The organism is Undibacterium sp. TC4M20W, from assembly GCF_049340245.1.
Lineage (GTDB): Bacteria > Pseudomonadota > Gammaproteobacteria > Burkholderiales > Burkholderiaceae_D > Undibacterium.
Genome location: NZ_JBMPPI010000016.1, coordinates 57,672 through 115,342 on the forward strand (window position 1 = coordinate 57,672; position 57,671 = coordinate 115,342).

The following is a 57,671-nucleotide window of genomic DNA, read 5'->3' on the forward strand; positions in this document are numbered from 1 at the left end:
CAAAGCAGCAGCATCGATCGTAGACATGATTTTAGGGTTAACCGTTTCTACCGCCGACAACAGGGCGACCTTCGGTAGAGGGATGTTCAGTGCGTGGGCCAGGTTGATGGCATTTTGCAGTATGTCAGCTTTTTCTGGCAAGGTGGGATAGATATTCAGAGCGGCATCTGTCAGCAACAAGAGCTTGTGATACATGGGCACATCCAGATGATAAACGTGCGACAACCGTCTACCAGTGCGCAAGGCAGTGCATTCAACCACGGCATGCATGAGTTCGTCGGTATGCAGGCTGCCTTTCATCAGGGCTTCCACTTGGCCCTTGGCAGCCATTTCGGCGGCTATGTCGGCAGCGGCATGGCTATGTGGAGCATCAACTTTTTCAAATCCTGTGATATCAATATTCACGGCTGCAGCAACGGCGAGCAGTTTTTCCAGTGGGGCGACCAACACCGGAATAATCAAGCCCTGCCTGGCGGCATCCACTGCACCTTGCAAAGAATCTGCATCACAGGGATGAACAACCGCGCAGCGTATCGCTGGTAAATCCTTGACACTATCCAGCAAATGGCGCTGGCGTTCGCCCAGGTCAAACATGGTCATGGTGGGCAAATGGGTGCGCGGGCGACTGACTTTTTCTGTCGGGGCGATGACCAGGGCATTGCCGTAGACGACCCTGTCACCTTTCTGGTTGATGATTTCGCAGTCCAGGGTCACGCGTTTTTTTTCGTCGTCTTTTGCCACGACTGTTGCAGACACAGTCAGGGTGTCGCCTATGCGTACAGGCTTGGCAAAGTGCAGGTTTTGTTCCAGGTAAATCGTACCTGGCCCGGGCAGGCGCGTGCCAAGGATAGTGGAAATCAGCGCCCCACCCCACATGCCGTGAGCGATGACGCCATGGAACAAGGTATGCGCTGCATACTCGGCATCCAGATGGGTGGGATTGACATCACCAGTGACCGTGGCAAAAGCCTGGATATCGGCATTGGTCAATGTACGTACCTGGCTGGCGCTCTGCCCTATTTGCAAATCTTCGTACACCACGTTGGAAATGATGTCTGGCTCGTTCAAATCAGTGTTTATGGTATTCATTGGAATCTGGACTTTCATCAATTCACGATGTGATAACCACCATCAACATACAGGGTTTGCCCTGTCATGCCTGAGGATGCATCGCTGACCAGAAAGGCGGCCAGTCTGCCGATTTCATCCAGCGTCACCAGCCGGCACAAAGGTGAGCGGGCGATGGCTTTTTGCATCAATGCATCAAAATCCTGCAAACCCGATGCGGCGCGGGTAGGCACAGGACCTGGGGAAATGGCATGTACCCGCGTACCCCTGGCGCCAAGCTCGGTCGCCAGGTAACGTACTGTTGATTCCAGCGCGGCCTTGACCGGGCCCATGATGCCATAATGAGCAACTGCTTCGTCTGCCCCCAGATAGGTCATGGTCATGATACTAGCATTCTTGCTCAAATGTGGTTCGCATAATTTAGCGAGGCGGGCAAATGAATGACAGGACACATTCATGGCACGCGAGAAGCCAGCACTGGAACTGTCGATGACGCGACCATGCAAATCATCCAGCGGTGCCCAGGCGATGGAATGAATGACAAAGTCGAACTCACCCAATTCTTTGGCTGCGGCATCAACCAGCGCTTCCAGTGAACCATCCTGCTCGACATCGCACACCACCAAGCTTGATTCAAGCGCGCCTGCCAGTGGTGCCACGAATTGCCGGGCTTTGTCATTCACGCAGGATAACACCATCTTTGCGCCCAGTTGCCGTAGCATGGCAGCACAGCCATAGGCGATGCTGTGTTCATTGGCCAAGCCAATGATAATGCCACGCTTGCCTTGTAATGAAAAAGAAGAACTTGCTTCAGTCATTTGTTTTACCGATCAGGGTGATGTAGGAAACCTGCTTAGGAAAGTTGCATAAATAAGTTACATAAAGAAGCTACACAAATAATCTGCGAGCGCCATCTTGCTTGCGCATGCCAGAAACTGGTCAGCGCAAGGTCAAAACATTGATGCAGATCAAACTTTGTTCTGATCCGCTCTACAATGACATCCAGGTAAGTCGTCGAAAGTTGAATTTCAAATACAATCTTTGTTCCCCGATATGTCGCACAAATATCAGGCTGGCGCCACTCGCAAGACAGGCTTCCCATCCACCTCTCTTCTACCTTGATGTCAGAAAATTCTTTGTCTGCCGCCAGAGATTGAGCTACTAAGGACTTCATTCTGCCATGCAGTGCACTTTCCTTTGCACCATTGTATTTGCGTGAATTGATCTCCTCTCTCGATAACTCATCGCGAGAAATTTGCGGACACCATCCATCTTCCTTCAGATGCCTAAATAAAAAATGGCGACTCATCTTGTTCCTTAGCAAGCTCACCGCAATTCCACAGACTGAGCAAGTATAGAGAGGCATCCCATTCTTTAGCCTCTCTTTTATCTTCATACGAAGCTGGATGAGTTTCTCATAGTCAGTGCCGATGACTTGATGAGCTGACATATGCAACCCACACGACAAATCCAATACTTCCGGTATACCCGGGTCTTCTACCGCGGGTATATTCATGAGGATTAAACAGAGTTTGAAAACTGCTGCAAAATATCGTTATCAGACGTGACCTGCCTCTTCCAATACGCTTCATTTTTCAGGACCTTGGTCTTCCAGTAATCCTGCGCATAGCCAAGAGATGATTCAGCCTCCCCGAAAGAATCATTAAAATGAATCTGTGCTTCACCTAGATTTGCGCCGCGAATTGCTAGCAGGACTTCCTGCATAGATTTCAGCAAATCTTCTGGTTCGGCATTAAATATGTTTAGCATATTTCCACGAATAGCTATCGCTTGCTCAGTTAATCTGATTGCCTCACTATTGTCTGCGCCAGATCTCTGTAATTCAACACGATGCTGCGTCAACAGACTTAAACAGGCATGAATAGCTTTATCCGCTGGTGAAATAAGATCAATAAAAACCGACCGATGCCAGGGCTTGCTCACTTCTTCCAGTTCTTCCGCAGACATTCCAATATCTGACAAATGATTGAAGATTCTTTTGGCTTTCTCCAGACTCTGCACTCTTGGCTCGGTTTCCCGCCGTCCAAGTAAGGACAATTGCTGAAACAAGAAATTTGCATGAATTCGGGATGACTCAAGGAATTCTGCTTTTAATTGATCATGGAGATCATTTTTGACCTCTCTCAATTTTGCTTCAAATCCTAAAGCCTTGAATGAATCGAATCGCTCTGGAATAGCCAATACGGATATTGCCATGCCTAACACAGCCAGGGCTGTGCCATTTGCTGTGAATCCATACAACAGATAGCTGATTCCAGTAACTAAAGCTATTGCGCTAAGAGTAAGCAGGAAATATTTCCAGTAGTCGGAAACCCGATTACTCATTTCACTTGATCTCTTATTCTGTTTTGTATCGTTGTTAGCCATATCGCTTTAAATAACCTCAAAATCAGTTCAACAGATATCTTCCAATTGCCGCCCTCGCCGCGACGTTAAGAATCTATCGCGAGTGTGTCCTAAATTATATCGCCGCCCCAATAATTTAGTAGCAGATTTCAAGTCTCTCCAAGAGGTATTCTAAAAATTCTCAGTCACATATCACTGAATTGGAATCAGGCGTTGTATCTCTCTGATACCCAGTCCCTTCCCTCTTCAGAATACTCAATAAAGGAAATCCTCATGGATCACAACATTTTCTTCTCTATCGTCAATGCCGTACTCACACTAGCGACTATTATCCTTTACCACCCGCTCCTTAAAGCATCGAGCGGCGAGGCATTGCACGAAGCAATCAAGTCTCGCCCTGTGCTGGCAAGAGCCCTCGTCCGCAAGAGCAACCGCAGCTATCTCCGTGTCTGTCTGTACTTTTTCATTTCCCTAATTACTTACATGTTCCTTGCCGTCCACGACAATGTGGACATGGACTTTGCAGCCTTTACATTGTTTGTCTTGTTCCTGGTGTCACTCTCCAGAGTCTGATGCTTAGAATGATGCTTGGCAAACCCTGAGTTAGTTTTACTTTTCTTGTAATTCGCTCAAAAAATTCATTCGAACCTAGTTTCACTTTCTAGTACTACCCTTCCCTATCAACTCTTCAAAACAAAAGGCATTTCATGTCAGAAATCAACACGTCCGCAATAAACATATCAGCGGCAGCAGATCCTGCCTGCCCCTGCTGCAATTCAACCCGCATCCGCATTAAGAACTATGGCAAGAAAACTGGTGGCACAGTCGGTGCAGTTGCCGGTGTCGCCGCAGGCACAGCCAGCTTGGTCGGTGGTGCCGAGGTCGGCGCTTCTATCGGTGTCGCCGGTGGTCCTCTGGGCATCGCCCTTGGCACGCTCGCCGGTGCCATCATTGGCGGCCTGATCGGCGGCGCTACCGGTTGTTCGGTAGGCGTCAAACTGGGTCAGGCCGTGGATGACCGTATCCTGGACAATTACGAGTGCCAGGATTGTGGCTATCACTTCAGTATGCAAACCCGGTAACTCTGCAATTATTATCACCTTCTGCTTTATCCTTCGCTTTACCCTTCAAGCAACACCTTCATTCAATCCCTTCTCGCATCGTATTCATTTAGTTGTTTTGTTTCTGCTGTTCTGTCTCAGCGGCATGACAACGTGCGTCTTTTATTAGGAAAATTCTTTATGGCACACCTCATCGAAACCATGGCATACGTTAATGAAGTCCCCTGGCATGGCCTGGGCAACCAACTCACTGCCAAACAACCTATAGAAGTATGGGCAAAGCAAGCCGGTATGGCATTTGAAATCAAGGAGTCCCCTGTCCGTTTTATGACTGAAAGCGTTGGCAGTCTCGGGGCTATCATGACCTTCCCCGAACAAAAGGTGCTGTACCGCTCAGATACCAAGGCAGCTTTGTCAGTCGTGTCCAACCGCTACCAGGTTGTACAACCCCGTGAAATCCTGGAGTTTTACCGTGACCTGACGGAAGTATCGGGATTCGAACTGGAAACTGCCGGGGTCCTGAAAGAAGGCCGCAAGGTCTGGGCGCTTGCTAAAACCAATCAGTCCGCCACCCTCAAAGGTAATGATGTCGTGAATGCATATCTGCTGCTGGCAACAGCCTGCGACGGCAGTCTGGCGACTACAGCCCAATTCACAAGCATACGGGTGGTATGCAATAACACATTGGCAGTTGCACTCAACAATAGCAGTGGTGCAGTCAAGGTGCCACACAACACGAACTTTGATGCACAAGCTGTCAAACGTCAGTTAGGCATCTCTGTCGCTTCCTGGGATACCTTTATGTACCGCATGAAAACCCTGTCCGAACGCAAGGTGAAATCGCATGAGGCAATGAACTACTTCCTGCGTGTCTTCACTGATCCCAGCAATACTGCTTCAGGCCTAACCAATGAACGTGCGATGAAGAAAGTACAGGAGCTATATGACGGTCTGGGAAAAGGCGCTGAACTCAGTTCTTCCAAGGGAACTGCATTTGGTTTGCTGAATTCTGTCACCGAATATGTCGATCACCAGAAGCGGGCACGTACCACTGACCACAGGCTGGAATCAGCCTGGTTTGGTCAGGGTGCATCCCTGAAGCAGAAAGCGCTGGATCAGGCGTTACTGATGGTTGCCTGATCGTCCACGTCGTTGGAAGAAACAGGTTCTGACAGAGAACTGCCAGGCAAGTGCATTTGCATGGCTGTTCCGCAGTATTAATAAAAACAAGTGTCTTTGGGTGTTATGGGCACCAGAAACTGAAAACACCACTCCCCCTGCCCGGCAGCATGCGCTTGCCGGGCTTTTTTGCCTTTAAGACCTGGCTCTTCTTTATTTCTTTGTTTTCTCTTTCATCAATCCATCAAATTCAACCCGGAGCTTTTATGTCTGCCGCAGAAAATACCGATATACCCAAACCAAACCGGCCAGCCCTGAAGCTGGTCAAGACCAAGGAACTCAGCCGGGATGACTGGCTAACTGTGCGCAAGCAAGGCATAGGCAGCAGTGATGCTGGCACAGCCGTAGGTCTGAACCCTTACCAGTCGTCACTGGAACTGTGGATGGTCAAGACCGGCCGAGATGCTGATTTACCCAAGATTGATCCCAATGACGAAACCAGCCCTACCTATTGGGGAACACTGCTGGAACCTATTGTTGCGGCCCACTATACCCGCCGCACCGGTAACCGGGTACGCAAGATCAATGCCGTGCTACAGCATCCAGATCCTGACAAGTCCTGGATGCTGGCAAATATTGACCGGGAAGTAACCGGCGCACCAGACGTCCAGATACTGGAATGCAAGACTGCGGGCGAATTCGGTGTCCGCTTGTGGCGGGACGGTGTGCCTGAATACATCGTCTGTCAGGTCCAGCATCAGCTTGCTGTCACTGGCAAGTCGGCTGCTGATGTCTGTGTGCTGGTATGTGGGCAGGAAATCAGGATTTACCGCATTACCCGAGATGATGAGTTGATTGCCAGGCTGATAGAGCTGGAAAGACAGTTCTGGCATTACGTGGAAACGGATACGCCACCACCAGCGGACGGCTCAGAATCAGCAGATATGGCTTTGCGTTGTCTGTATCAACATGACTCTGGCAAACATCTTGATTTCATCACTGACACAGAAATGTCGGCCCTCTTTGCAGATCTGGTCAATCTGCGGGCGGATATAGAAACCCGAGAAGAACTAGCGGCTTTGCTGACACAGCAAATGCAACAGCGCTTGGGAGACGCCAGCACAGCAAGCTTCGATAGCGGGCGTGTCAGTTGGAAACGATCTAAGGACAGTAAGCGTCTTGATGTCGAGAAGCTATTACACGATCAGCCAGCCCTGTTGCAACAATATCCTTTGACCAGGCCAGGCAGCAGGAGGTTTCTGCTGACGCCCAAGACCATGAATAGTGATACCGATTCTGGACAATAACCCAAGGGCCAGCTATCACTAACAAGTCAAACCAATCCATAGAGCCTGATTCCGTATGTCGGAACAGGCTTTCTTTTTTATTTCAAGGAAACATCATGATTAAAGGACTTGCAATCACGCCACCGATTTTAGGGCGCATCTCTATAGGCAGTGTCGTCGAAAAGAATGGTAAACGCCTGCCGGTGAAGGAGGATTTTTTCACGATCACTTCGCAAGTACAGGGACGCAATGGCTGGGTAAATCATCCACTGGATGAGGAATTGCGCAAGAAGACTGGAGGAACAGACAAGCTACGCTCAATCCCGGTAAGGGTTCTGTTCAATGAGCCTGATCTGAACTTGCGGGCCGAATACAGCATGTTTGACCGGCAGACAGGGCGGCCTCTGTGTGTGGGGAACGGGGAGACTTGCAAGCGGTTCACAGACTCAGGGATGCAAAGCCTGCCCTGCCCTTCGCCGGATGGCTGTGAGCTGGCTAAGAATGGCGCCTGCAAGCCGTATGGTCGCCTGAATGTGCAGATCGGGGATGAGGATGAGCTGGGGTCGTTTATTTTCAGGACAACGGGATTTAACAGCATTCGTACCCTGGCGGCAAGGCTCAGTTATTACCAGGCGGTGTCAGGAAACCTGTTGGCTTGTTTGCCGCTAGAACTGAGACTCAGAGGTAAAAGCACCACCATGAGCCATCGGTCTGCGATCTATTACGTGGATTTAACTGTGCGGGAAGGTATGTCGCTGGAGGCGGCGATAACTCAGGCGAGGGATACGGATCAAAGGCGCAGGGAGTGCGGGTTTGATCAGACTGCATTGGATGGGGCTGCGGTGCAGGGGTTTGCCAATGGGGCCTTTGAGGAGAGTGCAGAGGAATCCTTGGAAACGCTGGAGGAATTTTATCCTGAGTCTGGCGATGCTGAATCCGCTGAATCTGCTGTCTCTGCTGCACTATTTGACAGCACGGCTGCGGGCAAGCCGCTTGCGGCACTAGTCAGGTCCAAACCCAGTCTGGTGGACAAGCTGGACAAGAAACTTGGTTCGCCACCTTCTGCCTTGCTCACTCGGCCTTAAGACGTGCGTCTTTAAATCAATAAATGATCAATGAATTCTAGGAGAAGATTCCATGACAGACATGGACATAACAGATTTTAATATCGTGGATGACGCGACGCCGTTTTTTGCGCCGGTGTCATCTGACCTGATTGATGGTCTGCTGGCGCAATACAACAGTATGCGCCAGCGTATCACCCATATTGCCGGGATGATTGATGGTGAATTGTCGGCGGCCATGGAGTACTTTCTGGACGGGAATGGCGATGAACACAACCGCTTCAAGCCCAGTGTCCAGAAGCTGTTTAATCCTGCCGGTGCGATTGCTGCCTTGAATGCTGCATATTGGTCGAAGACACTTGCAATGACGGATGTGTTGAGTGTGATGCCGCAAAAGCGTCGTGATGAATGGAACAAGATCATCAGTGAGATGACATCCCCCGATTTCACGGCTGAAGCAGTCCGCCCTACTATCGGTGATTTGCTGGCATCTCGCCAGAAGTTTTTTGCTGAGCGGGTGGAGGGAATATTCCGGGGCTTGTCCGGGGAGCATGTGACGAACTCGCCTGCGGGCTTTAGCAAACGGATGATTATTGGTTATGTCACCAGTGAGTGGAGTACCAATACCAGCAGGGCCGGGCTGATCAATGACCTGCGTGCGGTAATCGCGAAGTTCATGTTCAGGGATGAACCTAAGTGGAATGCGACCTCGGGAATTGTCAGCATGGCAAGGCAGCGTCATGGTGAGTGGCTGATCCTCGATGGTGGTGCATTGAAGCTGCGTTGCTACCTGAAGGGAACAGCGCATCTGGAGGTTCATCCTGAGATGGCCTGGCGCTTGAATCAGGTGCTGCATTCTCTCTATCCTCAAGCGATTCCTGCACAGTTCCGCAAGAAGCCGGTGAAGCAGGAAAAACACTATCAGTTGATGAACCGGCCATTGCCATTTGCTGTTATTGAGGTGCTGTCTGAGTTGCGGGCTAGCCGACACAATCCGCTGGAGTTTCAATTCAGTTATCAGCATTGCCTCTCTTCACCTGCCAAAGTGGAGGCAATCAGGGTATTGCAATATCTTGGAGGGGCCATCAATAAAAAGGGGAATGTCGAATTTGATTTTAAGCTGGATGGCGTGCTCAATGAAGTGATTGCCAGTGGCTGCCTGCCTGACCGGGCGACCTATCAGTTTTTTGCGACTCCGGCAGAGATGGCAAAAGATGCGGCAACTGAGCTGGGTATCAACGAGGGGGACTTTTGTCTAGAACCGAGTGCAGGTACAGGGAACCTGGCCTTGCACTTGCCCAAAGAGCAAACACGCTGCGTCGAAATCAGCAGATTGCATGCACACATTCTTGCAGAAAAGGGCTTTAACGTCTTGCAGATGGATTTCCTGGAGTATGCCAGAACAACGACGGAGCGCTTTGACAGGGTGCTGATGAACCCGCCGTTTTCTGATGGGAGAGCGCTTGCTCATCTGGAGGCGGCAGCAGGTCTGGTGAAACCGCAGGGGCGAATTGTGGCAATACTGCCTGCGTCAACGAAAGGGAAGGATGTACTGCCGGGTTGGAATCTTAACTGGGTGCGAGTTTATGAGAATGAGTTCGCGGGGACCAATGTTTCGGTGGTGATGATGAGCGCAGAGAGAAAGTAAAAATTCAATATCACGACCTGGCTATAACCCGGCATCAATAAACAGATCGGAGGGCTTGCATTGAAACGCCTTAGCGATTTTAACCAAATTCAAAAATGTAACGTTTCTCTCTCCACGCTCAATTTTCCCCATATGCGAGCGATCTATTTCTGCGTAATCAGCCAAAGCTTCTTGCGATAGCGCGAGGGCAACCCGCCGCGCACGGACAGCCGCACCTAGCTGAACCAGGTAATTGTCTTTATCAAGTTTTCCAGAAACTCTTGCCATGGTTTCCATGATCGCGATATGATGCTCAAACGACCACGGCATTTACGACCCATTTTAGTATTACGGCCAGAGACATCAAGTCCCTAGAATTCAAAAATCTTTATCAAGAAGCAACGACATTCACCGAATTACTATCTGAAACAGCACACCTTCATTAATTAACGAAAGAGAAAATCACCATGAGCAAATCCGAAAAATGCCCAGAATGCAAAGGAAAAGGTGTCATCCCCTGCCCTATGGAATATGGCGATGACGAACATCCCAGTAACTGCCCTGTATGTGCAGGCGACAAAAAGGTACGCGTCCCCTGCCCTGAATGTGAAGGCAGCGGCAAGGTGTAGCCGACTTAATCAGCCTTATTCCACTTAACCATGACCAGGAGATAGTCACCATGAGTGAAAGCGAAGAAGAAAAGAAACGCAGTTATTTCAATATGTCTGCCGCCGTCGACGAATTACGCTTCGAGTCATTTGGCAAGCGAGAGAAGGCAGTAGCCGGTCTCAAAATCTTGGGCAAGGGATTGTTTAACGCCGTGAAATACACCGCAAAAGAAGTACTGCCAGCCGTCACCAATGCTGCTGCGACATCAACGGCAAGGCAGGCAGACAAACAATTAAAAGACCCTGATCTCAGTGACGCACAACATGCAAAGCTGGAGGGCATTCGTTCAAAAGCATCTGATAAATCTAAAATCTAGTCTTACCGGGGAGCTGCGCATCTCAACTGCGCTGGCTCCGAATTCCCCGATACCCACACCATCGTTTAACTACAAAGGAGTACACATGAACGCAAAAGACAGACTCATCAAGCATGCCATTATTTGTTTCGGCATATTTTTCTTAATCACCCTCATCTCTATATTCTCTCCAAAAGTTCACATTGGTTTTTTCGGACTCATTGCACTTTTATTGTCCGGGACATTCTTCACGACAATTGGTGTTTTTATCGGCGATGTCGTGCGGCGCTTTGCACAACCAGACATGTTCGTCACAAGTAATGCCACGGAAACGGTCAAGACAAAACTATTTTGGATGATCGGGCCGCAGTGCATCGGCTGGTTTATCGGCCTGATGTGCACGAATGGCTTTATGGGTAATGTCCTGGGCTATCGTGGACTTTTCTGATCTCTTCTGCCTCAGTATTCCAGGATCATCATGGCCAGCCAGTAAGTATAGCCAGGCTATCACAACGCTTTAAAACTTTTAACGGGAATCACAAATGAAAAAAATCATCATCACCATCGCAGCGATAAGTTTCTTCAGTTCATTGAATGTCTACGCTGCTGGGCATGTCGGGCAATGCGTGGCACCAAAAACAAAACCTGGCAAGAATGGTCGTCTCGAATTTAAAAAACCAATTTTCCTGTTATCCAGCCCAAAATCAACAGATCAGCAGGAACTGAAAACATTTTCCTCATTCACCATCAAAGCAGAAGCTGATGGCTATATCCAACTGGTCACTGTGCCTGATTATGAAAAACCAGACCCAGAAAAAAGTGCGGGAAAAGTAGTTGGATGGGCGAAGTTATCTGACTTTGAATTTCAAGATATGCGTAACTGTAACTGAACTGCTTGATTAAGCCGCAGTATATCTGCTTGGATTTATTTCCAAGCAGAATGAATTCTCAAATTGCTAGTCGTCACTAAAAAGTCAACCGGTATCAACAGTTTTAGACGAAAGTGTGTTGCTCGCTAAATCCGGTACCCAGCAAAGCTCATTGCGCCCGAACTTTGCAGCGCGCTATCCCCCAGACTATCTCGGGTAATTGTCTGGATCAATGTCAAGCACACCAGCTCGCCGTAGTTTAGACTCGATCTGCGCTCGCCCCTCGAATATCGATTCATCGTAAATGACATAAACAAACTCGCCGAAGTAACGCTGAAATGCAGTTGATGCCGCCTGAATCGCCATTGACCGGCCTGGAAAATGTAACCGAAAGACCATTTCGAATTCGTGATGATCGACTCTTTCGAACAAGCAGCGAGACACACCAAAACTTTCATCGGTGACGTATCCATCGTTTGTTAAAGCTTGGACAAGCTCCTTAAAGCGCGCTTCATTTTCTGAAAAATACTCCGTGAAATCCGTGACGATCATTGAGGTTCCTTTTTTTGTTACGGATAACATAGACAACAATCCATTCTACTGATTAATCACTCCACTGCCCCTCCCAAATCTCTTGCCTTCCTCAGCTCCCCCCAATCTAAGGTACTGATCTTTCATGGTCATGTAATAGAGTGCCTGGTCCAGTTGGCCACGCGAATCTACGTCAGTTTGCTCCATGATACCGATACACGAAGATAAAAACTTGTTCAATAAACCTGCACAGCTCTGATAGCTGCCTTTCCCTTTCGTCAGACGTGCTATCCAATACTGCCCAATCTGATTTGCCAGATCGCTGTGTTTATCACCATCAGCGCCTGGGTAAAAGAAAATAAAATGGAAATAATACCCATGCTTGTGGTGAAATTCGAGTTTCCATAAAAAGCCGGCCATATCTGCGAAAAGTTGATTGTTGCGCTTGTTATTGGAGAACTGTCTCAGATAGCCTTTCGCTTGCTTCACCATTGCCACATCATCGTTCAGCCAAGGTAAATAGCAATTCAACCTCACAACTTGAAGCGTTCCATGTGATTCAAAAAGTTCATTCACATATGTGTAAGCGCTGTTGAAATTCTTAGTTGATGTATAGGCTCGTTTGTGCACCCTTTGTTTAAACTCCTTGGCGGCTGCAGCGTGCCGTATTTGCTCAATAAATTCGTTGTAGACATCAGCCTGAATTTTGCCTGGCTGATTTGATGGGTGATTTTCGTTCCGAAACTCTTCGCTAAAAAATTCCGCTTTGCTCGCAATTTCAAAAAAAAGATTGGTCAATTCGCTTGGCTGAAAATACGCGGGGTACGTATGCCTGCAATATGACATCGTTTGGAAATGCAGGCTCAATGAGTAATCACAACTAACGAGTCTCCTACCATTTTTTTGGCAACTTACCTCAAAGCCGGGACTTGCAGTCTTAATAATCTTATCGACAATTTGGTGTATTGTGCTAACTGAACCAACAGGGAAAAATGGCTCTGACTTGCGAGTATCTTCTTCATTCGGCACAAAAATATGACCATGATCTATGCCCATATGCCGAAAGATATCGCCAACTGAAATTTCTATTTTTTTGTTGCTACTTTTAGCCGATTTTTTACTTTTCTCTTTCATGCGCTCTTTATTCCAAGTTTGAATACGGCTGTGTAGGATTTGCAAACATGTGACGGTAGGATGCTACCGTCACCTAGTCATTCCCTTAGCTTACCTGAACGCCATCTGTCTGGCTGAGCATGCGAGGTCTGCCGCGTTTTACATTCACTATTGCCGGATATTGACCACGACGGATCAGTTTGGCTCTGGGGAGTAATAAAGACCGGAAACACTGATCTTGTTTACAGACATAACCAACAACGTGCTCTAACAGGTTATTGCGCAAATCCGTATCACTCCAGTGAATCAAACCTACGCCCAGACGGCCCATCTTCTGGTAATTTTTGGCGTCCCGGTTGCAATTCCAATACCAACCACGCCCTCTCGTAATGACTTCGCTCCAGTATTGCCCAATCTGTCTGGCATGAAAAATATGGCTGCTGCCATTCCGCGCTGACCCATTAAAAAACAGCACCAGATGAAAATGAATTCCCCTCTCTATGCCGTACTCAGTTTTGACAATATAGCCTTCCAGAGACTCAAATAGGTAGTTGTTGCGCATATTTGCAAATAGCCTATCCAAATCAGCCAGCGCCATTTCCAGAGATGTTTTGCCAGTCAGTTCTTTGTGATAGACCAGATCTACCCGTAATACGACTAACCGGTCACAGCAATCAAATAAAGCATTTACATAGTTACAATAGTCCGTGTAACGCTCATTCGCTTCCTTGGCTTGAAAACGGAGCTTTGCCTTGAATTCAGCCGTCCTGCTCTTGGCACAAATCAAATCCAGTAACTGACAAAAACTAGTCCAGTCAAGCGTTACATCGCGCAGTTGAGTTGATACCGAGAGAGAAACGTCCATGACAAAGTTCCCATTTTTTTTTGTCAATATCTGTAACTGCAGACAACTTTGTATAAAGACGTTCAGATATTCGCTGTATTCAAACTCCATTGGCAAAAGGACGACTGTAGCCAAATAGCCCTCCATGCGTTCAAACATGGCCTGATACTGCAGGCATGAACTCACTGAAATAGACCAGGCAATATGATTGCCTGAAGCATGATCAATCTCCCCCATTCGACATAGATGTTTAATCCAGTCCTGCAATTCCGCGAGACGTTCACTGAAAAACAGTCGCGGCATTTGAGGTTCAGAGACCGAGTCAGATTGCTGATAGAGCAATTGACCAGGCAAACCCTGGTTATTCAATTCAGGTAAAAAAGGAAGATGTCGGTACGGCATGATTATTACTCCAAAGAAATATACTTAACCGGTCAAGCGAGATGAAAAAGTTATGACGACTCATCTGGTTACAGCCAGATGGGCTAAGGTGAGTGAGTGAGGGATGGGTAGAGCTGGTATGAAAAATGAACAGATCAAACTTTGCGAACTTATCTGTTTGATCAAATAGTCAATATCGTCAGCGTTTTATCACTAACGCTACTTCATGGACTTGAATTGTCAGTCAACGATGATGGACTGATATTAGAAAAACATTATTTACTAATTAGTGAATTGGGAATTGATATGCTTTTAAGCTAGTGAAGACAGATTGATATTTGATCATCTTCCCCTGAGTAAATGTTTGGCAAGCTCACTGACGTTTGACGTGTCAGTTTCCTATTGGTTATTTAATTTCTTATTTAATAACATAAATAACCGAAATCTTGGATCCATGAAATCAGTACGCTGAATCTAACTCTTGGTAAAAATACAGCAGCCAAGCCATGATTCAAGTGTTGGGGCGGTATGCAGAGTTAGCTCCAACGGTAGCAGAATAAATGATAACTTACTTCAAACCTGCCGCACCACCACGGCTCGCTGCTATGCGCGCCTCGATCCAGTCAGTTACTTCAGACGCGACCCAAGCGACGCCGCCTTTAGCGCCGGTCGATAAAGATATTGGCTTAGGGAAATCTGGATCATATTGTTTGCAGCCAGGGTTGATGCGGCCGTAAATGCTGCTGCGCTTCAGTCCTGTTAGAACTTCGACTTGTTGGCGACGCAGCAATTGGGGTTGGATTGGGGTTTGCATGTTGAATGGCTCCGAGGTTGGGGTATGCAGATCGCCGGTGCTCTCTGCACATCATGACCTTGTGCAATATTTTTTTACAACATCGCTTTTCAGTAGTTTTACCTTCAGAGCTTTAATCCCAATTCCGCAAACGTAAAGTGGTAACCCAAAGAGTAGTTCGCCATGAATTGCAGGAGACATCGTCCAAGCCTTGTCGATTTTAAAAACCCACTCCAGTGTCAATTCACTCCCCCTACCCTCCCGCAATCTGAATTCGGCAAATAGATGTCGAAATCATTTGAATCTTTTTTGAATCAAAAATCTCCTTATAATAATAAACAAGAATAGTGACAATTTCACTGAATTTGCCATCCCAAGCCCCTTATAGTTACTATATATGTATATTTAAATTTGTCTGAATTTTGTACTATTTACGATATATATTTGCTCTAAATTTGATAATTTTCATTCTTATTTTTGTACATATTTATATTAAATATTGATTTTATTTCAAATAAATATATTTTCAAATTATTAATTAATTGCATGAAAATAAATATGACTCCCGACTCAAACCCCAATCAAAATTCAGCTGTAGCGATCCCAGGCAACACGACTGTCAACCCGAAAACTATTGTCAATAATTCCATACAAGAAGATCTGATCACAGAAACGCAACAGACACTGACCGAAAAGGCCGAAGGAAAAACCGTCCCAAAAAGCAAATACTCAAAGAGGAAAATAGGGGATGGGCTTCATGAAAAATTCAAAGATGGTGAATTCGCAGGCTATCAATTCAGGAAAATGATCAATGGCATCTCCATGAATATTTCCCTAGGAAAGATGACAGAGGAACAAGCCAAGAAGGAGATTGAAAGACTAGCGAAAAAACCTTCCCAGTTACAGCGCAACAAAAAGGTTGAAGTTGCACTTTCAAAGATGAAAGGCCAGAAAGAAGAGACCATGCCCTGCTTTAAGAGTTATATAGATGCCAGGCAGTTTTCTGAGGCGCTATACAAAGAACTTATGCACAGCAAATTCGCATTCCAGAACAGAGCATCAGACGGATTAGATCTTGAGATTTACACCATCATCTGGACGATGCTATCGACCCCCCTCAGTCTTGATGAGTTACTAAATTCATCACACGGGAAACTATTACTCCCCGATTATTTAACTGACATATTGCAACCCGACAAAATAAAAAGAGCAACAATTCTTTTATATCAAGGTCAGCCCAATGAACAACCATTTTCTGTTCTTTTGACAAATGCGACCACCCAAGCGATTCTGGCACTAGTACCCCAACAGGCATCAAACCCTTACCAGTCAATATTTCACAGAATGAAAACCTTAGGCAGGGAAGAAAGTATAAAGCGGATAGTTTCAAAACTTCGCATGATCTGGACAGGCTATCCCATTCAACTGGAAGCGTTTACTCTGTTCTTTCAGTATGTTGCCAATAGGCACAGTAGCTTCCGGCAAGATTTCATTGAGTCATATATAAAAAAACAAGCTGGCAGTCTTCGGTGGCTTGATTACGATGATGACCGAAAAGCTCTCTCAGCTTGGTGGGAAAAGCAAATAATAGAAAAGAAATTCCACTTTCAAAGCATGCTAAGGTTAAAAACAATTGAGGCCGCGAACCCTCATTCTGAATCAAATCTTGACCGACCAGCACCAAAATTTCAAGCGCCCAAACGTCGCCCACCGAAACAAACAGATTTACCTAACTCTTGAGAAAATCAGCCCATGCTTGCATCAAAGGCCGACGCTGTTCTAACAGATCGGTCCGGTGATAGGCCGCTTCGACTTTGTTTTCAACTTGGTGAGCAAGCGAGCGCTCTGCCAGATCCCGTGAATGTCCGTTTTCACTGCACCAGTCTCGAAAACTGGAACGGAATCCATGGGCGGTTGCAACACGATTAGGCGTGTCACTCAGTGCATTAGCATCACGTAAAAATTCGGTAAGCGCCATATCTGACAGCTCCACTTCGTCTCTCGGTGACGGAAATACCAGTTCATCATGCTTACCCATTTGTTTCTTAAGAATTGAAATCGCTGGTTGCGACAACGGAACTCGATGTACAAAGGGGGCTTTCATCCGCTCTGCCGGAACGGTCCAAATCGCCTTCCCAAAATCCACTTCAGACCATTTCATTCCCCTCACCTCCCCTGAGCGCGCAGCTGTCAGAATTAAAAATTCCAGCATGGTGCGGGTCACATTTTCAAATTCTTCTGAACACACATACTTTTCCAGAAAGGCAGGAATGTTTCTCCATGGCATCGCAGGATGATGTTGAGTGCGAACTGACTTGCTCGGCTGCTGAGGCAATAGATGAGTTACAACGTCAACGGGATTAGACTGGCAATGACCATGCGCCCAGCCCCAGGCTATCACCGCATGCAAACGCTGCTTTACTCGGCTAGCAGTTTCAGCCTTATCAAGCCAGATCGGTCTCAATACGTCAGCAATGTGACGTGGTTGAATCTTATCTAAAGGCAAATTGCCAATCGCAGGAAAAGCATATTCAACCAATGTATTAATCCACTGCTGACCATGCTTTTTACTTTTCCAACCTGGGAGCAAATCCGCATGCAGAATTTCGGCAGCCTTTTGAAAGGTAGGGATCTTTGGCGAGTCTTTATCTTTTTCCTTTTCTAAAAGCGGATCTATACCTTTCGCAAGTAGTTCTCGCATCTGCGCGGCCAACTTCGCAGCCTCAGCAATCCCAACTTCTGGATAGCTACCTAAACCGGCCTTACGACGTTTGTCGGTGACGGGACTAGTAAAACGCAGAACCCATTTACCCGATCCTTTTGTTGTTGATGGATGTAGTGCCAGACCAGTAATTCCTCCATGGGGAAGAATTTCTGAATCTGGTTTCATATTGCGTGCTTTTGCATCAGTAAGGATTGCCATGATATTCCAATTTCTTTTCATCAGTGTGCCATTCAGTGTGCCACTAATGATTGGATTTCACAAGAATGAATTGGAACACATCGGACTAAAAATTACATAACCCATTGATTTATTTAACATTAATGGAATAAATTGGAATGTATTGGAATACATCTTGGCAGACCCCTTCTCCGCCATGAATATGAAAGCCCTTGGATGATTCCAAGGGCTTTTTGTTTTGGCTCACGTTTGGAATATTTGCGCAGTCACACTGCAATCAATCATCACAAAATCATACCCATTTAAAGCCCTCAGACCTCATCATCACCGACTTCACCGTTGAGGAAAGCATCTTCATGCTTCATGGTCGACTTCAACAACCACAATAGCGTCGATATCAGCCTGGAGTTAGACTCAACCGAACGCGTCATCGTTAAATAAACCGGCAGCCTGCTTGACATCGCCCACGCAGGCGAAGTCACAGCCCCCCCCTGGCAACCCTACAACGACAACGAGCTGCTACCGAGTGGTAAGTGCAACCCATCTCACCTACATAATGCAAGACGACCTCACCGCTCTAGAGACATGGGCCAGCAACAAACCCGCATCCAGGCACAAAAAAAACGGCAGCCCCTACGCACCGCGCAAGCAACGCAAAAACATCAGGGGCAAACAAGGCCGCATCAAAAAGCAAAAAGCCAGCATGTTCAACAAGCTGCGCACAAACACCCGCCTCAAAGCAAAGGCAGACGGCAACGGGCTGGAAGCGGGTTTCTATAGCCGCGTAGCCCGTAGGTGCATCAATATGGGTTACGGGAAAGGGTTGTGGCGGGTGGGGGTGACACCCTGTATGAAGATCGACGGGTTTTGGGATTACCAGATACAAGTGCCTCAGAACAAAGTTTCTTTTCTAAATTGTATGAATTCAATCCGAAGTAAGCAGTTTTATTGTCAAAAATAGAATTGCAAAGTAGACAATTTCAATAGTAGAATGAAACCGATTCCTCAAGCATCTTATGTCGATTCAGTTATGCATCTATGCTTGACGCACAATAGATTTGAGGTAGGCAACATCACAGTTTCCAGAGGCAAACAACAGAACACCTGTTTTTCCGTTGCCGGTTAAGTTGCCATTTTGAAAATTAAAACACGTTAGGCCTCGCAACTACATCTCATCATGACCGACGCACAAATTCGCCCCGACAAGGTAACAAAACCCATTCAACTCCTTGCTGCTTGGCTGGTGGGCCTGATCGTAGTGAACGCCTCCTTTTTGTTGGGTGCTCAGCAAATTACGAACCCACCATGGGCCAGTTCCCTGTTGGTAGTTGCGGCAGTTGCGAACGTTCCAATATTTATCATTGCGCTCTTCCTGCTTCAGACAAAGTTTCGTCCGCAAATGCAGGAGGATTCGTTCTATGCTCAATACCTCAAGACTGAGCGTGAATATAGTCAGATGCCCCCAACTCAAAGTCTACCAGTTGATGTTGTTGAACAGTCGATCGCAAAGACAGCCGAGAAAATCACATTGAAGCTTGGTGCGGCAGCGAAAGGCCAAGAACAGCCCATTGTAAACATTCTGCGAGAGTCGCAGTTTGAGTCACTGGTGACTCGGTTTGGCGATTCGCGCTCCTTATCCGAACTCTTTCTCTCGCCCGAGACTTGGACGAAAATAGTTAAGGAATGGGCAGAGCACGAAGTGTTTGTTCAAGATATTGAAGCGTTAATCACAGAAGGGCTAGTGGCAAAAAAATATAAAGGTTACTTAAATTGTTTCATCACGGACTCAGGCAAACAAATAGCCTCAATTGCGCAGGATCGTGGATTGCTTTGGAGTCAGACTCATAGAGACTTTTGGGAACATGAACGCACAAAACTGGCGTGCGAGGCCTAACCCCTCATTCACGCTTACCCGCTACAGCACGAATCGTAGCTCGAACTTAAAATTTCATTAGCACTATGCCCATACAAAAAGAAAGTCAAAAGACCAAACAAGCGATGGCGACTAGGTTGGTGAAACAAAAACTATGGCCCGCACTTGCAGCAACAGTTGCCGAGTACTTTGGTCACGTGGTGCAAAAGGCAAGAGATGAAAACTACCCAGAGATTCTGTACATTCATATAGATGACAGTGAACGTCTTGTTCAGCTTTTTAGCGGAGCACACCCTGTAGATGTAACGCACAAGCGCGATAAATACGGCGCAAAAGCTGGGCTTCAAGTTCACATCGAGGAAGGTGCAGCACTGGTAGTTTCTCAGTCAACAATCGGCTATCCCGCGATCATCCTATACCCATACAAATCGCAGAAGCAAAAGCGAACGTGCGACCACATCATTTGGAAAGTCTTCGACAGCCCGAAAGACATTACCACTAGGGTTCTCAATACCGCGACGAAAGATTTCTTTACATACATGCGGGTTTCAAGTGCAGTGCTTGCAGAGTCGCGCCTGGACAGGCTACGCATCAGGTATCTTGAATTTCGCGGGAAAAAGTATTCCGGTGAAGGCGGTGTTAGCAAATTTGTCTTCTCACATTGGTTCTGGGGAGCACTTGGTGCAGTGGGCTCGGTAGCCAGCATCTATTCACTGTGGAAATGAAATTTATCCTTTCAACCCGCGTAGGTGCGAATAGCCTCGCGTATTCGCACGCATGACTTGTGATGATTATTGATTTTTTATAGAATTCGACCAGCAAATGAAGGGTTTCAAAATTATGAGAGAGGCTATTGTAAATTGCATTCTGGCCCTCTTACCGGATGACTCGTAACTCCCAAAAAAGAAAGATTATTTTGGCTTGTGCGAAATACCTAAAGCGCTAAATCACTTACTTATTACCAATATTACAACTGGTCATCAATCCAAATTTCGATACCACCGAAGCCGTTTACCTGTCGTTTAATGTTTGCATGTGCGATAGCAAAACCAACTGTGGTCAATAGAAAAGTTGGCATAGAGGAGTTATCCCATACATCAAATAATTTCTCCATATATGGTCGAAGATTGACAATCAACTTTTGCACAGCTTTATCGTCGATTTTTCCACGTTGAAATAGACTAAAAATCTTTTCTCGATCTAGTTCCGAAACGTTTTCCTTGGAGAAACTCGCGTCCAGACTCATTTTATTCAAGCTTTTAATCTGTAGACGATCCGGGTTATTTAGGTATGGGATAACAAACTTAGTAATCACTTCGGGCGATATATCTAAGGATTCAATCGTTTGAATATCAAATCCCTCTAAAAAAAGGCCGTGAAAGGCAATTCCCAAAGTCCCAGCCAAACGCGATCCAGCAACTCCCATAGCACCACACCCAGCAAATTGCAAATGTTGAAAATTTGTTGTATTTTTTGACATCTTTGAAATGAACGGCTTTATATGAATATCCAGATAATCACCAAAAGTATCAAAGTTAATTACATTCTTTGGAGTAACATGTTTACATAAAAACATAACGGCTAGCAGAGCTAATTGTGTATCTGTAAGTTTAGGGGCAACATTGAGAGATTCGTTTAAAACGATTTCTCGAATACTTCGCGGAGCTTCCTTACATTGGTCGACAAGCAAGTCGATTAGTAAATCACCTAAGTCACGATCACCACTGCGCACATATGCCTTTTGCACGGCGCCCAGGGCAATTTGAAAACTCGGATCATTTGCTTTTTGCAGTCCAAGAGGATATTCAGTACTAAATTTATTTATTACGCGCTCAGTTATTTCTTCAACTCTAATTTCAGCGATTTCCTTAGCCTGCCCAGATAACTGACTGAAATTTTCACGGTAAATGTCCAGCGCAATGTCTCGAACATCTTTGTAGGTGAGGCCTAAACTTAAGTTACCACCCACTTGCAGAGCAACCCCGCCCTAAGCGACTGTTTGACTTTGCCCAGTATTTAACATAGCACTCCCTAACCTTCAATCGGATGCGGTCAAAGTCAATCGACACAAAACTAAGCAGCATCCTTAAAATAAAAAAATGACAGAAATTTTTTTTCAGTCCCAATGAACATCAATCGTGATTTATTTTGACATCACCGCCGACCTGGACGTTAGTCGAGTGGGAAGCTGCTTTCTGATTCTGTGTTACTCCTCTGGAACGCCCCTTGGCAATCCCTGCAACTATTAACCCAATAATGAATACGCCAATCCCGCTAAATACCCATTCGACATTTCTTGCAAACCAAGCAATTAGTTCATTCATGTGCTGCTCCTGTAAATGTGTATATCAGTAAATTCGAACAAAATATCGGGTGTTTCCACAATGCAAATTTAGAAAGATTTTTTATTAAGTATTACACAGAATTGTTTTTTATTGCACACCGTAATAATTTATTTAAAAACCAACCACGCCCGCGACACCACCGCCATCGCGATCAACGAAGTGGCACTTCTCGCCTAAATCCCCCTCCCCAACCGCCAGGAGATCCACCGCAATATCACCTTAAGCAAATACAACCCCTACCTAAAAACCACCGTTGTCAACCGCGCCATCGCTGGCAAGTCAATGAAGTGCTACATATTCAAAGGGCGGATTGAATGATTGAGGCCATGGCTGGTTAGTTCCGCCTGCGTGTTTAGAACATAGCCGCACTGCCTATTTGTCAGTTCGGCTAATTATTGGCAATACCTTGCACCCTCAACGTAAATAAATTTATTGCTATTGCGAGTTTGGACGGTTACATTTGCATGCTGAAAATATAACGACATTAACCCTCAATAGGAACAGCAGATGTTTAGTTTATTTAAGAAGCAACCACCTCAAGAGCCGCCGAAGACTAAGCAAAACCCGCCAACCAAAACTATTCCAAAGGCACCTATGGAAATATGCGTGCCTGACCGCGTTCGGTTAGAAGAAGCACCGAAATTCTCTGGCAAGACCATATCCTTCTTGGTCTATTCTGACAGCGACATCAATACCATTGAGTATGATCCCAAAGAAGGACGTGTAGATTCGAGCGATGACGAACTAAAACAGTTCCTAATACAAGTTGAAGAGAGTCAGCAGATGGCAAAAATTTTCTCGCAATGTAAAGCTATTCTTTATCCAACAAAAGAAGAGAATTCGCTCGGCCATCTGGCCTGTATTCAAGACGGAAAATTTTATAGTTTTGACTTATATGAATTGTCCAATGATCCCATCATAAAATGGGAGTTACATCGCACAGTTCGCTTGGTTGACATTGAACCCTACGGGCCAGACAACGCATTTAAACCGACGCCAAGTTGATAAAAACTGGTTCGCGCAACCCGCGTAGGTACGAATAGCCCCGCGTATTCGTACGCATGTGACAGGGCCACTTAGCCTTCTTTTTAATAACTTATCCTGAATCCCTCAAAACTGACTGAAAGCGATACGTTTGGCGATTCTGCTTTGAATATTACATCGGGTCCGGTAGCATGACTTTTTCGGGTCTCATCGGCAAGCTACGTAAACGACGGCCAGTTGCATGGAAGATAGCATTACTGATTGCGGCAGCCACGCCTATCAAACCAATTTCGCCTACACCTTTTGCACCCAGACGGCTAACGATGCGGTCATCTTCTTCGACAAAAATCACATCGATATCATGGATGTCTGCATTCACGGCGATGTGATATTCGGCAAAGCTGTGATTCATTAAACGCCCCAGCTTGTGGTCTATACAGCTTTCTTCCAACAATGCCTGGCTGATACCCCAGATCACGCCGCCGGCGATCTGGCTGCGGGCTGTGTTGGTGTTGATGATCTGCCCGGCAGCGACTGCGCTGACTACACGTGTAACACGCACAGTGCCGAATGTTTCATCCACTCTGACTTCGCAAAATACTGCGGAGTGAGTGGCGCGCTGGTATTTGTGCTGTTTGATTAGAGATGGCAACATCAGGTATTTTTCTTCTATGCGCGTTTCGCCTACTGCAGACATGATTTCTGTCAAAGTAACTGTCGTATCCGCTTTTCCACGGATGCGCATGCTGCCGTCAGCAAATTCCACCTGCTTGAAGGTGGCTTTGGCAAAGCGTGATTCAGGCATTTTCTTTGCCAGCTTGAACAAGTGTTTTTGCAATTTCTCACATGCGCCTTGAACTGCCGAACCTATCGTCGTGACGTGAGATGAACCTCCTTCCACCGGTGCTGTCGGCAAGGTGGAGTCACCTAACTGGAAAATGACTTTTTCCAGCGGCAGGCCCATGCTTGTTGCAGCAATCATGGCCATGGCAGTGTAAGTGCCTGTCCCTATATCAGAAGCAGCACTGCTGACGACCAGATGACCATCTGCATGTAACACCGCACTGACGCGTGCAAAGAGTTGCATGGCATCCCATATACCGGTAGCCATGCCATAACCGATGAGTTCATTCCCCTCCCGCATGGAGCGTGGCTCCAGAGGCCGGTTTTGCCAGCCAAAGCGGGCGGCGCCTTGTTGGTAGCAGGCGCGCAGTTCCTTGGTCGAATACGGCAAACTGGTGGATGGATCAATATCGGCATAATTTTTCAAACGAAATGCGAGCGGATCCATGCGTAGCTGGTAAGCCAGTTCATCCATCGCCACTTCCAGTGCATGAACACCCTGCGCAGCACCGGGTGCACGCATATTCATTGGACTGGATTGATCCAGACTGACCAGTTCATAAGCGAGTTTGATGTTGTCGCATGCGTATAGCTGACCAGACCAATTGACGACGGTTTCTACATATTCTTCAAAGCGGGATGTAGTTGTGATTGCTTTATGGATGATTGCCTTCAGCGTGCCATCCTGGTCGGCGGCCAGCTTCACCGTCTGCACGGTTTCAGGCCTATGGCCTATGCCAAACATTTGCTGCCGCGTCATAACGACTTTAACGGAGCGTTTTAATTTCAAGGCAGCCATCACGGCCAGGGGAAGCTGATATTGCGGCCGCAAGCCAGCACCGAAGGCACCACCCACATACGGATTTCTTACCGTGACTTTATCACTGGAGAGACCGAACACCCGGCTGACATACCAGCGGCTGTTTTGTGAACTCTGGGTCTTGTCATAGATCATCAAATGACCGTCATCACCACGAATTACTGTAGTGGCAAACAATTCCATGGGATTGTGATGTTCGGCAGCGTTGTCGTATTCGGCGTCTATTTTGAATGCCGCTTGTGCATAGGCCTCATCAGCACTACCTTTTTCCCTGGGCGGTGGCGAGCCACCACGCGTATTGCCTGGTTCCCGACTATGCCGCAGGTTGCTCTTCAGGTCGGTCTCATATTCTTCAATATCTGCATGAACTTCTACCAGCGAAGCGGCATGCCGTGCGGCCTCGAACGTCTGCGCCAGTACCAACGCCACTGGTTGTCCGCTATACAAAATCTTGTCGTCGTACAGAGGGCGAAATGGCGATCCACCGGGTGCAGTCATGTCTTTATAGAACAGATCAAAAGAGCGTATTTTGGGCCGGTTTGTGTGGGTGATGATATCGATCACACCTGGTACGGACAAGGCAGGGCCCAGTACAAAATCGGTGATGCGTCCTTTACAAATATTGCTATTAACCACTACCCCATACAGCATATCTGCATCATCAAGGTCAGCAGCATAATGCGCCTGACCAGTGACCTTGTCACGGCCATCAATGCGGGAGACCGGCATGCCTGTAGTAACGTAACCTGTTCCTTGATCAGCGACAGGGCTGCGCAAGGCGCGGATAAGGTCTGTCATGTCACCACTCCTGCGACATCTGCCTGGCGGCAAGAAGAAGCGGCAGCCAATTCCAGGGCACGTATAATTGCACGATGTGCCATGCTGAGCTTAAAGTTATTATTGCCCTGCCCCTGCGCATCTTTCAACAAATAGTCTGCAACCCTGACAAACGCTGCGCTTGTTGGTAGTTCGCCTGCCAGCAAGGCCTCAGCCTCAGGCAAGCGCCATGGTTTGTGAGCGACACCGCCAAGGGCAATGCGTGCCTCGTTTATGCTGCCATCATCTGCGATGTCGAGTGCAACAGCTACTGACACCAGTGCAAAGGCATACGATGCGCGGTCACGCAATTTCAAATAGGTGCAGTGGTTTACAAATTGCTGCGCAGGTGGCAATTCGATATGTGTAATAAGTTCGCCTTCTGCCAGACTGGTATCCATATCGGGTCTGTCGCCCGGCAGGCGATGAAAATCTGAGAATGCAATCTGCCTTGATCCATTTACAGAGCGGACATGGACGATTGCCTGCAGGGCAGCCAGGGCCACGCACATGTCCGAAGGATGGGTAGCGATACACATTTCGCTGGTCCCAAGTATCGCGTGCTGGCGATTAAGGCCAGCGATGGCAGGACAGCCACTGCCAGGCCGCCGTTTATTGCATGGCACGGCGACATCATAAAAATACACGCAACGCGTTCTTTGCAATAAATTCCCACCATTGCTCGCCATGTTGCGAATTTGGGCGGATGCTCCCGACAGTATCGCGTGAGACAGCAAGGGGTAATGCTGCCTGACCAAGGGGTGGTAAGCGGTATCAGCATTACGGACCATCGCACCAATCAGCAAGCCTCCAATGGAGCTTGGCTCTATAAGCGACAAAGGCAATTGACTGATATCAACGAGACTGACTGGTGTTTCTACATGCTCCTTCATCAAGTCAATCAGATTGGTGCCACCTGCAATGAATTTTGTTTCTCCTGGTATTCCAATGCCTACTTGTCGCAAAGCCTCTGCAACGTCTTCAGGGGCGGAGAATGAAAAGGAATTCATTTTGCTGCCGTCCCGGGCAGCACGTCCGCCGCAGTATTGCTTACTGGCATAGTCAAGCCCATGACCGTGGTAATAGCTGCCACGATTTGAGGATAAGCGCCGCAACGGCACAAATTACCACTCATCAACTCACGAACGTCATCCGCAGTTCTGGCCTCGCCTTCCGCCATCATGCCTATTGCAGAGCATAGTTGACCAGGTGTGCAATAACCACATTGCAGGGCATCATGTTGTATGAATGCCTGTTGCAAAGGGCTCAGCACGCTTCCTTCAGCCAGGCCTTCTACAGTAGTGATGTCAGCATTATTTTGCATGACGGCGAGCGTAAGGCAAGCATTGATGCGTTTGCCATTCACTAACACCGTACAGGCACCACATTGCCCATGATCGCAGCCCTTCTTGGTGCCGCTTAATTTGAATTTTTCACGCAATAGATCAAGCAAAGTAACCCAGGCCTCAACCTCGGTTTTTTCTACCTGGCCATTGATCGTAAATTGCACGGGATAAAGAGTGTCGGCAGCGGCATTCATTATTATCTTTCTTGGCTAGCTGATAGTTATATCTAAGGTATGTCTAAGGCCAAGAGTAAAACCGGTAGCTGGTTTTCACTGTACGTTTGCGTACATAAATATTTGCTAAATTCGCTGAATTTGCTGAAAAATCAATGCTTACCTTTTCTGACATGGATAGTGCGCGTTCTCCTACGCTGGTCCTACTCCCTCAAAAACATATCTTCTTTACCATGTATTTACTGATTGCAAAGCACTACAAGTAGTGATCAGTGAAGTATGCGACCGCGGCAATCAGCGGAAAACTTTAAGGAGTTTAGTATGCCTACACAAGCAAACAACAACCAACCTCAAAAATCTGGTAACTCTCAAGGCGGCACTCACGAGCAACACGTGAAAGCCGGTCAACAAAGTCACAAAAACGATGCCCAAGGCTCAGGCCAGGGTTCTAAATCTGTTAGCGGCAACAACACTGGCAATCAACAACGTAACGATTCCAAATCCGCTCCGGATTCAAAAAATCGCTAACTCCTTATTGCTATTTACATTAAATAGCAGCAACTGTTATTTGTGTACGCCAATCGGATAAAGCATTCGGTAAGCTTAAGCAAGCACAATAAACAGAATGTAAGGAAAGAACAGGTTTGGAAATTTGAAATTAGTACGTGTAAGCCATCTTGCATTGCGATGTTTCACTATTCCAAACCTGTTAGGCCTTAATGATGCGTCTTGATGTCCTGCACATCGATCAGACTTCCCCACATTTTCATCATTTGCCCTTTTTCAGACAAAGTGGACATATCTACGGTTCTTTAATTCATCTGATTAGCCACTCTCCTACTTTGTGATATCAAAAACTCTGATAGAACACTGCACGACACTACCCTATCCTGACACTCAATCTAAAAACAAAAAACAGGTTGAGACATGACATCCATAACGCAATCAAAAATAACGCCAGCAAAAAAGCAAACTGCAAGCAACGCCATATTTAAAAGTATGCAAACAGTTTCCTTGATAAAAAGTGATGTGCAATTTGCTGCAAAAAAGGCAGGCTTGTCTTATGTCAGCGATCAGACGCCGGGGATACGCAGATACCCAGTCAAGCGACGTGGAAAGACTGCATTCAGATACCTGACGCCACAAGGGAAACCATTAAAGGATGACCTGACACTGTCGCGTATAAAGTCTTTGGTGATTCCTCCGGCATGGACAGATGTCTGGATTTGCGCGCAAGACGATGGCCATATACAAGCCACCGCACGGGATGCGCGACAACGCAAGCAATACCGTTATCATAAAAATTGGCGCAGCATCAGGGATGAAGCCAAATACGGCAATATGCTGCAGTTTGCATCGGCCTTGCCCTCGATACGTGAAAAAGTAAGCAAGGCTCTGGCCATGAAGGGCTTGCCACGCGAAAAAGTAATCGCTACTGTTGTGTCGCTCATAGAGAATACCAGCATGCGCATAGGCAATGATGAATATGCGCGCACCAATCAGTCATACGGCATCACCACCCTGAAAGGCAAGCATGTGCATTTGCATGGCACCCAGCTTGAGTTTGATTTTCGTGGCAAAAGCGGGGTCCAGCACACTATCAGTCTGCGCGCGCCGAAGTTAAGCCGCATCATCAAATCCATGCTGGACCTGCCCGGTCAGACGCTGTTTAAATATCTGGATGAAGATGGTCAACCACATGCCATTAATTCCACTGAAGTAAACGATTACATACGCAGTGCTGCCAATGGCGATTTTACCGCAAAAGATTTCAGGACCTGGGCAGGAACCACATTTACCGTGCAAGCCTTAATGGAAATTGGTGCAGCAGATACGCAGGCGACAGCGCGTAAAAACCTGGTCGTAGCAATCCGCCAGGTCGCGAAGAAACTGGGTAATACCCAGGCAGTTTGCCGCAAGTGTTATATCCATCCGCAAGTCGCAATTTCATATATGGAAGGAACGCTGGCAGAAGAGTGGCAGGCCTGCAGCCGTGCAGCAAAGAAAGGGAAAACTGCGCTGGCGGAAGATGAGGCGATACTTGCCAGGCTTTTGGATAAATGGCAAAAATAAATTCAGAAGCATCAGGTTCGTTGCCTAGGGATGGTGTCGGTACAAGCCAAATTCATTTGAAATTGCCTGGTAATGCCATGCAAGATTGAGCTTGCTGCCATTGTAGCTGGCTAAATCTGCATCCAGCATGCCAAATGGTGTGAGGCTGGCGGCAAATAAACGTAGTGCCCTGTGGCGCAAAGCAACGCCAAAACTGGCGAGTGCCTTGCGACAACTGATCAATTCAAACTCATTGAAGGAAGTATCGGTAACCAGACTGAACTGTGACCAGATAAGATTTTTTTGCAAGTCATCCCTCAATATCAAATAACCGTCTTTTTCCTGAAAATAATCCATCAAGCTGCTGCGCCCTCCGCTTTGCAGATAATTTTTTTCATATTGAGGGAATTTTTCGAGAGCAAACCCGGTATCTGCCATTTCCTGCAAAAGCAATTCGTTGGAACAAGTGACATAGATTGTCGCTTTGTCATAGACCTGCTCCTCTTCCAGCAAAATGACCAGAGTGTAAATCTCTTCTATGCTGGAACAATCTGCAATCCATATCCTGGTATGAGCATGTGAACGCAGCCATGGCGATAATTGATTGCGCAAGAATTGCAGCCGCTGCGGCTCATCAAACAGTGCAACCGGGCATAGTAACAGGATGCGTAATACGGCATCCCAGTGCGAGCTGTCATGCAAGATGCTGTCTTGCAATGCAGAATAGGTTTTAATCCCATACTGCTTCATCACCACACTGAATTTATCTGCCAGCACCTGACGGTCAAAACCGCGGAAGTCATCACCGCGATAGCGGTAGATGGCTTCCAGCAGCATGTCGAGTTCTATCTCCTCGACTTTTAATACGTTCATCACAGCCTGCTTTACTCGGTCAGCCAGACACGCATCAATGACAACAATTGCGCACTATCCACCGGTTTGGTGATGTAGTCTGAAGCTCCTGCTTCAAAACATTTATCCCGATCACCTTTCATGGCCTTGGCTGTCAGGGTGATGATGGGCATGCTCTTGAACTTGGGTATTTTCCTGATGGCGCGCATGGTGTCGTAGCCATCCATTTCCGGCATCATGATATCCATGAGGACAATCTCAATATCAGGGTCCTGCTCCAACAGTTCTATACCGTCCCTGCCATTTTCTGCAAAGACCACGATCATGTCCTGCCTTTCAAGCACGGTCGTGAGGGCAAAGATATTGCGCAAATCATCATCCACGACAAGTACTTTGCGCCCCGCCAGGCTGCCATCGGATGCATGCATGTCTTCCAGCATGCGCCTTTGCAACTCGGGCAAATCAGCAGGCGAACGATGCAGGAATAAGGCCGTTTCATCCAGCAGCCGCTCAGGTGAACGGGCGTCCTTGACGACAATGGTTTTTGCGACCTTGCGTATCTTGGTGACTTCCTTGCGCGATAACTCCTTGGCGGTATAGATGATGACCGGCAAGTCCCTGAGCTTTTTATCCTTGCTGATGGTTTCCAGCAATTCAAAACCATCAATATCGGGCAAGGTCAGGTCCAGCACCATGCAATCAAAATGGGTGTGCTTCAATGCTTCCAGCGCTTTCTGACCGCTTTCCACAGCCGTGATCTGTACATCATGCTCGCCTATCAGTTCGACTATGCGGGCACGCTGCAAGTCTTCATCTTCTACTACCAGCAAACTGCGTTTTCCTCTGAAAAGGAATTGCTGTATGCGGTTGAATTCTTCTTCCAGTCGCTCGCGCTTGATGGGCTTGGTGAGGTAAGAAATGGCACCGTGCTGCAAGCCGCGTTCACGCTCATTGGAGTTGGACATAATATGCACAGGAATATGCCGCGTGCCCGGGTCGCGCTTGAGGCGGTCCAGTACGGTGAAGCCATCGCAGTCTGGCAAATCTATATCCAGCAGGATGGCGGTCGGGCTGTAATCACGGGCCAGTGTCAGCGCAGCATCACCGCTTTGGCTGACTATGCCCTTGAAGCCTTTTTCTCTCGCAAAAGCCAGCAAGATGGCGGAAAAACGACTGTCATCTTCGACGATCAATAAAGAGGGGTCACCACTGGCGATCATATTCCTGTCATCAAATGCCGCTTCACCTTCAGCATAGTTCAGGCTCATGGTTGCTGCTTCGTTAGCCATGGATCGTGACGTACCTTCAGCACTCGCAGTTGCTTCCAGAACTCTGATGAGCATGGGTGTGCTTGACGCCGTATTTTGTTGCGGTGTCTGGCTAATCAGACCTGCGCCGCTGTATGGCAAGAACAGGGTAAATGTACTGCCGCTGCCGACTATACTGGTCACGCGAATTTCGCCTCCCAGCAGGCGTGCCAGTTCGCGGCTGATGGAAAGACCCAGCCCTGTACCACCGTATTTGCGCGCAGTACTACCGTCGGCCTGCTGAAATGCTTCAAAAATCAGTTGCAACTTGTCGCTGGCGATACCAACGCCGGTGTCGGCAACAGAGAATGCCAGCACGGCATCGGCATGACTCAATTGCGGAAGATCAGGCGTCCAGCCCGACTGCACGACACCTATGCTGAGCCTCACTTCGCCACGCGAAGTAAATTTGAAGGCATTCGACAGCAGGTTTTTAAGAATCTGCTGCAAGCGCGTTGTATCGGTCTTGATTGCTGCTGGCAAACCCTGATCCAGGGTGATGGAGAAATTGATGTTCTTGGCTTCTGCCATATGGCGGAAAGTACGTTCAACATAAGACGCCAGTATGGGCAGGCGCGATTCACTGAGTTCCAGCGTGACCGTGCCGGATTCTATCTTCGACAAATCAAGGATATCGTTGATCAGCGTCAGCAAATCACTGCCAGAGCCGAAAATGGTCTTGGCGTATTCGACCTGGTTACCAGACAGATTGCCCTGCGGATTGTCGCTTAGTTGCTGGGCCAGGATCAGCAGGCTGTTAAGTGGAGTACGCAATTCATGCGACATATTGGCCAAAAACTCGGACTTGTATTTGGATGACAAAGCCAGTTGCGTTGCTTTTTCTTCCAGCGCCAGTTTGGCTTGTTCCACTTCGCGATTTTTGCGTTCCACCTCAATATTTTGATCGGACAGCAGACTGGCTTTTTCTGCCAGTTCCTGGTTGGTCTGTTGCAGTTTCTGCGCCAGTGACTGCGATTGTGTCAACAGGCTTTCTGTACGGCTATTTGCTTCAATGGTATGCAAGACCACGCCGATGGATTCCATCAACTGATCAAGGAAACCCATATGTGTTTGTGTAAACTTGTCCAGCGAAGCAATCTCAATCACCGCCTTGACCTGCTGTTCAAACAGGATAGGCAAGACCACGATATTGGTAGGCGGTGCAGAGCCAAGGCCGGATGACACCTTGATATAGTCACGCGGTACATTGGTCAGCCATACCCTGCTCTTTTCCAGTGCGCACTGCCCTACCAGGCCTTCACCCGGCAAGAAAGAAGTTGGCAACTTGCTGCTGGAGCGGTAACCATAGCTGGCAATCATTTCCAGCAAAGGTGCGTCGTTATTCGAGTCCATCATGTAGAACACGCCATGATGGGCAGATACCAGCGGTGCAAGTTCAGACAGGATCAGTTTGGTAACTGTACTCAGATCACGCTGGCCTTGCAGCAAACGGGTAAAGCGCGCCAGGTTGGTCTTGAGCCAATCCTGTTCGGCATTTTTTTGCGTCGTCTCTTTGAGGTTACGGATCATCTCATTGATATTGTCCTTCAAGTCAGACACCTCGCCACGTGCTTTCACTTGAATCGAGCGTGACAAGTCACCCCGAGTTACAGCCGTTGCCACTTCTGCAATCGCACGTACCTGAGTAGATAAATTGGCGGCAAGCTGGTTGACGTTTTCGGTCAGATCTTTCCAGGTGCCTGATGCGCCCGGCACACTGGCCTGGCCACCGAGCTTGCCTTCTACCCCCACCTCACGCGCAACAGTCGTTACCTGGTCAGCAAACACGGCCAGCGTATCTGTCATCTCATTGATGGTATTTGCCAGCGAAGCAATCTCTCCCTGTGCTGCCACCGTCAGTTTCTTTTTAAGATCACCATTCGCCACCGCAGTCACCACACCGGCGATACCGCGCACCTGTTCAGTCAGGTTGGCTGCCATGAAGTTGACGTTCTCCGTCAAATCTTTCCAGGTGCCGCCTACCCCTTTTACCTGCGCCTGCCCGCCGAGCTTGCCTTCAGTCCCCACTTCACGCGCTACCCGCGTTACTTCAGATGCGAATGAGCTGAGCTGATCCACCATGACGTTGATGGTGTCTTTTAATTCGAGAATTTCGCCCTTGACATCTACCGTGATTTTTTTGGACAAGTCGCCATTCGCCACCGCCGTCGTCACGTCGGCAATATTGCGCACCTGGCCTGTCAGGTTGGATGCCATGAAATTGACGTTATCCGTCAAATCTTTCCAGGTGCCGGAAGCACCGGGTACATTCGCCTGACCACCCAGACGACCTTCAGTACCCACCTCCCGCGCGACACGAGTCACCTCAGACGCGAAGGAATTAAGCTGATCCACCATGGTATTGATGGTGTCTTTCAACTGCAAAATCTCACCACGTACGTCCACAGTAATTTTCTTGGACAAATCGCCATTGGCCACCGCCGTCGTCACGTCGGCAATATTACGCACCTGTGATGTCAGGTTACCCGCCATGGAATTCACAGAATCTGTCAAATCTTTCCAGGTACCGGCCACGCCCGGCACATTGGCCTGACCGCCTAGCTTACCTTCAGTACCCACCTCACGCGCTACCCGCGTTACTTCAGATGCAAATGAGCTAAGCTGATCCACCATGACGTTGATGGTGTTTTTCAATTGCAGAATTTCACCCTTAACGTCTGCCGTGATTTTCTTGGACAAGTCGCCATTCGCCACCGCTGTTGTCACCTCGGCGATATTGCGCACCTGACCTGTCAGATTGGATGCCATGAAGTTGACGTTATCGGTCAAATCTTTCCAGGTACCGCCCACGCCTTTCACGAAGGCCTGTCCACCGAGCTTGCCTTCAGTACCTACTTCACGCGCAACGCGTGTTACCTCTGACGCAAACGAGCTGAGCTGATCCACCATGACGTTGATGGTGTTTTTGAGTTCCAGAATCTCACCTTTGACATCGACCGTGATTTTCTTCGACAAATCACCTTTTGCCACCGCTGTCGTCACATCAGCGATGTTACGTACCTGCCCTGTCAGGTTGGATGCCATGAAGTTGACGTTGTCGGTCAAATCCTTCCAGGTACCAGCAACGCCGGGCACATTCGCCTGGCCGCCCAATACACCTTCGGTACCGACCTCACGTGCCACCCTCGTTACTTCAGACGCGAACGAACTGAGCTGATCCACCATGACGTTGATGGTGTTCTTCAATTCCAGAATCTCACCCTTGGCATCGGCGGTAATCTTTTTCGACAAGTCACCATTCGCCACCGCCGTCGTCACATCAGCAATATTCCTCACCTGCCCCGTCAAGTTACCCGCCATGGAGTTAACCGAATCGGTCAGATCTTTCCAGGTACCTGCAACACCAGGTACATTCGCCTGGCCACCGAGTTCACCCTCTGTACCCACTTCACGCGCCACCCGCGTTACTTCTGACGCGAACGAGCTCAGTTGATCCACCATGACGTTGATAGTATTCTTCAATTCCAGAATCTCACCCTTGGCATCGGCGGTAATTTTTTTCGACAAGTCACCGTTCGCCACCGCCGTCGTCACGTCGGCAATATTCCTCACCTGCCCAGTCAGGTTACCCGCCATAGAGTTGACCGAGTCGGTCAGATCCTTCCAGGTACCTGCCACGCCTGGCACATTGGCCTGCCCGCCCAATTTACCCTCAGTACCCACTTCACGTGCAACGCGGGTTACTTCTGACGCAAATGAGTTCAACTGATCCACCATGACGTTGATGGTGTTTTTGAGTTCCAGAATCTCGCCTTTAACATCGACCGTGATTTTTTTGGACAAGTCACCATTCGCCACCGCTGTTGTTACCTCGGCGATATTACGTACCTGATCAGTCAGGTTACCCGCCATGGAATTCACAGAGTCAGTCAAATCCTTCCAGGTACCACCCACACCTTTTACCTGCGCCTGGCCACCTAGCTTACCTTCAGTACCCACTTCACGCGCCACCCGCGTTACTTCAGATGCAAACGAGCTGAGCTGGTCTACCATGACGTTGATGGTGTCTTTCAATTGCAAGATCTCGCCTTTGGCATCGGCCGCGATTTTCTTGGACAAGTCACCATTTGCCACTGCCGTGGTGACTTCGGCGATATTCCTCACCTGCCCGGTCAGATTGGATGCCATGAAGTTGACGTTATCTGTCAGATCTTTCCAGGTGCCACCCACACCCGGCACATACGCCTGCCCGCCCAACTTGCCTTCAGTACCCACCTCACGCGCTACCCGCGTAACCTCGGATGCGAACGAACGCAACTGATCGACCATGGTGTTGATAGTGTCTTTCAACTGCAAAATTTCACCGCGTACATCGACCGTGATTTTCTTGGACAAGTCGCCATTCGCTACCGCTGTCGTTACATCGGCGATATTACGCACCTGCGATGTCAGATTACCCGCCATAGAGTTGACCGAGTCAGTCAAGTCTTTCCAGATACCCGCCACACTGGGCACATTTGCCTGTCCACCGAGCTTGCCCTCAGTACCAACTTCGCGCGCCACCCGGGTTACTTCTGATGCGAAAGAACTGAGCTGGCTCACCATGGTGTTTGCTGTCGTCGCAGCACTGAGGAATTGCCCTTGCAAAGGCCGTCCATCGACTTCCAGCGCCATGCTTTGAGAAAGATCACCCTTTGCCACGGCGCCGATGACCCTGGCCATCTCCGTCGTGGGCCGGACCAGATCGTCGATCAGGGAATTGACAGAATTGACGATAGTGCCCCAGTCGCCCTCTGCGCGCACGGATGAAGCACGTTGCAGCAAGCGCCCTTCCTGGCCCACCAATTGACTGACATTCAGGATGCCCTGGGTCATATGCGAGCTGTTTTCGATGATCTCGTTTAAGGTGTCAGCGATCTTGCCGTTGAGGCCAGTCAGGTCAGAAGGCATCTTAACCGAGAAATCACCCTTCTTGAGCGCAGTCAATGCGGCGAGTAATAGCTTGGGATCAAGTGTTTCTGAAATGTCAGTTAGCGTGTTCATTCTGGCCTTTTAAGCGATGAGATTGGTAGCAAACGGTGCAAGATACTATCTCTGAGTATCTTCGCTGGCGTTTGACTGATACTGATGCAAGGAATGTCTGAAAATATCAAAATGACACATGTATTTTGCAGTGCTGTAAACAATGAAAACGACCATGAAAGCAACGACGAGAGCAATATTGAAAAGCTGCAAACAATTTTCAGTGGCATTCACGTAATTTTTCTTTCCGTGAAATGAAATACGGTGACATAATTTACTGCAAATTTAAGGATTTGTGACAATTCGGCATTTATATAATGATCAATGTGTCTCCAACCGGAAACGCAGCGGCGAGGAATTCAGTGGAAGCAAAATATAGACCCAAGATTCTGGTAGTGAATGACGATACAGCGAGCTTATTTGCCTTAAGCGGTCTGCTCACGGCTTGGGCTGATGAAAACCAATGTTCCGTGGTCACAGCCAAATCTGGTGAAGACGCGTTACGTCACGTACTGCAAGATGACTTTGCCGTAATACTGCTGGACGTCAATATGCCGGGCATGGATGGATTTGAAACTGCAGAAGCAATACATAAGCGCGCCCGTTCCTCTTCCATACCGATTATTTTCATTACTGCTTTCCTCGCTGACGACCTGAATAAATTAAGGGCTTATCAGCAAGGTGCCGTCGATTATCTTTTTACGCCCATCATTCCCCAGGTGTTGCAGGCCAAGGTATCAGTGTTTGTGCAGCTGGCAAAAAAAAATCTGGAATTGAAAGCACAAACAGATGCTCTTGGTTTGCGTACTCTGGATTTGCAGACTGCCAATGACAAACTTCAGCGCGAAATAAAAGAAAGAAAAATAGCTGTTGAACAGAATGAAGCGAAAGATAAATTCCTGGCCATGCTTGGCCACGAATTGCGCAATCCCTTAAGCGCCATCACCAGCGCAGCATCCATCATCGGGTTTCCGGGTGCAAAAGCAGATAGTGTGGAACGTGCAAAAAAAATTCTCTCCAGACAATCACAGCATCTGACACGCATAGTCGATGATTTGCTGGATTTGGGGAGAGTGATGTCCGGTAAAATCGTACTCGACAAAACTGCCGTCAATCTTGCGGAAGTTGTCATGTCCTGCCTCGATAGCCTCAGAGCCAGTCGCCCTGTCGATAGTTACCAATGGACGATTGACCCTATCGACACGTGGATAGATGCAGATCCCACCCGCGCAGAGCAAATCATTACTAATTTGCTGGACAATGCCATCAAATATACGCCTGCTGGCGGCAAGATTACTATCAAAAATATGCTTTCGAATGGCAAAGTCAGCCTGATCATCAGCGACTCTGGCATAGGCATTGCAGAAGACTTGTTACCACAGATTTTCAATGTATTCGTCCAGGGAGAGCACTCTCTGGATCGCGCTAAAGGAGGCCTGGGTATAGGGCTGGCCCTGGTCAAGCAATTAGTCGAATTACATGGCGGCGATATTCTTGTGTTTAGCGAAGGCGAAAATTTAGGCAGCACTTTCTCTATCGTATTACCACAGGCTACACAAGGCGATCTCCTGGCTGAACATGAAGAGATTCGACGGCTGAAAACAACTAAAAAACTGCTGCTGATTGAAGACAATGAAGATGCCAGGGAAATGACGTCGCAATTATTGAAGGCGCACGGTTTCGAGGTGTTGGAGGCAGCTACCGGAGCAGAAGGAATTATCCTGGCTAAAGAAGAAAAACCTTGCATTGCCCTTATTGATATCGGCTTGCCCGGTATGGATGGTTACGAAGTGGCCAGGCATTTGCGTGCTGACAAGGACACCGGCAGCATGTACCTTATTGCGTTAACAGGCTATGGCCTCAGAGAAGACCATCGCCTGACGGCAGAAGCTGGCTTTGACTCTCACTTTGTGAAGCCATTAAAGCTGCAGCAACTCATACTCGTCATAGAAGCGCTGCAAGCTGGCTGAGAAATCACCGGAAATCAGGGCAAGCTGGTGACGTAAGCCCGGCTTTTTCTGCCCTGGACAATGGCGGAGCCGTGATTGACCATCAGGTCCTGCGCGTAAATCCATCCAGAATTTGCTGAACTTGACTCAACTCAAAAGGCTTGGTCAATACATGGCATGGGAAATTAACATAGGTTTGTATATGTGCACCATGACCGGATGAAAAAATAATATGCATGTCCGGCGCATCTTCTACCGCTTGCTTGCCAAGTGCAACACCTGACATCTTGGGTAAATTAATATCTGTCAACAACACATCGTACGATCGTTCCTGTAGCAATTCCAAAGCCCTTTCGCCACTACCTGCTGGAATAGGATGATGGCCAATCAAGTCCAGCATTTCGCAAAGCATTTCCAGCAAATCCGGGTTGTCTTCAACAACCAGAATATGCAAACCTGACTCTACCTGACTGCCGGTTTCAGTACCGGCTGAGGTTTCATGTCCATTCTCGGGGATTGAATTTATCATTATTATTTATCTCAGCTGAATCGCTCTGTCAGTAATCGCTCTGTCAGTAATCGCTCTGTCAGCGCCTCCACTGCACATCCAGGTCAGAGCGATATAAGTAATTATTTTATTTTTGCTTATTTTAAAAGAGACCGCATACTTAGTGGCTGTTGCCGTGACTGCTGCGGCAATAGTGTTAAGCCATCCTAGTGTTAAGCCATCTTGTTCACTGATGAAATGGTACTTGCAAAAATGATTATTCCATAGCAGTGAAATCTTAAAATATTGTCGGACAAGCCCTACAAGCACCTACGATTCACTTGCCCCGTTTGCCGCAATAAACTGTTCTAAATAATCAAGCTCTATAGGCTTGATCATATGTGCATTAAAACCTGCGCTCTGGCTGCGTTCTTTATCATGCTGCTGCCCATAACCAGTCAATGCAATCAGCCGTATTGTGCTGCCACCGGGTAATTCACGAATGGCTTTGGCAAGTTCATAACCGTCCATGCCTGGCAAGCCTATGTCAAGAATGGCAAACTCCGGCATCTCGAGTTTTACTTCGTTCAGTGCCTGTACAGGATCATAGACTGCCCTGACCTCATGCCCCATGGCTGAAAGCAATTCAAGCAGGGAATCAGCAGCATCGCGATTATCATCCACAACGAGAATACGCGCCTTGGTACCGGAGGGTACATGAGCCTGCTTTTCTTGAGGCTCTGCTACTTCCACCGTCAGCTTATGTGGCAAACTAATGGTAAAGCTGCTTCCCAAACCCTCACCCGGGCTTTCGGCCCGTACACTGCCATGATGCAGCTGCACCAGATTGCTGACCAATGAAAGACCTATTCCCAGACCGCCATCAGACCGGTCTACACTCCTGCCACCTTGCACGAAAAGATCAAAAATATTTGGCATCAGACTGGCAGAAATACCAACGCCATTGTCGCTGACACATATCTTGACTTCATCGTCCTTGTGATAAGTCACTAATGAAATTTCACCACCATCGGGCGTATATTTTGCCGCATTGGTCAGCAGGTTAGCGACGACCTGGGCCAGACGTGCAGGGTCGCCTACCCAGGTAATGGGTGCGACATCGAGCGTCAGATGGTGATTTTTTTTCTCCAGCAAATGGCTGGCCATCTCCAATGCCTTATTCATCACGTCGCGCAGATTGCTTGCGACCATCCTGAGCTGTACCTTACCGCTGGTTATTCTTGAAACATCCATCAGGTCATCGACCAGGCGCACCAGATGATCGACCTGTCGCTGGATAACAGCCTGCTCCTTGGTGACAGTAGGGTTACGCATTTTCATCAACTCAAGCGCAGTCACTATTGGTGCCAGGGGGTTACGCAGTTCATGGCCCAGCATTGCCAGGAACTCGTCCTTGGCGCGGGAAGTGACATTGAGATTGTCATTCAAGCGTTCGATCTCTGTACGGGCCAGCACCTGGGATGTAATGTCAATCGCAATGACCATCAAGCCATGCACCTTTTCATCGACACGGCGTATCGGTGCCAGGTTGTAAATATAATAGCGGTCTTCAGGTTCACCGCCATATAAACTGATACGTACTTTGGTTTCTTCAGATACAAAAGGACTGCCGTCCCTGAAAACCTGCTTGAATCTTGCGCGTACTTCCGAGTCAAGCAATTCCGGGAAAACCTGATCAAAACTACGTCCCACCACCATCACTTCCGGGCGGCCAATGATTTTGCAGTAAATAGGATTAGCCAGCTGAAAAACCAGGTCATCCCCCAGCATGATGGCTGTTCCTACAGGAGCATCGAAAAGCAGGCGATCTCTTTCAGCCGCCGCAAAATCACGGGCCAGCAAACTTTCCATATGTGTGAGCGCACGACAAACGACAGCAGTAAATTCATGCAGGAATTTGCTGTAAGCAGCATCAAACGGCAAGCGCTGCGACAATTCAAAAGTCAGTGAGCAATCATGATGGAAATGGAGTTCAAGCGCATGAATACTGAAATGCGTGTCCTTGTTTAGGCTGGCGGCATCTTCCTGATTGACGGCCACGGCCAGAATGTCGGCAGTATTCTCGGCAGCTACAGCACTGACAATCTCAAATATTTCCTCGCGGCTTTTGCAAAACGTCAGTCGCTCTGTCAGGGTGGACAAGCTACGTTGCCTGCGTTCAGCCAGAATCCGCGATGTAGTCTCGGTGCACACGACCAGCGTGCCGGCAATACGGTCATCGTCGCCATAGACAGGTGTATAGGTATAAGTCCAGTACACATCTTCCATGCGCGAATTGCGCCAGATAGGGACCAGATTATCTTCATACCAGTGGGCCTCGCCACCATTCATGACATGGCTTATCTGCGGCCAGATGACAGGCCAGATTTCTTGCCAGCATTCCTCCCCTGCCTGACCTAATGCAGCTGGATGTTTTCCGACACCGAAGCTCGGTACATAGGCATCGTTATATATCTGGATCAGTTTTGGCCCCCACCATAAAAACATGGGGTGCACAGAATTCATGACGATCGCCACCGTGGTTTTTAAGGCTGCGGGCCAGTTGTTGATAGGGCCAAGTTCTGTTCTGGACCAGTCAAACGCCCTGACCGCATCGCGCATAGGCGTCCCGCTGCCAATGAACGCCCACTGTGGATGGTTGTTCACAGGAACGCCAGAAGCATCTGCATTGTCATTCGGTGTCGGGGACATACTCGGTCCTGGAAATTGGTAAGCAGCAACATTGTAGCGCTATCCTTACCGGACAACATGTACATCTGCGGGACATGAGTAATTAGCTCTAAGCGTTTAACATGTATTGGGTGTCAAGGTTAACGCGAATTTGCTGTATTGGCAACTAGCGTGGAAGATGGATGTAAAAACGACAAAGTTCCGCAATAAATTTCCTTGTAGAGATAGAAGTGCGGAAATGTTGAAGCGGGCATCGGGGTAGCCCGCTTGCGCCGCCTTTTATTCTTGATAAGCCGCTCAAAGCTGGCGCGACAATTTTATCTGACTGGCTTGCTGAGGCTTGCGGGTTTCACGGGTTTCGCTGGTTTCGATTTTTTCAATCTCTGCCACATTCAGATATTTGATTTTTTGTACCGGATCAGAGAAAGAAATGTCTCTCGCAAGCAGTTCCCGCATAATCTTTAAATTGACCGCCTGCTGCGTGTCCATGTACAGCCCATATTCTGGTTTGAGCACATAATAAATGACCTCGAATTCGATGGAATTTCGGTCGAATAATTTCAGGTGGGCGCGGTCAAAACGCACTTCTGGCTGCTCTTCGACTATGTTGCGTAACATGGGTGGAACCTGCTCCAGTACATCAGGCGGCGTATCTGATGCGACCTTGACCACTAATTGCACGCGCCGGTCTTTCATGCGCTTGAAATTGCGTATGGTATTTTTCAGCAAATCAGCATTGGCAATAACAATCTGTTCACCACTATCGGCACGCAAGCGCGTGGTTTTCAAACCTACATGCTCGACCGTGCCAGAGATGCCATTGATATTGATCGCGTCGCCCACTTCAAAAGGTTTATCGACCGCAATCGCCAGAGAGGCAAACAAGTCACCCAGCACATTTTGTACCGCCAGCGCGATGGCAATACCGCCTATACCCAAACTGGCAATGAAGGCAGATACATTGATACCCACGTTTGACAACATGGCCAGCAAAAAAACCACCCACAATACAAATTGCAAGGCCCATACAATGACAGTATGCGAAACACGGTTGACTGGCGCACCATCTTCCGCGACCGATGTAAAGTAACGTTTGCTCAATACCTTGACGGTTTTATTGATCCACAAAGCGAGTTGCAAGCCAAATGCCAGAAACCACAAATGATTGACACGGTCACTCCAGCGCGCGGGCAAATCAAGCACGGCTACGCCTATCAATACAGAGGTAATCACCAGTGTAATATTGCTTGTACTACCCAGGATTTGCGGCACTAGCCTTGCAACATGCGCACTTTCATGCCCATTTTCTCCAATTTGTCCGTTACCGGGCTCATGATCTGCAAGCAGCCTGCGTTTGAAAAAACCTATCAAGGCATGCATGACAAAATAAGCAAAAACGGCAACGCCGCAAGCAGTAATCCAGCTAATCAGTGGAATGTCGAGAAAATGCGTATTGATGGTTGATTGAAAGGCTGATTGAAAATCCATAATTATCCTGAAATTTTTTGATTTACACCATGAGTACCGCCCTTGTATGCTCAGGCTGGAAATTGAACTGGCTGTCAGGCTTTAATCCTGATCTGACCCGGCGAAGCCATATTGGTACTGGCATAGACGGCTAGTGTGATGCCAGAAGTCTGGCAATATCGCTGGCTATAGTGTGACAAGTCTGCGTCTGATGATTTGCGCTGTTCATCGTCAACATGCTGCAGCGCTGGTCTGAAACGCGAGGCTGAAAGATTTTTACAGTCCCGCGCCCAGAACATGCGTCGTTACTGCAGGGATGGCAGAGTAATCTCGTCCTTGCGTTGCTGTATCGCTTCACCCAAAGAAACCAGATCAAGTTTTGCTTTTTTTGCCTTTGGAAACATCTCTGTTTCCTCTTCTTTCACATGATGCTCAATTTGTTCTGACAATACCTTGACTTTGGCATCATAGAGATCGTCACCTGGTTCCATGCTCAATATCTGGGCAATCAAATCCTTGGCGGCAGCATGTTCAACAGTGGCTTCATCCAGCATATCGTCGGTATTCGTCGTCGCTTCGCGTACGGCTGTATAAAAGATTTCTTCTTCAGCAATTGTATGCTTGGTGAGTTCCAGGCAAATTTGGTGAGCAATTTTTTTCTTGCTCACCAATGCCGTGTCACCCAGGCTTTCAAACTTGCTGAACAATGCCTTGACGTTTTTATGATCTTGCTTGAGCAGGCTGACTGCATCTTGCGCTTTAGCGCCTTTGGTTTTCTTGGGGAGAACAACGGCAGGGATTTTTACAGATTTGGCTTTTGCCGCAGGAGTTGCAGTACGCATGATGTTTCCTTCAATGTCGTTAATGATGTCGTTGATGGTGTCGTTGATGAACCTAGGTTTTCGGCTAATTAATCAAAAAATAGTCTGAAGAAATACCTGTTGCAAATTCAGTAAAAAATCAGTCACACAGAAGAGAACAGGTAGATTCCATCTTAAAACCTGTACCTGTAAATGCGAGTAAGCCTCAGCCCCCAAGCCATGTAGGACAAAAAGCAGGGATTCTTGTCGCTGCAATTAAAGCTTTACATTATAAAATCCATTGATATACTCCATTAAACATCCAATTACCATCCATATGGATGCTAATTACAAGCAAAATCTAAAGTAAATACAAAAAAGGCATGCCATGAGCGTTACCGATATACGGCCCAAGGCCAGCGATACAGAAAAAATTACGATCAATCTTGGTCTGGTTGATCTGGGTCAGGTAGATCTGCTGGTGCAGGAAGGTTTTTATTCCAATCGTACCGATCTGATACGTACCGCGATACGCAATCAATTGCTGACGCATGCTGAAGTTATACGCCAGACCGTCACGCGCAGGAGTCTGGTACTAGGCATGCAGCATTACACCCGTGCCGATCTTGAAGCCGTGCGGGATGCTGGCGAGCATTTGCAAATACAGGTGCTGGGTTTAGCCAGCATTGCGGCGGATGTCAGCCCTGAACTCGCAGTTGCAAGCATCGCCTCCATCTCTGTGCTGGGAGCATTTCAGGCCAGCAGCGCGGTGAAGGCAGCCCTTGCAGACCGCATCAATTAACAATGAACAATGAACAATTAAGCATTGCCGCTATTCCTCGCGTCATTCTTCAAGCCATTCCGTAAGCTATTTCATATGCACACTGAAAGCACCACATGAATTTCAATCAAAATTTGCTGGCCCACATACGCAAGGCCAGCCTGTCCTGGCGCGATGCACAGGCATTTGCTCTACCTGCCCAGAACAGCATGAATCCGGAGCAATTGCAAAAATTAACCGCCGTCACAGAACTGATACAACGCACCCTGAATGATCACTTGCCTGGCATGGCAAAGACAGATAGCCATGCTAAGCCTGCGCCTGGGCGACAAGGCGACACATCGCAAGAGCCGTCTTTACATGATATCAACCCAGCTCCTGAAAAAAGGCCAGTCCCGCCATCAGCTAATACAAGATACATGGCAGACATCATTGATGCCGATGTGTCGCAAACGCAGAAAAATGGCAAGGCAGATGTCGGCCGTTTTGTTAGCGGCAGTTATGTCAATGCACACGGCAAACGTAGCTACAAACTATATATCCCTTCCGGCTACAATGGCGATAAAGGAAAAGCATTACCTCTGATCGTCATGCTGCATGGTTGCACGCAAGGGCCAGATGATTTTGCGACCGGCACGGGCATGAACCTGATTGCAGAACAACAGCAATGCCTGGTCGTTTATCCTGCTCAGGACCACGGAGCCAACTCATCGAAATGCTGGAACTGGTTCAAGGCGATGGATCAACAGCGCGACCAGGGCGAACCCTCGCTGATCGCAGGCATCACCCGTGACATCATGGCCAACTATCATGTCGATGCAGGCAGCGTATTTATCGCTGGTATGTCAGCGGGTGGTGCCATGGCAGCCATCATGGCAGATGCCTATCCTGAGCTCTATGCCGCAGTTGGCATCCATTCTGGCCTGCCATTTGGCGCAGCCAGTGATTTGCCATCAGCAATGGCGGCGATGCGTGGCGCAGCAAATCAGATGAAAAAACCGGTTGCAGGAAACGCCGTGCCTATCATCGTCTTTCACGGCGATCAGGATCATACTGTCAGTAGCAAAAATGCTGACCGCATCATGACACGATATTTGGACAGCAAGCAGTCAAGCGCATTGAAAGCCCAAAAAGAAGACGGTAACGGCAAGCTTGGCCGGCGTTATACACGCACGCGCTACGCTGAAAATGCTTCTTCACAACAAGCTGGCGCAAAACCTGCACCTGCCGAACAATGGGTCATCCATGGCGCTGGCCACGCCTGGTCGGGCGGTAATAGTCAAGGTAGTTTTACCGATGCAGCGGGGCCGGATGCCAGCCGGGAAATGCTGCGTTTCTTTTTGTCGCAAGTAAATCAGAATCAAGCGTAATGCGATAAAAATAAAAAGAGAAAACCTGATGCAATCACTATGCATCAGGCTTTTTCTTGTTCACCAGTGCCTTTGCCGTTCAGGCAGTTTATAGAGGTGGCCGCACGAATTCTTCGCGAACCCATAAGCGTGTTTTTGCGGCAGCGATGAAGTTTTTCAATTGATCTGTCGATATGACAGCATCGTCTTTATCAATGCCTGCCGCAGTCAACAACACTTCGCCGCCCGCATCATAAGCTATTGCTTTCAAGTGACTGAAGGCATCACTGACAAAGCCTTTCGCTGCCATATCCCGTTCCAATTTTTTTGCCGATGCATCAGACAAAATAATAGCGACAGCATCAAAGATAACTGAAGGGCTACCTGCCAGTTGGCCATCCACCTTGGCTTCTTTGCCATCTGATAAAAGTATGCCATTGATGCGCGGAGCAACAACTTTGCACTTACCCTCTGCCGCTTCAACAGCCGCTTTGACTTTGTCCAGTATCCTGGCATCTGAACCGTCGGCGATGAGAATACCAACTACGCGGCCCGTCAGGGTATCCTTCATTTTATCTATCAATCCCAAAGCTGGGGACTCAGGCAAGTCTTGTATCTCTGCGTGAGTAGCTGGCGCGGCTGGCAAGTTCTTGAGGCCCAGTCCGGCAGCGACGCGCTGCGCGAGGTCTTCATTGATATGCCGCATATGGCCGACCATGGCTGCAGGTATATGCGCGTGCTCGACTTTTGATAATTCAAAGACCAGTGCTGAAACTATATGCGCTTGTTCAGTTGCATTCTGGCTGGCATAAAATTGACGTGCCTGGCTATAATGATCGGCGAAGCTTTCAGGACGGATACGGCCTTTATCACCAGCCACAGGTTCTGCCATGCTTGTAAAACCTGTTGCAGGCTGCTCACGTGGCGCATCCTTTGCCAGCGAATTCGGCTCATAGGCGACCCTGCCTACAGGGCGTCCCATTTGCATATGTCCATCACGCTGGTGATTGGCGAATGGGCACTTCGGCGCATTGACAGGAATCTGATGGAAATTGGGCGAACCCAGCCTGGACAATTGTGTATCCAGATAAGAAAATAAACGCCCGTGCAATAAGGGGTCATTCGAAAAATCGATACCGGGAACGATATGGGATGGGCAGAATGCCACTTGCTCAGTCTCTGCAAAGAAATTATCTGGCCACCTGTCAAGCACCATGCGCCCTACTACAGTCAGTGGTACCAATTCTTCGGGAATGAGCTTGGTCGCATCAAGATGATCAAACGGGAACTGATCTGCTTCTTCCTGCGTAAATAACTGTACCGCCAATTCCCATTCAGGGAAATCGCCTGTAGTGATAGCTTCAAAAAAATCACGTCTGTGGAAATCAGGATCAGCACCGGCAATTTTGACTGTTTCATCCCAAACCGTCGATTGCAAGCCTGCTTTTGGACGCCAGTGGAACTTGACAAAAGTCGATTCACCACTCTTGTTAATCAGCCGGAAAGTGTGTACGCCAAAACCTTCTATCATACGCAAGGATCTTGGCAAGGTGCGGTCTGACATGATCCACATCACCATGTGCATGGCTTCTGGCGTCAGTGAAATAAAATCCCAGAAGGTATCATGCGCTGTAGCAGCTTGCGGAAAGCCACGGTCAGGTTCCATTTTCACGGCATGGACAAGATCGGGGAATTTAATAGCATCCTGGATAAAGAACACAGGTACATTATTACCCACCAAGTCCCAATTACCTTCAGAGGTATAAAATTTGACCGCAAAGCCGCGTACATCCCGTGGTGTATCCACAGAACCAGAGCCACCAGCAACTGTGGAAATGCGGGTAAACACTGGAGTTTGATGCCCTACTTCAGTCAGGATTTTGGCGGTCGTATATTTCTCCAGCGAATGTGTGAGCTCAAAATAGCCATGCGCAGCCGTGCCGCGCGCGTGGACGATACGTTCTGGAATACGTTCATGATCAAAATGAGTAATTTTTTCCCTGAGGATAAAATCTTCCAGCAAGGTCGGGCCCTTGACGCTGGCTTTTAAAGAATTTTGGTCATCTGCAATAACGACGCCCTGATTTGTCGTCAATTGTGGATGTGTTTTTCCTGCAATCTGATGTAGTTCCCCTCCATTGCCGATGGAGGCGGAAGTCAGGTTTTTTGTTTCTTTTATTTCTGATTTTGCTGCGGCTGTCTTGGTCTTAGGCATGGTAGGCAATCTACAAAAAAATGGGGATGATAGGCAAAAAACGGACTGCTCTGTTTATCTGAGCAGTCCGTTTTTACGATGTCACTACTCACTTACTCTGGCAGGAAATTAAGAAACACTCGCCTCGGATGTGGAGTTGATATCTTCAGCGCCAGCCTTTTTGTAAATGTCCTTTGCATTCGAAGCCTCATTAGAATTGTCTGTATGGACAGAGATCAGAATGTTGCCGCCGCGGATTTTGCCGTCGTACAGTTTTGCTTCATATTCAGGAATGCCCAGACCGACCAGGGCACCAATGATGCCGCCTGCCGCACCAACCAGTGCAGCACCGCTCAATGCAGCCATGATAGGGCCAGCAGCAATGAAAGGACCAACACCAGGGATAGCCAGCGTGCCAATGCCTGTCAACCAGCCCAGGATGGCACCTACGCCCATGCCTGCAACGCCACCCGTGGCTGCACCTTCAGGTAATTTGGTATTTTGCTCATGCGCAAAATCCCGTGTACCAGTCTGATCAGGGAACAGGACAGAGATATCGCCACTTGGGAATCCTGCAAGTTTCAGATTATCGACGATGTTTTCAGCTTGAACGCGGTTTGTTGCGATACAGTAAATTGCGGTTGTCATATGAACTCCTTTGGTGGTGTAAATTGCGTACGTAGTTTCTTACTTTGTTTCCTACTTTTTAGCGCTGATATAGCTAACTAGCAGACTTGCTCACATCCCTATTTGCTTGTCTGTTTTTCCTGTTTAATTTGTTTTCACATCCAGCGAATTATTGATAGAAGTGACGCCCTTGACAGTCTGAGCAATTTTTTCAACTTTCACTTTCTCGTCTGCCGTCTTGACTGGTCCACGTAAAGTGACCGCACCTGCATTCACCATAATCTTGACGTTGTGTGCCAAGACTGACAGTGATTTGTCGCCAACGACTGACCGTCTGACGGCTGCCAGTACCTGGCGATCTTCTTGCGTATTGAACTGATCTTCCGGCGTTTTGTTCGCGGCATTTTTGTCGCGGTTATTGATCTCAGTGTTATCCACATTTGATGCGGCTTTACCTTGTGTCACTACCGGTACAGGATCAGCTGCAAATCCAGTACCCGGCAAAGTAGCCAGAGCCAGTAATGAAGTAACGCCGATGGTATTGAGTATTCGTCCCATTCATTTCTCCCGTTTAAGTCCAAGTGGACAAGTAGCGATAGATTAAGAAAATTGATCCGTTGCATCTGTGCGGTAACCAACACGCAGCTAGGGTCAGACCGAGAAAATTATTAAAATTACTAATAAACTAATCACTATTTTTTACGTTGAAAAAATGCAGACACAACAAGGCATTTCATAGCAGAAATGCACCATACTTCTATCAATTTCAGAGCAAAGCTGAAATCAATTCAAATGAGTGTGAAAATATTTTTTGCGGAGGGAAACACATGAAATATGCATAATCTGATGAAGAAAATGCATATGGAGTAGCGGTAGGATATCTCCTACAAAGCGGGTCGCTGTTGTCCTGTTCTTTGTAAGATCAATTCTAATTATGATGACATCTCTTTCGCAATATTGTTGTTACTGGGGGTACCACTAGCTACTCGCTGGTTTTTGTTCCTGGACACAATATTATTCAGCCATCCCATATTTCAGAGGAGTCATCATGAAAAATTTTTTCGGTTTCTATTTTTCAACTAAAAATCAAAACATTTCTGCACTGAATGATCAGTTGGTCACTCCAGTTGTGACGGTGACAGACATGGGTAACGCTAAGAAATCGAAAAATTTGACTTCTACAACCCACCATATCCATATGAAAAAACTGGAAGAACACCGCAGAAACTTGCGAACCATGTATTTTTCCAGCTGAAAAACTGTGTGTGATTGAAAAACTTGGGAATGGCTATATACGTTACTGTTGCCGCTGTGCATGTCGCTTTGCATCTTGATGCTGAATGAGCGAGGTATGCTCGAAGATAAGCACATAATGATAGTCAAGTGCCAAGCTATTCATGAGGCTGAGGTTCAATAAACAGGAATAATCATGGGAAAGAAAATCACCGAAAATCCCTCCGACATCAAACATGTAAGCAGTGCTGACTTTAAAGATGAACTCGACAAACTGATTAGCAGGTTGCCGTCAATGTCGGATATGGAAATAAGTGCAGCCAAAGATAAGTTTTTGCGCAGAATTGATATCGCTTTGTCTAAGCTCTCATCCTGACGGAGAAATAAACTTCAAGAGTTTTCAAGTAACCAGAGCTTGATGTTAACTATTTCATGGCCCTTGCCATTAATGCTTGTTGCGACGAATGCTTATTGCAACTAATGCTTATTGCAACTAATGCTTATTGGCATTATTAGCAATTACTGACCTGATCCTGCGGGCGAGCGCTTCGCGGCTATACGGTTTGCTTAGCAATTCCACGCCTGCATCAAGCCTCCCTCCGTGCACGATAGCATTTTGTGTATAGCCCGATGTAAACAATACTGCCAGATTTGGCAAATGCTCGCGGGCTTTGCGCGCCAGCTCAGGACTACGCATTGGTCCTGGCATGACAACATCGGTAAAAAGAAGATCAATTTTGGCGCCAGCCTCGATAATAGCCAATGCGCTCTGTGCATCGGCAGCATGTAATACGGTATACCCCAAAGTGCTCAGCATCGTGATTACAGTAGTCCGAACTTGCTCATCATCTTCGGCAACCAGAATGGTTTCATGTCCGCCAATAATTTCTTCTGTTACCTGCAGAGCCAGCTTGCTTTCTTGTTCTGTCGAACGGGGAAGATATAATTTTACGGTCGTGCCATAACCCGGCTCACTGTAAATATTGATGTGCCCACCTGACTGTTTAACAAAGCCATATACCATGGACAAACCTAAACCCGTTCCCTTGCCCTCGGGTTTTGTCGAAAAAAATGGTTCAAATGCTTGGGATAGTACTTCTGGTGGCATGCCTGAACCAACATCCGACACTGCAAGCATCACATATTCACCTGCGTTCACTTCTACGTGAGTGCGTGCATAACTTTCGTCCAGTACGACGTTACCAGCTTCTATGGTCAGCTTGCCGACGGATTCCATCGCATCGCGCGCATTGACAGCAAGATTAAGCAAAGCATTTTCAACTTGCGCAACATCGACAAAGGTATTCCACAGGTTATCAGCGAGAATAGTCTCGACTTCGATAGTCTCACCCAGGCTACGTTGCAGCATATCCTCCATATCGATCACAAAACGGCCAATATTGACTACTTTGGGATCAAGTGCCTGGCGCCGTCCAAAAGACAATAAATAACTGGCCAGCTTGGCACCGCGCCGCACACCAGCCAACGCATTAGTGACCCGCTTTTCTGCATGTTGATTACCTGCAATCTCGGCAGACAATAACTGAAGGTTACCTGAGATGATCTGCAACAGGTTATTGAAATCATGGGCTATGCCGCCGGTCAATTTACCGATGGTTTCCATCTTCTGTGCATGCTGTAATGCCAGTTCAGTTTTTTTCAGAGCGATGGCTGCTTCATACTTTTCAGTAATATCCTTGGTAACCTTGGCATAGCCGACGAATTCATTGAAGGCATTGTAAATAGGATCGATCACGACATGAGCCCGGAATTTACTTCCATCCTTCCTCACGCGCCAGCCTTCCTGCTCAAAACGACCTTCGGTCCTTGCAGTCAATAGCGCGCGCTGCGGCACTCCACTATGCTGATCTTCCTGAGTATAGAATCGCGAAAAATGAGTGCCAATAACCTCTTCTTGTCGATATCCTTTGATATGTTGGGCACCAGAGTTCCAGTTACTGACATAGCCATCTTTATCCAGCATATAAATCGCATAATCAGTCACACCTTGCACTAACAGGCTAAATTGCTGCTCGCTTTGACGTAAGGCTTCTTCCGCTTTCCTGCGGTCAGTAATGTCGCGGGTAATTTTCGCAAAACCAAGTAACCGGCCATTCTCCCGGATTGCATCGATGATGACGGTTGCCCAAAAATAAGACCCGTCTTTGCGCACACGCCAGCCTTCGGTCTCGTAACGCCCTTCCGTCTCCGCTATCTGGAGAGAACGCGCGGGAAGACCGGCGGCCTGGTCCTCTGGTGTATGAAACTGTGAAAAATGCTTGCCAATGATTTCTTCAGAGTTGTAACCCTTGAATCTCTGCGCACCCGCGTTCCAACTTACCACGCGGCCATCAATATCCAGCATGTAAATCGCATAGTCAGTAATTGCATCAACCAATAACTGGAAGCGCTGGAGGTCAATCAATTTTTTATCTTCAGGCAAATTTTGGTTGAGCATCGGCTATTTCCACAGTCAAAAAATTTTGTTAACTAGCGTGCATCAACTTACCCGTCTTCCACCAGTAAGCTGCAAAATGTGGTGTTCAAGGATGCGTCATAAATGGGAAATACTAGATTCTGCCACTTTCATGCGAATAAAATTATATCGTATTGTCAATACAACTTTAAGCCTCAGATACGCTCTTCATTGTGCGGTAAGGGTACAGAAAAAGCCTATGTGCGTTCTTGCGCCTGACATCCGACCATGATACTCGATTGCTTCCATCTCACCTGTCGAAATAAAACGTCACTTTAAAGCATGCCTGGCCAAGGGACTGTAACGGCGAAGGGCCTTTGCCTGGAGCCGGAAAATTTACTTATGTTTTGTCCATTGTGAATGGTCAATTAAGCATACGTGTAGAGGATGATCCTGTGAATGCAAGCAGCAAATAAGCTAATGCATTAAGTGACTCTGAGCTTAAAGTTCGCTGCAGGCAATTTTTCAGCCACTGCCTGCTGATACATATTCTTGACCAACAGCAATATTAGCTCTAGTATTTCCCACTGCGTCAACAAAGCCAAGTATGCTCTGCTTCAAATAGCTTGAAGTGTTTGCTACTCAGCTACCCGGAATACAGCAATACCTACCGCAAGCCACATGCAAATGATGGCGTCCGAATACTCAATCACTTCAACCTCTATCACGCGCGATGAAGCGGGTGATTTAATTTAAGGAGCCGAATGGACCACAGCATTTCTTTGATTACTACCGTTGCAGCCGCTTTTGCCGGGGCGCTTGTTCTTGGCTTTATCGCCGAAAAAATCAAGGTACCAGCCCTGGTTGGCTATTTGCTGGCAGGGATAGTGATTGGCCCTACTACGCCTGGCTTTGTGGCGGATGTACATATTGCATCGCAGTTGTCAGAGATAGGTGTGATGTTGCTGATGTTTGGAGTGGGCTTGCATTTCTCACCCGCTGATTTGCTGGCGGTGCGGCGTATTGCTATTCCTGGTGCGGTATTGCAAATGGGGATTACCACGGCTGTAGGTATGGCGATTGCATCGTGGTGGACCTGGAGTGTGGGTGGTTCATTGATCTTTGGTTTGTCGCTGGCTTGCGCCAGTACAGTGGTGTTGTTGAAGTCACTGGAAGCGCGCAATCTGCTGAACACCATGAATGGCCGCATCGCAGTCGGTTGGCTGGTAGTGCAGGATTTAGTGACGGTGCTGGTACTGGTGTTGCTGCCACCATTGGCAGGCGTGTTGGGCAGCACGACTGCGGTCGTCGCGAGTACGACGCCACTGTGGATGACGATAGGCAAAACCCTGCTGCAGGTGTCTGCTTTTATTGCCTTGATGCTAGTGGTTGGCCGCCGTGCTTTGCCCTGGTTGTTGTGGCAGGTGGCGCGTACGGGTTCGCGTGAATTGTTCACGCTGTCAGTCGTAGCATCTGCAATTGGTATTGCTTATGGTGCGTCTGTGATATTCAGCGTGTCGTTTGCGCTGGGTGCCTTCTTTGCTGGCACGGTCATGCGTGAGTCAGAGTTCAGCCATCGTGCGGCAGAAGAATCACTGCCCTTGCGTGATGCGTTTTCAGTTTTGTTTTTTGTGTCGGTGGGCATGGTATTTGACCCTGCGATTTTGACGGCACAACCTTTGCGCGTGCTTTGCGTGGTGGCGATTGTCATACTGGGTAACTTCTTTACCTCTTCTGCGCTGGTGATCTTGTTGCGTTACCCACTCAATACGGCGCTGGCGATAGGTGCAAGCCTGGGGCAGATCGGCGAGTTCTCCATCATCCTGGCTGGTTTGGGTTTGTCGCTGGGCTTGCTACCGCAAGAAGGCATGAGCCTGATACTGGCAGGGGTGCTGATTTCCATAGGCTTGAATTCTTTCCTGTTCACGCTGATAGGGCCACTCAGGAAATGGGCCTTATCGCATTCTGATCTGGCGCGGGAACTCGATCAGAGACAAGACCCTTACGCTGAATTGCCAATGACGACTGAACGCAAATATCTGGAAGGCCAGGTGGTGTTAGTGGGTTATGGCAGGGTTGGCCGCCGTATTGCACAAGCTATGGATGAGCGTGGCATCCCTTATGTGGTGGCTGAACAGAACCGTGAAGTGGTCGAGGATTTGCGCAAGAAAGGCATCGCCGCCGTCTCAGGTAACGCTGCTGACCCAGCAGTGTTGATACAGGCGCATATCACCAATGCTGCGATGCTGGTAGTGGCAACACCAGACACCCTGAATGTGCGGCAAATGGCAAAAACTGCCCGCACCCTCAACCCTGGCATTGAAGTTTTGTTGCGCACGCATAGCGAAGATGAATCCATACTCTTGCGCAAGGAAGAGATAGGCGATGTCTTTTATGGCGAAGAAGAACTGGCAAAAGGCATGGCTGTGCACATAGTAAATCGCTTCAAGCCTGATGGTGCCGGGCATTAAACCAGCAATGTTCTGGAACGACTTTACGTAGTCTCTTTGGAAGCCTCTTTGGGGGCTTCTTTAGTTCTCTCTTTGCCTGCATCTCTTGCATCTTCAATAGCAACTGGCGGCTTTTTCTTTGCATGGCGGGCACCATTCCACCAATGTAGCGGGCCCAGCAGGCAATAGATAAATCCTGACCAGGTTCCCTTGTCGTTGCTGACTGCCACGATCAATACTGACAGACCTGCAACCGCCATATTGACGAGATTGCCCCCGATGTCTGACTGCAATTCAGTGAGTTGTTCAAAGTCGAGATTAAATTTCTCACGCAGGCGCCAGGCATGTTTATGCATGAGAAAAAAAAACAAAATTGACTGCGATGATGCCTGCACCATAAATAGCCATCAGTTGCCTGATTTCTGACACTGAAGAAAAATTATCGTTGTTGGCTCTCCATATCCATGAGTCAAACAGGCTGGCAAATAAAAACTTCAAGGGATAGACATACAGGAGGATGACGAACAGCAAGGCCGTATTCAGGCTGATCATCCATAGATCAGTCAGCGGGAAGCGCTTGAAAAATTTGCCGTGCTGGTACCACAAGACCATCAGCAGGACAAAGGCCACGCCAAAGGCGATAAATCCGTGCATCAGGTGGAACAGCTCATGAGCAGATTTGGGCACTTCGAGCGACACCACCAGCAGGGTCACGGCAAAGGCAAACACGGCGTCGCTGAAACCTTCTAGCCTGTGCAGGGAGATAAAACCTTGATGCTTGTGATGAACGGTATCTGACACGATATTATCCTCAGCGATGGTTATTTAAACAATTATAACGAGTTCCAGAACGTTAAGGCAGGTCTGATGCTCTGTGTCGCCAAAGTGTTGGATATCGTTCAAAAGGCCGCTGAAGGCTGGTGATATTTCATGCGATGTCGTGGTTTTTCCAGTCAAACCTGTCGGGCTTTTCCTTATCCACGACCAGGCTGCGTATCTCGCTGATGAGCCGTACCAGTCTGCCCCGCTTGCGTGGTGCTTTCAAAGCCGCTGGCAGGCGGCTGAGCCAGTGTCCGTTTGGCCCGATCGGTGCCTTACGCAAGGCAGACAGTTGGCCAGATGTGGGCAAGGGTTTGGTCGATAGCACAGCAATGAAATGATCAAGTTGTGCAGGTGCACTGAATACCAGATCAAACTGTTCAAATTCCACATGCAGAACTGCATAGCCACGGTGCAGTATGCAGGGTGGCGCAGCAGGTAAAAAACTGTCTGGCTGCCCTGCTACAGGTAGATGCACCCAATAAGCCAGCGGCGCGCTGCGCCAGTGGCTTTCAAAACTGAAATGAAATACAGGGCTCATATTACCGGGATCATATTGCAGGACTCATATCAAGAATTCGACTTGGAAAACTGTATCATGCCCTGCCGTTTAAATCAGCTTAGCCAGGTATCAGAAATGGACACAAACTACCGCAGCTTATCCTCAAAAAATTTCCTGGCATCTGCTGCTACTTGTTGATGGATGGCAGAGCGTTCAAACCTGGCAGGATCTACACAAACCTGGCGCGCCGCCAATTTGCCTAGCATATTGCACTCTGCCAAAAAAGCATAGTGGCTTACCGCAGGCAGTGTCAGCAGGCTGCTGCCAGCAATATTTGCCGCATAGACCTGGGCATTAAATTCTGGAATAGCCTGATCATCAGCCGCCCCCACCACGATGCGCACAGGTACTTTGATGGCAGCCATGCTGTCTTTGGTCACTACCCTGCCCATGACAGGTGCCATGGCATAGGCGGCCTTGATCCGGCTGTCGCTGTAGTCTGCGCCAGACCTGGCAATCTCGGCCTTGACGCGCTGGTTTTCTTTAAGCAGCGTCTGTAAGTCTTCATGGCTGAATTTGGCTTCTGGTGGAAATGTGCAATTTGGGTTAGTGGCGTATTTACCGCAAAATTCTTGCCATTGCGTGTAGCTGATCCTGCCACCTACACTGGCCAATGCGGTATAGCCACCGATAGAAAAACCTGCCACGGCAATGCGCTGGGTATCAATACCTGGGCCAATAGCGGGGTCTGCCAGCAACTTGTCGATGAGCACTGACAAATCATGCGGCCTGTCCCACCAGACGACAAAGCCTTCTAACCTGGTATGCTCTTCATACGCGGTATTGCCGTGGTGATTGACGGCGGCGACTATATAGCCGTGTGCTGCCAGGCTCTCGGCAAACCAGGCGATGGAGGCTGCCGAACCACCAGTGCCATGCGAGAGCAGGATCAAGGGCATTTTCCCGGCTGTGTGCAGCATGGGTGCATCTATCGCATTGCGGCCCGCCTTGAAGATAGCCACGTTCCAGTATTTCTCCACCGCTCCCGCCTGGGCCGGATACCAGATTGCCGTTGACAGGGGACGTGCTTTATTACCTGCCCAGGCCATGCGACTGGCATCTTCATATTGCACCAGCTTCAAACCTACGGGATAGGGATTGTGCTCCGCCCCGGCGGCCATGACAGATTGGCTGCTTGCAGCAAGTAAAATCAAGGAGGCTATGCAGTTGCGAAGAAATGACATCATATTCGTGAACTCCAAAAAATGGATGCAGAAATGCAGCGGCAGCAATGTGCCGTTGTGCATGCAAAGAATTGTCGCGACCTGACTCAGGTCATAAGACTGCCCCAGCGAGGCATATCAAAGGGGAATAACCGGGATGCAGATATCACAGTCAAAGATACCGGTTTCCGGATCAAAACAGGCTTCGGGTGAATAGTATTCAAAGCAGGGTCGGGCATCGATCTGATAGCCACTGGCAGGTAACCAGTCACGCAGGAGGGCAGCCCAGGTTTCACCGAT

General features: G+C 48.0%; 54 protein-coding genes (2 of these 54 cut by a window edge). 23 read left to right on the forward strand and 31 right to left on the reverse strand.

Annotated elements, in window-relative coordinates; translation table 11 throughout:
- The 4 genes in view from ACO0LL_RS18705 to ACO0LL_RS18720 are tightly spaced (at most 35 nt apart) and all read right to left on the reverse strand, a layout consistent with a single transcriptional unit that may run on beyond the window.
- Positions 1-1,089, reverse strand: partial view of a bifunctional enoyl-CoA hydratase/phosphate acetyltransferase gene (locus ACO0LL_RS18705; protein ID WP_422952337.1) — the 5' portion only. Its footprint begins 333 nt before the window's first position; only the first 1,089 of its 1,422 coding nucleotides appear in the window; its start codon is at positions 1,087-1,089; its stop codon lies off the left edge, out of view.
- Positions 1,090-1,106: 17 nt separating this feature from the next.
- The gene (fabI, locus tag ACO0LL_RS18710; RefSeq protein WP_422952338.1) at positions 1,107-1,886 is read right to left on the reverse strand and encodes an enoyl-ACP reductase FabI; all 780 of its coding nucleotides are present in this window, start codon (positions 1,884-1,886) and stop codon (positions 1,107-1,109) included.
- A gap of 35 nt (positions 1,887-1,921) precedes the next feature.
- Complete coding sequence (locus ACO0LL_RS18715) at positions 1,922-2,584, reverse strand: hypothetical protein (RefSeq protein WP_422952339.1); 663 nt, start codon at positions 2,582-2,584, stop codon at positions 1,922-1,924.
- Between the two features lie 5 nt (positions 2,585-2,589).
- Positions 2,590-3,456: a hypothetical protein gene (locus ACO0LL_RS18720; RefSeq protein ID WP_422952340.1), complete on the reverse strand. Its 867-nt coding sequence runs from the start codon at positions 3,454-3,456 to the stop codon at positions 2,590-2,592.
- 252 nt (positions 3,457-3,708) lie between these two features.
- Between ACO0LL_RS18720 and ACO0LL_RS18725 the strand changes: the two genes are divergently transcribed.
- The 6 genes from ACO0LL_RS18725 to ACO0LL_RS18750 all read left to right on the forward strand — a co-directional run bounded on the left by ACO0LL_RS18725 (position 3,709) and on the right by ACO0LL_RS18750 (position 9,613).
- A complete protein-coding gene (locus tag ACO0LL_RS18725; RefSeq protein WP_422952341.1) occupies positions 3,709-4,008 on the forward strand; it encodes a hypothetical protein in 300 nt (99 codons plus the stop codon).
- Positions 4,009-4,142: 134 nt separating this feature from the next.
- Positions 4,143-4,517: a hypothetical protein gene (locus ACO0LL_RS18730; protein WP_422952342.1), complete on the forward strand. Its 375-nt coding sequence runs from the start codon at positions 4,143-4,145 to the stop codon at positions 4,515-4,517.
- 159 nt (positions 4,518-4,676) lie between these two features.
- The gene (locus tag ACO0LL_RS18735) at positions 4,677-5,636 is read left to right on the forward strand and encodes a DUF932 domain-containing protein (protein WP_422952343.1); all 960 of its coding nucleotides are present in this window, start codon (positions 4,677-4,679) and stop codon (positions 5,634-5,636) included.
- A gap of 245 nt (positions 5,637-5,881) precedes the next feature.
- Positions 5,882-6,922 carry a YqaJ viral recombinase family protein gene (locus ACO0LL_RS18740; protein ID WP_422952344.1) on the forward strand — a complete coding sequence of 347 codons (1,041 nt, stop codon included), beginning with the start codon at positions 5,882-5,884 and terminating at the stop codon, positions 6,920-6,922.
- A 95-nt stretch (positions 6,923-7,017) separates the two neighbouring features.
- A complete protein-coding gene (locus ACO0LL_RS18745; RefSeq protein WP_422952345.1) occupies positions 7,018-7,986 on the forward strand; it encodes a hydrolase or metal-binding protein in 969 nt (322 codons plus the stop codon).
- 52 nt (positions 7,987-8,038) lie between these two features.
- Positions 8,039-9,613: a DUF4942 domain-containing protein gene (locus tag ACO0LL_RS18750; RefSeq protein ID WP_422952346.1), complete on the forward strand. Its 1,575-nt coding sequence runs from the start codon at positions 8,039-8,041 to the stop codon at positions 9,611-9,613.
- Between the two features lie 21 nt (positions 9,614-9,634).
- Here ACO0LL_RS18750 and ACO0LL_RS18755 read toward each other — a convergent pair whose 3' ends face one another.
- Positions 9,635-9,880 carry a helix-turn-helix domain-containing protein gene (locus ACO0LL_RS18755; protein WP_422952409.1) on the reverse strand — a complete coding sequence of 82 codons (246 nt, stop codon included), beginning with the start codon at positions 9,878-9,880 and terminating at the stop codon, positions 9,635-9,637.
- Between the two features lie 179 nt (positions 9,881-10,059).
- Between ACO0LL_RS18755 and ACO0LL_RS18760 the strand changes: the two genes are divergently transcribed.
- From ACO0LL_RS18760 to ACO0LL_RS18775, 4 genes are all read left to right on the forward strand, one after another.
- Positions 10,060-10,221, forward strand: coding sequence for a hypothetical protein (locus tag ACO0LL_RS18760; RefSeq protein WP_422952347.1), 162 nt, complete (start codon positions 10,060-10,062; stop codon positions 10,219-10,221).
- A gap of 50 nt (positions 10,222-10,271) precedes the next feature.
- Positions 10,272-10,577: a hypothetical protein gene (locus ACO0LL_RS18765; RefSeq protein WP_422952348.1), complete on the forward strand. Its 306-nt coding sequence runs from the start codon at positions 10,272-10,274 to the stop codon at positions 10,575-10,577.
- 85 nt (positions 10,578-10,662) lie between these two features.
- Positions 10,663-11,004, forward strand: a complete 342-nt coding sequence (locus tag ACO0LL_RS18770; protein ID WP_422952349.1) for a hypothetical protein — start codon at positions 10,663-10,665, stop codon at positions 11,002-11,004.
- 94 nt (positions 11,005-11,098) lie between these two features.
- The gene (locus ACO0LL_RS18775) at positions 11,099-11,446 is read left to right on the forward strand and encodes a hypothetical protein (protein ID WP_422952350.1); all 348 of its coding nucleotides are present in this window, start codon (positions 11,099-11,101) and stop codon (positions 11,444-11,446) included.
- 186 nt (positions 11,447-11,632) lie between these two features.
- Here ACO0LL_RS18775 and ACO0LL_RS18780 read toward each other — a convergent pair whose 3' ends face one another.
- The 4 genes from ACO0LL_RS18780 to ACO0LL_RS18795 form a co-directional block, all read right to left on the reverse strand.
- Positions 11,633-11,977: a hypothetical protein gene (locus tag ACO0LL_RS18780; protein ID WP_422952351.1), complete on the reverse strand. Its 345-nt coding sequence runs from the start codon at positions 11,975-11,977 to the stop codon at positions 11,633-11,635.
- Positions 11,978-12,022: 45 nt separating this feature from the next.
- Positions 12,023-13,090 carry a hypothetical protein gene (locus ACO0LL_RS18785; protein WP_422952352.1) on the reverse strand — a complete coding sequence of 356 codons (1,068 nt, stop codon included), beginning with the start codon at positions 13,088-13,090 and terminating at the stop codon, positions 12,023-12,025.
- An 85-nt stretch (positions 13,091-13,175) separates the two neighbouring features.
- Positions 13,176-14,315 carry a hypothetical protein gene (locus ACO0LL_RS18790; RefSeq protein ID WP_422952353.1) on the reverse strand — a complete coding sequence of 380 codons (1,140 nt, stop codon included), beginning with the start codon at positions 14,313-14,315 and terminating at the stop codon, positions 13,176-13,178.
- A 547-nt stretch (positions 14,316-14,862) separates the two neighbouring features.
- Positions 14,863-15,108, reverse strand: coding sequence for a helix-turn-helix transcriptional regulator (locus ACO0LL_RS18795; RefSeq protein ID WP_422952354.1), 246 nt, complete (start codon positions 15,106-15,108; stop codon positions 14,863-14,865).
- A gap of 537 nt (positions 15,109-15,645) precedes the next feature.
- Between ACO0LL_RS18795 and ACO0LL_RS18800 the strand changes: the two genes are divergently transcribed.
- Positions 15,646-16,827, forward strand: a complete 1,182-nt coding sequence (locus tag ACO0LL_RS18800) for a hypothetical protein (protein WP_422952355.1) — start codon at positions 15,646-15,648, stop codon at positions 16,825-16,827.
- On the opposite strand, the gene ACO0LL_RS18805 is transcribed toward ACO0LL_RS18800, so the two are convergent.
- Both ACO0LL_RS18805 and ACO0LL_RS18810 read right to left on the reverse strand, forming a co-directional pair.
- Positions 16,817-18,031 (reverse strand): tyrosine-type recombinase/integrase, encoded by a 1,215-nt coding sequence (locus ACO0LL_RS18805; RefSeq protein WP_422952356.1) that lies wholly within the window; start codon positions 18,029-18,031, stop codon positions 16,817-16,819. The genes ACO0LL_RS18800 and ACO0LL_RS18805 overlap by 11 nt on opposite strands.
- Positions 18,032-18,300: 269 nt before the next feature.
- A complete protein-coding gene (locus ACO0LL_RS18810; protein WP_422952357.1) occupies positions 18,301-18,450 on the reverse strand; it encodes a hypothetical protein in 150 nt (49 codons plus the stop codon).
- Between the two features lie 95 nt (positions 18,451-18,545).
- Here ACO0LL_RS18810 and ACO0LL_RS18815 point away from each other — a divergent pair, with 95 nt between their 5' ends.
- The 3 genes from ACO0LL_RS18815 to ACO0LL_RS18825 all read left to right on the forward strand — a co-directional run bounded on the left by ACO0LL_RS18815 (position 18,546) and on the right by ACO0LL_RS18825 (position 20,587).
- On the forward strand, positions 18,546-18,950 hold the full coding sequence (locus ACO0LL_RS18815) for a hypothetical protein (protein ID WP_422952358.1): 405 nt from the start codon (positions 18,546-18,548) through the stop codon (positions 18,948-18,950).
- A gap of 216 nt (positions 18,951-19,166) precedes the next feature.
- Positions 19,167-19,883, forward strand: a complete 717-nt coding sequence (locus ACO0LL_RS18820; RefSeq protein ID WP_422952359.1) for a hypothetical protein — start codon at positions 19,167-19,169, stop codon at positions 19,881-19,883.
- 65 nt (positions 19,884-19,948) lie between these two features.
- On the forward strand, positions 19,949-20,587 hold the full coding sequence (locus tag ACO0LL_RS18825) for a hypothetical protein (protein WP_422952360.1): 639 nt from the start codon (positions 19,949-19,951) through the stop codon (positions 20,585-20,587).
- 242 nt (positions 20,588-20,829) lie between these two features.
- Here ACO0LL_RS18825 and ACO0LL_RS18830 read toward each other — a convergent pair whose 3' ends face one another.
- Both ACO0LL_RS18830 and ACO0LL_RS18835 read right to left on the reverse strand, forming a co-directional pair.
- Positions 20,830-21,831 carry an LPO_1073/Vpar_1526 family protein gene (locus ACO0LL_RS18830; RefSeq protein WP_422952361.1) on the reverse strand — a complete coding sequence of 334 codons (1,002 nt, stop codon included), beginning with the start codon at positions 21,829-21,831 and terminating at the stop codon, positions 20,830-20,832.
- Positions 21,832-21,994: 163 nt separating this feature from the next.
- Complete coding sequence (locus ACO0LL_RS18835) at positions 21,995-22,186, reverse strand: hypothetical protein (protein WP_422952362.1); 192 nt, start codon at positions 22,184-22,186, stop codon at positions 21,995-21,997.
- 528 nt (positions 22,187-22,714) lie between these two features.
- Here ACO0LL_RS18835 and ACO0LL_RS18840 point away from each other — a divergent pair.
- On the forward strand, positions 22,715-23,212 hold the full coding sequence (locus ACO0LL_RS18840; RefSeq protein ID WP_422952363.1) for a hypothetical protein: 498 nt from the start codon (positions 22,715-22,717) through the stop codon (positions 23,210-23,212).
- 151 nt (positions 23,213-23,363) lie between these two features.
- Here the strand turns inward: ACO0LL_RS18840 and ACO0LL_RS18845 are convergent, their stop codons facing one another.
- From ACO0LL_RS18845 to ACO0LL_RS18855, 3 genes are read right to left on the reverse strand one after another with little or no spacing between them, the layout of a single operon-like run.
- Positions 23,364-25,652 carry a xanthine dehydrogenase family protein molybdopterin-binding subunit gene (locus ACO0LL_RS18845; RefSeq protein WP_422952364.1) on the reverse strand — a complete coding sequence of 763 codons (2,289 nt, stop codon included), beginning with the start codon at positions 25,650-25,652 and terminating at the stop codon, positions 23,364-23,366.
- The gene (locus ACO0LL_RS18850) at positions 25,649-26,680 is read right to left on the reverse strand and encodes an FAD binding domain-containing protein (protein ID WP_422952365.1); all 1,032 of its coding nucleotides are present in this window, start codon (positions 26,678-26,680) and stop codon (positions 25,649-25,651) included. Before ACO0LL_RS18850 ends, ACO0LL_RS18845 begins: the two co-directional genes overlap by 4 nt.
- Complete coding sequence (locus tag ACO0LL_RS18855; protein WP_422952366.1) at positions 26,677-27,210, reverse strand: (2Fe-2S)-binding protein; 534 nt, start codon at positions 27,208-27,210, stop codon at positions 26,677-26,679. Before ACO0LL_RS18855 ends, ACO0LL_RS18850 begins: the two co-directional genes overlap by 4 nt.
- A gap of 300 nt (positions 27,211-27,510) precedes the next feature.
- Between ACO0LL_RS18855 and ACO0LL_RS18860 the strand changes: the two genes are divergently transcribed.
- Both ACO0LL_RS18860 and ACO0LL_RS18865 read left to right on the forward strand, forming a co-directional pair.
- Positions 27,511-27,717: a hypothetical protein gene (locus tag ACO0LL_RS18860; RefSeq protein WP_422952367.1), complete on the forward strand. Its 207-nt coding sequence runs from the start codon at positions 27,511-27,513 to the stop codon at positions 27,715-27,717.
- 471 nt (positions 27,718-28,188) lie between these two features.
- Positions 28,189-29,262, forward strand: coding sequence for a DNA topoisomerase IB (locus ACO0LL_RS18865; protein ID WP_422952368.1), 1,074 nt, complete (start codon positions 28,189-28,191; stop codon positions 29,260-29,262).
- A gap of 24 nt (positions 29,263-29,286) precedes the next feature.
- On the opposite strand, the gene ACO0LL_RS18870 is transcribed toward ACO0LL_RS18865, so the two are convergent.
- Together ACO0LL_RS18870 and ACO0LL_RS18875 are read right to left on the reverse strand one after the other, a co-directional pair.
- The gene (locus tag ACO0LL_RS18870) at positions 29,287-30,114 is read right to left on the reverse strand and encodes a CheR family methyltransferase (protein ID WP_422952369.1); all 828 of its coding nucleotides are present in this window, start codon (positions 30,112-30,114) and stop codon (positions 29,287-29,289) included.
- 11 nt (positions 30,115-30,125) lie between these two features.
- A complete protein-coding gene (locus tag ACO0LL_RS18875; protein ID WP_422952370.1) occupies positions 30,126-36,404 on the reverse strand; it encodes a HAMP domain-containing protein in 6,279 nt (2,092 codons plus the stop codon).
- Positions 36,405-36,745: 341 nt separating this feature from the next.
- Between ACO0LL_RS18875 and ACO0LL_RS18880 the strand changes: the two genes are divergently transcribed.
- Complete coding sequence (locus ACO0LL_RS18880) at positions 36,746-38,353, forward strand: response regulator (RefSeq protein ID WP_422952371.1); 1,608 nt, start codon at positions 36,746-36,748, stop codon at positions 38,351-38,353.
- Positions 38,354-38,435: 82 nt separating this feature from the next.
- Here ACO0LL_RS18880 and ACO0LL_RS18885 read toward each other — a convergent pair whose 3' ends face one another.
- From ACO0LL_RS18885 to ACO0LL_RS18900, 4 genes are all read right to left on the reverse strand, one after another.
- Complete coding sequence (locus tag ACO0LL_RS18885; protein WP_422952372.1) at positions 38,436-38,861, reverse strand: response regulator; 426 nt, start codon at positions 38,859-38,861, stop codon at positions 38,436-38,438.
- Positions 38,862-39,149: 288 nt separating this feature from the next.
- Positions 39,150-41,531 (reverse strand): ATP-binding protein, encoded by a 2,382-nt coding sequence (locus ACO0LL_RS18890; RefSeq protein ID WP_422952373.1) that lies wholly within the window; start codon positions 41,529-41,531, stop codon positions 39,150-39,152.
- 276 nt (positions 41,532-41,807) lie between these two features.
- On the reverse strand, positions 41,808-42,998 hold the full coding sequence (locus ACO0LL_RS18895; RefSeq protein ID WP_422952374.1) for a mechanosensitive ion channel family protein: 1,191 nt from the start codon (positions 42,996-42,998) through the stop codon (positions 41,808-41,810).
- Between the two features lie 284 nt (positions 42,999-43,282).
- On the reverse strand, positions 43,283-43,819 hold the full coding sequence (locus tag ACO0LL_RS18900; RefSeq protein WP_422952375.1) for a hemerythrin domain-containing protein: 537 nt from the start codon (positions 43,817-43,819) through the stop codon (positions 43,283-43,285).
- Between the two features lie 346 nt (positions 43,820-44,165).
- On the opposite strand from ACO0LL_RS18900, the gene ACO0LL_RS18905 reads away from it, so the two are divergent.
- Positions 44,166-44,579: a CopG family transcriptional regulator gene (locus ACO0LL_RS18905; RefSeq protein WP_422952376.1), complete on the forward strand. Its 414-nt coding sequence runs from the start codon at positions 44,166-44,168 to the stop codon at positions 44,577-44,579.
- A gap of 95 nt (positions 44,580-44,674) precedes the next feature.
- Complete coding sequence (locus tag ACO0LL_RS18910) at positions 44,675-45,928, forward strand: alpha/beta hydrolase family esterase (protein ID WP_422952377.1); 1,254 nt, start codon at positions 44,675-44,677, stop codon at positions 45,926-45,928.
- 88 nt (positions 45,929-46,016) lie between these two features.
- On the opposite strand, the gene ACO0LL_RS18915 is transcribed toward ACO0LL_RS18910, so the two are convergent.
- The 3 genes from ACO0LL_RS18915 to ACO0LL_RS18925 all read right to left on the reverse strand — a co-directional run bounded on the left by ACO0LL_RS18915 (position 46,017) and on the right by ACO0LL_RS18925 (position 49,286).
- The gene (locus ACO0LL_RS18915; RefSeq protein ID WP_422952378.1) at positions 46,017-48,122 is read right to left on the reverse strand and encodes a catalase; all 2,106 of its coding nucleotides are present in this window, start codon (positions 48,120-48,122) and stop codon (positions 46,017-46,019) included.
- A 108-nt stretch (positions 48,123-48,230) separates the two neighbouring features.
- Entirely contained in the window at positions 48,231-48,749 is a 519-nt protein-coding gene (locus ACO0LL_RS18920; RefSeq protein WP_422952379.1) for a hypothetical protein, read from the reverse strand.
- A 123-nt stretch (positions 48,750-48,872) separates the two neighbouring features.
- Positions 48,873-49,286: a BON domain-containing protein gene (locus ACO0LL_RS18925; protein WP_422952380.1), complete on the reverse strand. Its 414-nt coding sequence runs from the start codon at positions 49,284-49,286 to the stop codon at positions 48,873-48,875.
- A 490-nt stretch (positions 49,287-49,776) separates the two neighbouring features.
- Here ACO0LL_RS18925 and ACO0LL_RS18930 point away from each other — a divergent pair, with 490 nt between their 5' ends.
- Both ACO0LL_RS18930 and ACO0LL_RS18935 read left to right on the forward strand, forming a co-directional pair.
- Positions 49,777-49,983 (forward strand): hypothetical protein, encoded by a 207-nt coding sequence (locus tag ACO0LL_RS18930; protein ID WP_422952381.1) that lies wholly within the window; start codon positions 49,777-49,779, stop codon positions 49,981-49,983.
- 174 nt (positions 49,984-50,157) lie between these two features.
- The gene (locus ACO0LL_RS18935; protein ID WP_422952382.1) at positions 50,158-50,337 is read left to right on the forward strand and encodes a hypothetical protein; all 180 of its coding nucleotides are present in this window, start codon (positions 50,158-50,160) and stop codon (positions 50,335-50,337) included.
- 117 nt (positions 50,338-50,454) lie between these two features.
- Here ACO0LL_RS18935 and ACO0LL_RS18940 read toward each other — a convergent pair whose 3' ends face one another.
- Entirely contained in the window at positions 50,455-52,419 is a 1,965-nt protein-coding gene (locus tag ACO0LL_RS18940; RefSeq protein ID WP_422952383.1) for a PAS domain S-box protein, read from the reverse strand.
- 722 nt (positions 52,420-53,141) lie between these two features.
- Between ACO0LL_RS18940 and ACO0LL_RS18945 the strand changes: the two genes are divergently transcribed.
- On the forward strand, positions 53,142-54,848 hold the full coding sequence (locus tag ACO0LL_RS18945; RefSeq protein WP_422952384.1) for a cation:proton antiporter: 1,707 nt from the start codon (positions 53,142-53,144) through the stop codon (positions 54,846-54,848).
- Between the two features lie 23 nt (positions 54,849-54,871).
- Here the strand turns inward: ACO0LL_RS18945 and ACO0LL_RS18950 are convergent, their stop codons facing one another.
- The 5 genes from ACO0LL_RS18950 to ACO0LL_RS18970 all read right to left on the reverse strand — a co-directional run.
- Positions 54,872-55,183, reverse strand: a complete 312-nt coding sequence (locus tag ACO0LL_RS18950) for a hypothetical protein (protein ID WP_422952385.1) — start codon at positions 55,181-55,183, stop codon at positions 54,872-54,874.
- Complete coding sequence (locus ACO0LL_RS18955) at positions 55,176-55,628, reverse strand: TMEM175 family protein (RefSeq protein ID WP_422952386.1); 453 nt, start codon at positions 55,626-55,628, stop codon at positions 55,176-55,178. Before ACO0LL_RS18955 ends, ACO0LL_RS18950 begins: the two co-directional genes overlap by 8 nt.
- 127 nt (positions 55,629-55,755) lie before the next feature.
- Positions 55,756-56,187 carry a hypothetical protein gene (locus tag ACO0LL_RS18960; RefSeq protein WP_422952387.1) on the reverse strand — a complete coding sequence of 144 codons (432 nt, stop codon included), beginning with the start codon at positions 56,185-56,187 and terminating at the stop codon, positions 55,756-55,758.
- Positions 56,188-56,294: 107 nt separating this feature from the next.
- Complete coding sequence (locus ACO0LL_RS18965; RefSeq protein WP_422952388.1) at positions 56,295-57,395, reverse strand: alpha/beta hydrolase family protein; 1,101 nt, start codon at positions 57,393-57,395, stop codon at positions 56,295-56,297.
- A gap of 114 nt (positions 57,396-57,509) precedes the next feature.
- Positions 57,510-57,671 carry the 3' end of an AraC family transcriptional regulator gene (locus ACO0LL_RS18970; protein WP_422952389.1) on the reverse strand. Its footprint extends 798 nt past the window's final position, so only the last 162 of its 960 coding nucleotides appear in the window; the start codon falls outside the window, past its right edge; it ends in the stop codon at positions 57,510-57,512.

Coding starts and splice junctions, on each gene's coding strand:
- ACO0LL_RS18860 (WP_422952367.1), top strand. CDS start 27,511: ATGCCTACACAAGCAAACAACAACCAACCTCAAAAATCTGGTAACTCT.
- ACO0LL_RS18935 (WP_422952382.1), top strand. CDS start 50,158: ATGGGAAAGAAAATCACCGAAAATCCCTCCGACATCAAACATGTAAGC.
- ACO0LL_RS18745 (WP_422952345.1), top strand. CDS start 7,018: ATGATTAAAGGACTTGCAATCACGCCACCGATTTTAGGGCGCATCTCT.
- ACO0LL_RS18875 (WP_422952370.1), bottom strand. CDS start 36,404: ATGAACACGCTAACTGACATTTCAGAAACACTTGATCCCAAGCTATTA.
- ACO0LL_RS18735 (WP_422952343.1), top strand. CDS start 4,677: ATGGCACACCTCATCGAAACCATGGCATACGTTAATGAAGTCCCCTGG.
- ACO0LL_RS18915 (WP_422952378.1), bottom strand. CDS start 48,122: ATGCCTAAGACCAAGACAGCCGCAGCAAAATCAGAAATAAAAGAAACA.
- ACO0LL_RS18865 (WP_422952368.1), top strand. CDS start 28,189: ATGCAAACAGTTTCCTTGATAAAAAGTGATGTGCAATTTGCTGCAAAA.
- ACO0LL_RS18895 (WP_422952374.1), bottom strand. CDS start 42,998: ATGGATTTTCAATCAGCCTTTCAATCAACCATCAATACGCATTTTCTC.
- ACO0LL_RS18810 (WP_422952357.1), bottom strand. CDS start 18,450: ATGTCAAGCAGGCTGCCGGTTTATTTAACGATGACGCGTTCGGTTGAG.
- ACO0LL_RS18905 (WP_422952376.1), top strand. CDS start 44,166: ATGAGCGTTACCGATATACGGCCCAAGGCCAGCGATACAGAAAAAATT.
- ACO0LL_RS18820 (WP_422952359.1), top strand. CDS start 19,167: ATGACCGACGCACAAATTCGCCCCGACAAGGTAACAAAACCCATTCAA.
- ACO0LL_RS18815 (WP_422952358.1), top strand. CDS start 18,546: ATGCAAGACGACCTCACCGCTCTAGAGACATGGGCCAGCAACAAACCC.
- ACO0LL_RS18770 (WP_422952349.1), top strand. CDS start 10,663: ATGAACGCAAAAGACAGACTCATCAAGCATGCCATTATTTGTTTCGGC.
- ACO0LL_RS18790 (WP_422952353.1), bottom strand. CDS start 14,315: ATGCCGTACCGACATCTTCCTTTTTTACCTGAATTGAATAACCAGGGT.
- ACO0LL_RS18965 (WP_422952388.1), bottom strand. CDS start 57,395: ATGATGTCATTTCTTCGCAACTGCATAGCCTCCTTGATTTTACTTGCT.
- ACO0LL_RS18885 (WP_422952372.1), bottom strand. CDS start 38,861: ATGATAAATTCAATCCCCGAGAATGGACATGAAACCTCAGCCGGTACT.
- ACO0LL_RS18780 (WP_422952351.1), bottom strand. CDS start 11,977: ATGATCGTCACGGATTTCACGGAGTATTTTTCAGAAAATGAAGCGCGC.
- fabI (WP_422952338.1), bottom strand. CDS start 1,886: ATGACTGAAGCAAGTTCTTCTTTTTCATTACAAGGCAAGCGTGGCATT.
- ACO0LL_RS18760 (WP_422952347.1), top strand. CDS start 10,060: ATGAGCAAATCCGAAAAATGCCCAGAATGCAAAGGAAAAGGTGTCATC.
- ACO0LL_RS18855 (WP_422952366.1), bottom strand. CDS start 27,210: ATGAATGCCGCTGCCGACACTCTTTATCCCGTGCAATTTACGATCAAT.
- ACO0LL_RS18740 (WP_422952344.1), top strand. CDS start 5,882: ATGTCTGCCGCAGAAAATACCGATATACCCAAACCAAACCGGCCAGCC.
- ACO0LL_RS18945 (WP_422952384.1), top strand. CDS start 53,142: ATGGACCACAGCATTTCTTTGATTACTACCGTTGCAGCCGCTTTTGCC.
- ACO0LL_RS18765 (WP_422952348.1), top strand. CDS start 10,272: ATGAGTGAAAGCGAAGAAGAAAAGAAACGCAGTTATTTCAATATGTCT.
- ACO0LL_RS18910 (WP_422952377.1), top strand. CDS start 44,675: ATGAATTTCAATCAAAATTTGCTGGCCCACATACGCAAGGCCAGCCTG.
- ACO0LL_RS18775 (WP_422952350.1), top strand. CDS start 11,099: ATGAAAAAAATCATCATCACCATCGCAGCGATAAGTTTCTTCAGTTCA.
- ACO0LL_RS18900 (WP_422952375.1), bottom strand. CDS start 43,819: ATGCGTACTGCAACTCCTGCGGCAAAAGCCAAATCTGTAAAAATCCCT.
- ACO0LL_RS18755 (WP_422952409.1), bottom strand. CDS start 9,880: ATGGCAAGAGTTTCTGGAAAACTTGATAAAGACAATTACCTGGTTCAG.
- ACO0LL_RS18960 (WP_422952387.1), bottom strand. CDS start 56,187: ATGAGCCCTGTATTTCATTTCAGTTTTGAAAGCCACTGGCGCAGCGCG.
- ACO0LL_RS18940 (WP_422952383.1), bottom strand. CDS start 52,419: ATGCTCAACCAAAATTTGCCTGAAGATAAAAAATTGATTGACCTCCAG.
- ACO0LL_RS18950 (WP_422952385.1), bottom strand. CDS start 55,183: ATGCATAAACATGCCTGGCGCCTGCGTGAGAAATTTAATCTCGACTTT.
- ACO0LL_RS18715 (WP_422952339.1), bottom strand. CDS start 2,584: ATGAATATACCCGCGGTAGAAGACCCGGGTATACCGGAAGTATTGGAT.
- ACO0LL_RS18725 (WP_422952341.1), top strand. CDS start 3,709: ATGGATCACAACATTTTCTTCTCTATCGTCAATGCCGTACTCACACTA.
- ACO0LL_RS18840 (WP_422952363.1), top strand. CDS start 22,715: ATGTTTAGTTTATTTAAGAAGCAACCACCTCAAGAGCCGCCGAAGACT.
- ACO0LL_RS18720 (WP_422952340.1), bottom strand. CDS start 3,456: ATGGCTAACAACGATACAAAACAGAATAAGAGATCAAGTGAAATGAGT.
- ACO0LL_RS18845 (WP_422952364.1), bottom strand. CDS start 25,652: ATGACAGACCTTATCCGCGCCTTGCGCAGCCCTGTCGCTGATCAAGGA.
- ACO0LL_RS18850 (WP_422952365.1), bottom strand. CDS start 26,680: ATGAATTCCTTTTCATTCTCCGCCCCTGAAGACGTTGCAGAGGCTTTG.
- ACO0LL_RS18890 (WP_422952373.1), bottom strand. CDS start 41,531: ATGTCCCCGACACCGAATGACAATGCAGATGCTTCTGGCGTTCCTGTG.
- ACO0LL_RS18920 (WP_422952379.1), bottom strand. CDS start 48,749: ATGACAACCGCAATTTACTGTATCGCAACAAACCGCGTTCAAGCTGAA.
- ACO0LL_RS18730 (WP_422952342.1), top strand. CDS start 4,143: ATGTCAGAAATCAACACGTCCGCAATAAACATATCAGCGGCAGCAGAT.
- ACO0LL_RS18835 (WP_422952362.1), bottom strand. CDS start 22,186: ATGAATGAACTAATTGCTTGGTTTGCAAGAAATGTCGAATGGGTATTT.
- ACO0LL_RS18825 (WP_422952360.1), top strand. CDS start 19,949: ATGCCCATACAAAAAGAAAGTCAAAAGACCAAACAAGCGATGGCGACT.
- ACO0LL_RS18930 (WP_422952381.1), top strand. CDS start 49,777: ATGAAAAATTTTTTCGGTTTCTATTTTTCAACTAAAAATCAAAACATT.
- ACO0LL_RS18800 (WP_422952355.1), top strand. CDS start 15,646: ATGACTCCCGACTCAAACCCCAATCAAAATTCAGCTGTAGCGATCCCA.
- ACO0LL_RS18795 (WP_422952354.1), bottom strand. CDS start 15,108: ATGCAAACCCCAATCCAACCCCAATTGCTGCGTCGCCAACAAGTCGAA.
- ACO0LL_RS18805 (WP_422952356.1), bottom strand. CDS start 18,031: ATGAAAAGAAATTGGAATATCATGGCAATCCTTACTGATGCAAAAGCA.
- ACO0LL_RS18785 (WP_422952352.1), bottom strand. CDS start 13,090: ATGAAAGAGAAAAGTAAAAAATCGGCTAAAAGTAGCAACAAAAAAATA.
- ACO0LL_RS18750 (WP_422952346.1), top strand. CDS start 8,039: ATGACAGACATGGACATAACAGATTTTAATATCGTGGATGACGCGACG.
- ACO0LL_RS18870 (WP_422952369.1), bottom strand. CDS start 30,114: ATGAACGTATTAAAAGTCGAGGAGATAGAACTCGACATGCTGCTGGAA.
- ACO0LL_RS18925 (WP_422952380.1), bottom strand. CDS start 49,286: ATGGGACGAATACTCAATACCATCGGCGTTACTTCATTACTGGCTCTG.